Genomic DNA, 48,415 nt, shown 5'->3' on the forward strand with positions numbered 1-48,415 from the left:
TGCCGACGGCCGCCCCGGTGGAGACGGTGACGGTCCAGGGCCGGCCGGGGCGCCTGGCGCTCCTGACCGGTGACGCCGGGACCCCGCCCTCCTGGACGCTCCTCGGCCAGCTCCCCGACGGGCGGTTCTTCCAACTCCTGGCACCGCAGGAGCTGACCCGCGAGCAGCTGCTGCAGATCGGTGAGCAGGTGACCGCCGCATCCTGACCGCGAGCACGCGTGCACGGCCGTCCGCTGGGGGAGCGGGCGGCCGTGCACGCGTGCGGGCGCGGTCAGGCGGCGGGGGCGAGCAGCGGCGCGGGGGTGGTGATCTCGGTGCCGTCGGGCCGGTGGGTGCGCCATCGGCCGTCCGGTTGTCGCTCGACCCGGAACCCGTGGTGGACCTTGGTGTGGTGGCGCTCGCACAGCAGGGCTGCGTTGTCGAGGCTGGTGTCGCCACCGTCGATCCAGTGGACCAGGTGGTGCACGTCGCACCACCACGTCGGCGCCCCGCACCCGGCGAACACGCACCCGCCGTCGCGCAGTTCCGCCGCCTTGCGGAGGTGGCGGCTCATCAGCCGCTGCTCGCGGCCGAGGTCCAGCGGGGCGCCGTCGGGGCCGAACACCACCCGGGACACCGCGCCGTCGCAGGCCAGCCACCGCGCGCGGGCGGCGGAGATCGTCGCCCCGAAGCCCATCCGCCCGGCGTTCGGACGCTCGTGCGGGTCGACCAGGTCGTCGAGGTCGATGACGACGGCGAGCTGCGGCTTGTGCCCGCGCAGCGTGGGCAGCGAGCCGGCGGCCAGCACGTTGTCCGCGACCTGCACCAGCGCGTCGCCGAGCCGCTGGGCGCGGGTGCGCTCGTCGCCGGCGGGGCGATCGGCCTGCACATGGGCCTCGAGTGCGGTCTGCAGCCTCTCCCCGCCGACCGCGTCCAGGTGCCCGCGGATCGTGAGGGAGCCGTCGGCGTGCCGGGACAACGTCAACGACCGGCCCTCGGTGGGGTCCGGTTCCGGTCCGTCGGGATCGAGGGCGTTGCAGTAGTGCTGCACCACCGCGACGAGGTCGGCGTGCGACTGCTCGATCGCCACGCCGGTGAGCACCGCGTCGACCACCGCCAGGTCCACACGCTGGTCGGCGGCCGAGGCCAGCCGCTCGGGGGTCACCGCCCGCGCCGCGACGGCGACCTGCTCGGCGGACACGAGACCGGCGTCGTGCGCCTCGGCGAGGGCGGGCAGGTGCTCCAGCGCCCGCCCGGTGCGCACCAGCCGGGAGGCCTCGGCGGCCGACAGCCGGCAGTGCCCGCGCAGCCAGGAGGCCATCGACCTCAGCCCGTCCCGCTCGGGTGCCTGCTCGAGTTCGGCGGCCCGGACCCGACGGGCGAGGCGGGCGTCGATCCGGTTGCGCTCGGCGACCAGCGCGGCGACGTCGTCGAGGACGTCCCCGCTCCCCGGCTCACCCGAACACATGATCGAAGAATAGTCGATCAGAGACCCCGGCGCGACGTGAATCCGCAGCTCAGAGCCGTGTCCACAGATCCCGGGAGGACCTTGACAGGCGGGGGAGCGGGGACATGAGCAGCCTCGGCCGGCGACCTGGCCGGGCCGCGGCACCGTCGAGCTGGCCCACGAGGCGGACGGCGTCGTCCTCCCGCTCGATCACGGGCTGGGCCCGCGCGGCGCCGGTGTGGTGGGGTGAGCCGGTGAGCGTGCCGCCGATGACCGCCTGGCCGCAGACCGAGCCGGCGGAGGTGGAGCTCGTCCGCGGGGACGCCCGCCTCGCCGTCGACCTGCGCGGTGGCGGGCTGCGCGCCCTCACCGCCGGCGGCTGGGACGTCCTCGACGGCTATCCCGCGGGCACGGTGCCCGCCGGGCGGCGCGGCGGCGTCCTGCTGCCGTGGCCGAACCGGCTGCGCGACGGGCGGTGGACGTGGGAGGGGCAGCGGCTCCAGCTCGACGTCGCGGCGCCCGGCAAGCCCGCCGCGCACGGCCTGGTCACCTGGCAGCGGTGGGAGGTGCTGGCCCGCCACTCCGACGCGGTCACCGTCGGCACCGTCGTCGAGGCCCGCCCCGGGTACCCGTTCCGCCTCGCGGCCGCCGTCGACCACCTCCTCGGCGAGGACCGGCTCACCGTCACCGTCCGGGTCCGCAACGCCGGGGACCGGCCCGCGCCGTTCGGCGCCGGCATGCACCCCTACCTGTCGGTCGGGGCGGACGCCGACGGCGGCATCGGTGACGCCGAGCTCACCGTCCCCGCGCGCACCGCCCTCGGCCTCGACGGCGGCCTGCCCACCGGCACCCGCCGGCCCTTCGACGGCGCCGTCGGCCGGATCGGCGACCGCGTCCTCGACGACGCCGTCACCGACCTCGACCGCGACGACGACGGGTGGGCGCGGGTCCGGCTGCGCGGCGCCGCCGGCGCGCTCGAGCTCGCCGTCGACCGGTCCTGGCCGTGGCTGCAGGTCTACAGCGGCGACACGCTGCCCGAGGGCCAGCGGCGGCGCAGCCTCGCCGTCGAGCCGATGACGTGCCCGCCGAACGCGCTGGCCGACGACGCCGACCTCGTCGTCCTCGACCCGGGGGAGAGCTGGTCGGGCACGTGGACCCTCACCTGGACGGCGGCCTGACGTGCGGGTGCAGGAGCTCTGGCGCTACCCGGTGAAGTCGCTGCAGGGCGAGCGGCTCGACGCCGTCGACGTCGGCCCCGAGGGGCTGGCCGGGGACCGCCGGTGGGCGCTGTTCGACCGGTCCACCGGCTTCGGCCTCACCGCCCGCCGCGTCCCCGACCTGCTGTTCGCCTCGGGCCGGCTGCGGGCCGACGGCGGCGTCGAGGTGGTCCTGCCCGACGGCACGGTCACCGGCGACGACGCCGTCCTCTCCGCCTGGCTCGGGAAGCCGGTGGCGCTGCGCGCGGCGGAGGCCGTCCGCGGTCCGCGGCAGTACGAGGACCCGGTCGACGACGAGGACGGCGGGCCGTGGGACGCCTGGGAGGGCGCGTCCGGCGCCTTCCACGACAGCTCGCGGATCCGCGTCTCCCTGGTCTCCACCGGCACGCTCGGCACCTGGGACCGGCGGCGGTTCCGCGCCAACGTGCTGCTCGACGGCGCGGGCGAGGATGACCTGGTCGGGTCGACGGTGCGGCTGGGCACCGCGGTGCTCGACGTGCTCAAGCCGGTCAGCCGCTGCGTCATGGTGACCCGGCCGCAGCCGGGCGGCATCGGCCGCGACACCGGCGTCCTCAAGACCGTGCACCGCGAGCGCGGCGGCACGCTGGCGGTCGGCGCGCTGGTGCCGGTGGCGGGCCGGGTGGCCGTCGGTGACGCGCTCGTCCCCGCCTGAGGGCACGATCGACGTCGTGCGCACCGTCGAACTGCGTCCCGGTGAGGACTCCATCCGCCTCGGTCAGCTGCTCAAGCTCGTCGACGCCGTGCCGACCGGCGCGCAGGTCAAGGACGTGCTGGTGACCGGCGCGGTGCGGGTGAACGGCGAGCCCGAGGAGCGCCGCGGCCGGCAGGTGCGCCGGGGCGACGTCGTCTCGATCGAGGGCGCCGAGGACGTGCGCGTCGCGTGAACCCCGACGCGGGTTCCACGTGGAACGACGACGCACCTCCGGCTGCCGGGTTCCCCGCGTCCAGGGACCGGTTCCCCCTCGTCCTGCCGCGGTGGCCGGAGGCCGCGCCCGCCGGGCCGGACTTCGCCGCGATCCGCGCGGAGCACGACGTCCCCGAGTCCTTCCCGGCCGACGTGCTCGCCGAGGCCGAGCGGGTCGCGGCGGCCCTCCCGCTGCCGGACGAGGACGCCACCGCCCTCCCGCTGGTGACCGTCGACCCGCCGGGCAGCCGCGACCTCGACCAGGCGGTGCACCTGGCGCGGGAGGACGGCGGCTACGTCGTCCGCTACGCGATCGCCGACGTCGGCTCGGTGGTGCCCCCCGGCAGCGCGCTCGACGCCGAGGCGCGGCGCCGCGGCCAGACCCTCTACAGCCCCGACCGGCGCACCCCGCTGCACCCGCCGGTGCTCAGCGAGGGCGCGGCCAGCCTCCTGCCGGGGCAGGACCGCCCCGCCGCGCTGTGGACCGTCCGGCTCGACGCCGACGGCGAGGTGCGTGGCGTCGACCTGCGGCGGGCCCGCGTCCGCAGCCGCGCGCAGCTGGCCTACCCCGGCGTCCAGGCGCAGGCCGACGCCGGCACCCTCCCCGACCCGATCGCGCTGCTGCCCGAGGTCGGCCGGCTGCTCGAGCGGCGCGCGGCCGACCGCGGGGCCGTCGAGCTCGGCACCCCGGAGCAGCAGGTGGTGCGCGGTCCCGACGGCGGCTGGACGCTGGTCGCCCGCGCGGACCTGCCGGTCGAGGGCTGGAACGCGCAGGTCTCGCTGCTCACCGGCCGGGTCGCGGCCCGGCTCATGCTCGACGGCGGCGTGGGCGTGCTGCGCACCCTGCCGCCCGCCCGGCCGGAGGACGTCGAGCGCCTGCGCCGGCTGGCCCCCGCGCTCGGCGTGCGGTGGCCGGACGGCGCCGGGCCGGGGGAGGTCCTCGCCGGGCTCCACGTCGCCGACCCCCGGCACGCGGCCTTCCTCGAGGAGGCGGCCGCCCTGCTGCGCGGCGCGGCCTACACGCCCTTCGACGGCGCCCCGCCCGGGCAGACCGGCCACGCCGGCGTCGGCGCCCCGTACGCGCACGTCACCGCCCCGCTGCGCCGGCTGGTCGACCGGTTCGCCACCGAGGTCTGCCTCGCGCTGGCCGCCGGCCGCGAGCCCGACCCCGCGGTGCGCGCCGCCCTGCCGGAGCTGCCCGGCCTCATGGCCGCCTCCGACCGGCGCACCCGGGCGGTCGAGCGGGCCGCCGTCGACGCCACCGAGGCCTGGCTGCTCGCCGGCCGCGAGGGCGCGCTGTTCGACGCCGTCGTGGTCGACGCCGACGGCGACCGCGGCACCGTGGTCCTCGCCGAGCCCGCGATCCGGGCCCGCTGCACCGGCACCGGCCCCGCCGCCGGCTCCCGGGTGCGGGTGCGGCTCACCGAGGCCGACGTCGCCCGCCGCTCGGTCCGCTTCGAGGTGGCCGCATGAGCCGCGAGCCGTACCTCGCCGACCGGCTGCAGGGCTTCGGGACGACGGTGTTCGCCGAGATGAGCGCGCTCGCCGTCGCCACCGGGTCGATCAACCTCGGCCAGGGCTTCCCCGACACCCCCGGCCCCGCGGAGGTCCTCGACGTCGCCCGCGCCGCCATCGGCACCATGGCCGACCAGTACCCGCCCGGCCCCGGCACCCCGGAGCTGCGGACGGCGATCGCCGCGCACGTGCGGCGCTTCCGCGGGCTCGCCTTCGACCCCGACACCGAGGTGCTGGTCACCGCCGGCGCCACGGAGGCCCTCACCGCCGCCATGCTGGCGCTGGTCGAGCCCGGCGACGAGGTGGTCCTGTTCGAGCCGGTCTACGACAGCTACGCCGCGGCGGTGGCCATGGCCGGCGGCGTGCTGCGCCCGGTGCCGCTGAGCCCGCCGCCGGCCGACACCGAGGGCGGCGTCTGGACGTTCGACCCCGCCGACCTGCGCGCCGCCGTCACCCCGCGGGCGAGGCTGCTGCTGCTCAACACCCCGCACAACCCCACCGGCAAGGTGTTCAGCCGGGCGGAGCTGGACCTGGTCGCCGAGGTGGTCCTCGAGGCGGGCCTGCTGCTGGTCACCGACGAGGTCTACGAGCACCTGGTGTTCGACGGCGCCGAGCACGTCCCCGCGGCGACCCTCCCGGGGCTGCGCGAGCGGACGCTGGTGGTCGGCAGCGGCGGCAAGACGTTCAGCACGACCGGCTGGAAGGTGGGCTGGGCCTGCGGGCCGGCGCCGCTGGTGGCCGCCGTCCGCACCGCCAAGCAGTTCCTGACCTACGTCAACGCCGGGCCCTTCCAGCCCGCGGTCGCCGCCGGGCTCGCGCTGCCCGACGCCTACTTCACCGGCATCGCCCGCGACCTGCAGCGCCGCCGCGACGTCCTGGTCGCCGGGCTGCGCGCCGCCGGTCTGCCCACGATCAGCCCGCAGGCCACCTACTTCGCGATGGTCGACGTCCGCGGCGTGCAGCCCGACGGCGACGGCCTGGCCTTCTGCCGCGCCCTGCCGGAGCGGGCGGGGGTGGTGGCGGTGCCCGCCGGCGTCTTCTGGACGGCGGGCCACGCCGACCTCGGCCGCCACCTCGTGCGGTTCGCCTTCTGCAAGCGCGATGAGGTCCTCGACGAGGCGGTTGCGCGCCTGACGAGGATGTCCGCATGAGGTCCGGCCGGGGAGGCGCAGCGTGAGGTTCGGGATCGTCCAGCACGACATCGTGTGGGAGGACCGGGAGGCCAACTACGCCCGGCTGGCGCCGCAGGTCGCCCGCGCGGCGGCCGCCGGGGCGGAGTTCGTGCTGCTCGGCGAGACGTTCTCCACCGGCTTCTCGATGACGCCGGGCATCGGCGAGCCCGAGGACGGGCCGTCGGCGTCCTTCCTGCGCGCGCAGGCCGCCGAGCACGGTGTCTGGGTGGCCGGCACCTGCCCGGAGGTCGCCCCGGGCGCGGACCTCCCCTACAACTCGTTCGTCCTGGCCGGTCCCGACGGCACGGTGCACCGCTACCGCAAGCTGCACCCGTTCACCCACGGCGGCGAGGCCGAGCGCTACCGCGCCGGCGACGGCCCGGTGACGGTGACCGTCGGCGACCTGCGGATCACGCCGTTCGTCTGCTACGACCTGCGCTTCGCGGACGTGTTCTGGGCCGCCGCCGAGACCACCGACGTCTACCTCGTGACGGCGAACTGGCCCTCGGCCCGCCGGCACCACTGGACGACGCTGCTGCAGGCGCGCGCCATCGAGAACCAGGCCTACGTGGTCGCCTGCAACCGGGTGGGCACCGGCGGGGACGGCCTGCACCACGCCGGGGACAGCCGGGTCGTGGACCCGATGGGCGAGGTGCTGGCCGCCGCCGCGGGTGGCGAGACCCTCGTGCTGGCCGACGTCGACCCCGCCGAGGTCACCGCCACCCGCAAGCGGTTCGCCTTCCTCGCCGACCGTGGGAGGACCCCGCTGCCCCCCACCGCCGGCTAGCTCGCGGCGGGCCCCTGCAGCGGGGCCGTCCCGGCACGTCCCGGCTGCGGCGAGCGCGTCCGGTCGACGACGATCTGCTCCCGCCGCACCTGCTCGCTGACCCGCTCCTGGCCCTGCACCACCTCGGTGGTCAGCCGGACCCGCTCGACCGGCACGACCTCGACCGACACGACCGGCCGCTCGGCGTGCAGCACGATCTCCCCGGGCAGGCCCCCGGTGCCGGCCGACGGCGCGCCGGCGACGGGCGCCGTCCCGTCGGCGGGCTGCAGCGACTCGCCGGGGAGGTCGGGGGCGTCGAGGGGCACGTGCTCGACGCGGATCTCCTCGCGCCGGATCGGCACGGTCACCTGCACCTCCTCGGTGACCACGTACTTGACCAGCCGCACTCGCGTGGCCGCCACCTGCTCGGTGCCCACGCGCAGCTGCTCCTCGCTGCGGGTCATCGCGCCGTCGGTGGGCGGCGCGGCGTGCCGGGCGGCGGGCTCCGCCGGCGCGGGCGGGGCGGCCTGCTCGGTGGTGGTCCGCGTCGCGGTGGCCGGCGGGGGGACCGGCCGGGTGGGGGTGTCCGCGACCGTCCCGCCGGGAGCCGGCACGTCGGTCGCGGGCCCGGCCCCCACGGGGGCCGGGCCGGTCCCCGACGGCGCCCCGGGCTGCCCGGCCGCGACGCCGGGCGCGGGCTGCCCGGCCGCGACGCCGGGCGCCGCGCCGGCCGTCAGCCCGTAGTGCTGCCGCAGCGCGGCCTCCTCCTCCGGGCCGAGGTGGTCGCCGCCCAGGTGCGGGGCGGACCGGACGGCGTCCTTGTGCACGGGCACGCTCAGCACGCCGTCGTCGAAGGTCGCCTGGGTGGCCGGGACGATCGAGTGCCGGGTGCCGAACAGTCCGGTGCTCACGGCCACCCAGGTGGGCGCGCCGGTGCGGTCGTCGACGAAGAAGCTCTCGACGGTGCCGATCTTCTCGCCGTCGGGGCCCTGCACCGTGCTCCCGATCGCCGCGGACAGGTCTCGCTCGCTCAACACGGTGCTCGCCTCCTCCGTCGACACCCCGGCTGGCGTCGTTTCCGCGGGGGAGTGCCCGCACGGGTGTGTTCCGACACCCGCCTGCGCCTACGGTCGGGTGCGACGGGAACCCAGGAGGAGGACGACGTGGGCAGCGGACAGCTCGAGGTCGAGCGCAAGTTCGAGACGGGGCCGGACGTCGTCCTCCCCGACCTGACGACCGTGGACGGCGTCGCGGCGATGGGGGACCCGGTCACCCACGACCTGGACGCCACCTACTTCGACACCCCGGACCTGCGGCTGGCCCGCGCGCGGGTCACGCTGCGCCGGCGGACCGGCGGCACCGACGCCGGCTGGCACCTCAAGCTGCCCACCGCCGTCGCGGGCTCCCGCCGGGAGGTGCACGCCCCGCTGGGCACCCGCCGCACGGTCGTGCCGCGGGCGGTGACCGAGCCGGTGACCGCCGTCCTCCGCGGCGCCAGGCTCGGACCGGTCGCCACCCTGCAGACGACGCGGCAGGTCACGCACCTGCTCGCCGACGACGGCCGCGTGCTCGCCGAGGTCGCCGCCGACACCGTCACCGGCACCGCGCTGGCCCCCGACCCCGAGAGCCCGGCGACCGTCACGACCTGGCGCGAGCTGGAGGTGGAGCTGGTCGAGGGCGACCAGGCGCTGCTCGACGGCGTCACCGCGGCGCTCGGCGCGGCGGGCATCGAGCCGTCCGACCTGCCGTCCAAGCTCTCCCGCGTGCTGGCCGACCGGCTCGCGGCGCTCGCCCCGCCGCGCACGGCGGCCGGCGACGGGGACGGTGGCGACGCGAAGGGCGACGGGAGGGGCGACGGGAGGAAGGCGAAGAAGAAGGCGCGGAAGGAGGACGGGCCGACGGCGGCCGAGGTGGTGCTGGGCGCGCTGGGGACCCAGGTCCAGGCGCTGCAGACCGCCGACATCGGCGTCCGCACCGGCGACCCCGAGGGCGTGCACGACCTGCGCGTGGCCTGCCGCCGGCTGCGCAGCATCCTGGCCGCGTTCCGGCCGGTGCTCGACCGCACCGCCACCGACCCGGTCCGCGACGAGCTCCAGTGGATCGGCGCCGCGCTCTCCGGCGCCCGCGACGGCGAGGTGGCCCTCGAGCACCTCAGGTCCGTCGTCGCGGCGCAGCCGGTCGAGCTGGTCCGCGGCCCGGTGGCCGCCCGGCTGCGGTCCACCGAGGTGGCCGACGTCGAGCGGGGGCGCAAGGCGGCGGTCCGGGCGCTGTCGGACCGGCGGCACCTGGCGCTGCTCGACGCCCTCGACGCGCTGCTCACCGACCCGCCGCTGGCCGAGGCGGCCGGCGAGCCCGCGCACGCCGTCCTCACCGACGCGGTCAAGCGCACGGGCAAGCGGCTGCGGGCCCGCACCGCCGAGGCGCGCGAGCGCGAGGCCCGGGACCCGGGCGCGCACGAGGACGAGACCGAGCACGCCCTCCACGAGGTGCGCAAGGCGGCCAAGCGGGTCCGCTACACCGCGGAGGTCGCCGCGCCGGTGCTCGGGGCGCCCGCCGAGGCCCTGGTCGCCTGCATGAAGGAGGTGCAGGACGTGCTCGGCGAGGCCCAGGACACCGTCGTCGCCCGGCAGTGGTGCCTGCGGCTGGCCGCGGCCGCCGTCGGGGCGGGGGAGGACACCTTCACCTACGGCCGGCTGCACGCCCTGGAGGAGCTGCGCGCCGAGCACGCCGACCAGCGGTTCTGGGCACTCGAGCCCACCCTGCGCGCCGCGGTGAAGGCGGCCGCGAGGGCCTGACCGCGCGTACCGGCGGCCCGGGACGGGAACGTCCCGGGCCGCCCGCACGTCTCCTGCCGTGGTGTCTCCCGCACAGCCGAAGCGAGGTCCGTCCTGTCCCTGATCGGTCTGCTCGGCTTCGGGACGGTCGTCCTCGTCGCCCTGCTCCTCCTGCACGGCTACCTCTGGTGGCGCCTGGTCAGGAGCACCACCCGGCCCGGCCGGGCGCGGCGGCGGCTCACCGCCCTCACCGTGGTGCTCGCCCTGCTGCCCGCCACCGCGGTGCTGCTGCGCCGCACGCTCCCCCTGGACGCCGCCGCCCCGCTGGACTGGGTCGCCTACACCTGGCTCGGCGTCGCCTTCTACGCGTTCCTCGCGCTGCTCGTCCTCGAGCCGGTCCGCCTGGTGCTGCGCCGCTGGACCCGCCGGCCCGCCACCGCCACCGCCCCCGCCCCCGCCGCCGTCCCGGCCACGCCGGCACCGGTGCCCGCCGTCGGCCCGGACCCGGAGCCGGGCCCGGAGCCGGAGTCGCGGCCGGAGGACCGCGCGGTCGTCGCGGATCCCTCCCGCCGGCTGTTCCTCGCGCGCTCGCTCGCCGTCACCGCCGGTGCGGTGGCGCTGGGCACCGCCGGCACGGGCGTGTACCTCGCCAACTCCGCGCCCGTCGTCCGCCGGGTGCCGGTCACCCTGCCGCGGCTGGACCCGGCGCTCGACGGCCTGCGGATCGTCACCTTCTCCGACGGCCACCTGTCGGCCACCTACGGCGGACGGCGCTTCGAGCGGCTGGTCGAGATCGTCAACTCCCAGCGGCCCGACGTCGTGGCCATCGTCGGCGACCTGGTCGACGGCGAGGTCGACGAGCTGCGCGAGGAGGTCGCGCCGCTGGCCGACCTGGTCAGCGAGCAGGGCGTGTACTTCGTCACCGGCAACCACGAGTACTTCGTCGACACCACGGCCTGGCTGCGGCACCTGCCCACCCTCGGCGTCGAGGTGCTGCGCAACGAGCGGGTGCCGATCACCCGCGGCGGCGCGTCGTTCGACCTGGCCGGCATCGACGACCGCACCGCGGCCCGCTCCGGCGTCCCCGGGCACGGCGCGGACCTCGACGCCGCCCTCGACGGTCGGGACGACGCGACGCCGGTCGTGCTGCTCGCCCACCAGCCGTACATGGTCGACCAGGCGCAGGCGGCCGGCGTGGACCTGCAGCTGTCCGGGCACACGCACGGCGGGCAGCTGTGGCCCTTCGACTACGCCATCCGCCTCGACCAGCCCGCGGTCGAGGGCTGGTCCCGGCACGGCGACACGCAGCTGTACGTCACGACCGGCGCCGGCTACTGGGGACCGCCCATGCGGATCGGTGCGCGGCCCGAGGTGACCGTGGTCGAACTCCGGGCACCGTAGAGGTGGACGTCACCCGAGCGAGAGACGTCTCATACGACATGACGTCCTCAGACGTCTTCTCCCGCATAGTCTGGCGTCCGTGACAGCGGCGACGGCGGGACCGAAGTACCTCTCCGTCCGTGAGCACCTGCGGCGCCGGGTCGCCGCGATGCCCGAGGGGGCCCTGCTGCCCCCGGAGCCCACGCTGTGCGCGGAGTACGGCGTCAGCCGGATCACCCTGCGCCGCGCCGTCGACGGGCTGGTCGCCGACGGGCACCTCGTGCGCGAGCAGGGCCGGGGCACCTACGTCACCCGCCCGGCGATCCGGCACGAGTACCGCGAGAGCTTCGTCCACCGCATCGCCGGCTGGAGCTCGGTGATGGCCGAGCAGGGCGCCCAGGTGGGGACGACGGTGCTCACCCAGCGGGTCGTGCCCGCGCCGTCGCCGGTGGCCGCCGAGCTCGCCCTCGACGTCGCCGAGGACGTCGTCGAGCTGGAGCGGCTGCGCAGCGTCGACGGCGCGCCCAACCACGTGGCGCACAGCTTCCTGCCCGCCGCGCTCTACCCGCGGGCCGCGGAGGAGGACTTCAGCGAGGGCTCGCTGTACGACTTCCTGCGCCGCGAGTACGGCGCCGACCTCGCGCACGCCCGCATCGTCGTCGACGTCGGCACCGCCGCCCCGGACGAGGCCGACCTGCTGCGGATCGCCGCCGGCTCCCCGCTGCTGGTCGTCCGCACCACCGTGCGCGACAGCGCCGGGCACCCGCTGGTGCACAGCTTCTCCCGGCTGCGGCCGGACGTGAGCCAGGTCGAGTTCGAGGTGTCGGTCACCGGCCGCTGACCGGGCGGACGTCGGGCCGCCGAACCCGCTCGACCCGGGGACGGGCCCGCTGGGATGCTCCCGGCGTGCCGCTCGACGTCGCAGGTGCGCTGCGCGACCGGTTCCTGGCGACCGCGGAGGCGGTCGCGCGGGCACGGCCCGAGGTGGACGCCGGGACGGCCCGCGAGGTGTTCCTCGAGGCGGCGACCCTCCTCCACGACGGCCTCGTCCTCGACGACCTGGACGAGCACGACGCCCTCGCCGTCGTCGCCGGGCTGTCGCTCGCCCTCGTCGCCGACGATCCCGGCGCCGGGGTGCGCGCGCGTTCCCGGGCCGCGGCGGAGGACCCGGGGGACCTGCACGACCCGGGGGCGGTGTCCGCGGCCTACCTGCTGGCCGCGGCGACCCTGCAGCTCTGAGGGCGCCGTCAGCGGCCGCTGAGCGCCGCCGGCCGGTGCTGCAGGTCGAGCACCATCCGCACGAACCCGGCGCGCTCGACGGCGTGCGCGAGCAGGTCGTCGCCGACCGGTGCGCCCAGGTGGTCCAGCGGCAGGCTGGTGCACGGGTACCGGATGAGGGCCGCGGCGACCGCGGCCCGGTACAGCCGGTCGGCCGGCACCTCGAGCCCCTCGGCGGCCAGCTCCGCGGCGTAGGCGACCACGGCGACGTCGAGCAGCGCGGGCACCTCGCCGGCGGGCGCGGTGCCGGCCTCGGCCCGGCCGAAGACGAGCGGGACGACGTCGAACCCGGCCGGCGCCGGTGTGGCCGTCCCCCAGTCCAGCAGCACGAACGTGCCCGGCTCGTCCGGGGGGCGCAGCAGGTTCGCGGGCGTGGCGTCCCCGTGGGCGGGCAGCTCCGGCACGCAGCCGAGCTCGTCCCAGAGCGCGGGCACCCGGCCGGCCAGCTCGCCGAGGTCCGGGCGGAGCGCGGCGACCTCGGGCGCCCGCATCGCCGGGTGGGCCCAGGTGTCGTCGGCGGCCAGCAGCGGCAGCGCGTAGCGGCCCAGCCGGTTGGCGACGTAGTTGCCGAGGAAGGTGTCGCAGGGCACCGGGACCCGCGGCTCCTCCCGCCGGCGCGCCGCCGCGCGGCCGAGCGCGGTGGCCGCCGCCCGGATGTCGCCGGCGGTCCAGGGCCGCTCGGTCGTGGCCACGTCCTCCAGCCACAGCGTGACCCGGTCACCGGGACCCTCCGTCGCCAGCACCAGCCCGGGCACCCGCAGCCCCGGCGGCAGCCGGTCCCGGACGCCGGAGGCGTAGACGTCCGCCTCCGTGCGCCACGGGATCTGCGAGTCGATGTACTCGCGGACCGGCGGGGGGATCTCCGGGGGCAGGCCCTCGCGCGCCCGCTGCAGCTCCTTGACGACCAGCGGGAGCCGTACCGGACCGGTGGCGTCCCGTGCGGTGACCGCCACCCGGGTGAGCGCGCGGGTGGTCGGCGCGGAGATGCGGTGCGGGACCGGCGTGGTGGTGACGGCGTCGACGGTCAGCCCGGGACGGCCGGTCCAGCGGCGCAGGGCGGGGAGCAGCTCGGCGACGGTCGTCCCGCCGGGCAGTGCGCTCACCGGGGGGCCGCCGTCCCGGGGGACGGGGGGTCGGGCTGCACCGGGGCGGGCCGGAGGGGGAGGTGCGGGCGCAGGGGGCGGAAGAGCGCCAGGCACGGAGGGGTCGTCATCACGGGCTCCCGTGGGAGGATGGTCAAGCCGCTTGTCTGACGGTGCATGGATGGTGAAGCCGCTTGTCCGATCCCGTCAACAGAGAACGCCCCGTCCTGGTCACCGCGTTGCTCGAGCAGGCGATGACCCTGATCCGGGACGACCTCTACGCGCTCAGCGACGCGCGCTACCCGGGCCTGCGCATGCGGCACTACCGGCTGCTGGCCATGCTGCCGGCCCAGGGGGAGCGGCTGAGCCGGCTGGCCGCCGACAGCGGGCACACCAAGCAGGCCCTGGCCCAGGCGCTCGCGCCGCTGCAGGCCGGCGGGTACGTCGAGGTGCTGCCCGACCCCTCCGACGGGCGGGCGCGGCTGGTCCGGCTCACCGACCGGGGCCGGGAGGTCGACGAGGCGGTGCGCCGGCGCCTGGCCGCCGTCGAGCGGGACTGGGCGCGCCGGGTGGGGGAGGAGCGCTGGGCCGTCGCCCGGGCCGTGCTCGCCGACCTCGCCCCGGGACCCGGCGGGCCCCCGTCTACCGTCGGGACGTGACCACGGCCAGCGGGACCCGGGAGGTGGCCGCCCCGCGCAGCCGGGTGTGGCGGGCGCTGGCCGTGCTGGAGCCCTACTGCGCCGTCTGCGACGTCTCCTACGTCGTCGAGGGGGGCCGGTCCGGGAAGGGCGCCCGGTTCGTCTGCGTCCCCGGCCGCCTCGCCGCCGACCGGACCCCGCGCGAGGGGGCCCCGCGCGGGGAGATCGTCGAGTGGGAGCCCGGGCGGGTGGTCACCACCCGGCTCGAGCTCACCCCCGAGACGTGGACGACGCGCATCGAGCTCGACGACGCCGCCGACGGCGCCACCCGGGTGACCGTCACGCTCACCCACGAGCCGCGCCGTCCCCGGCTGGCCGACCGGCTGGCCCGCCGCGCCGTGCAGCAGTTCGTGCAGCGCACCGTCGACGACGAGCTGGACAAGCTCCCGGCGCACGTGGAGCAGGTCCCCGCGGACCAGTGACGAACGGCCCGGGTGTGCGCGGTGATCATGCGGGTAGATGAGCCCCAGGCGCGCCCGGCGACCGGCCGGGCGCCACGCACCCACCCGGAGGACTCGTCGTGATCGGTTTCCTCGTGGCCGGTTTGATCATCGGGGCCCTGGCCCGCCTGATCGTCCCGGGCAAGCAGCACCTGGGCATCCTCGCCACCCTGGCCCTCGGCCTGGTCGGCTCCCTCATCGGCGGGCTCATCGCCCAGTTCTTCGGCACCGGCAGCATCTGGGAGCTCAACGTCCTGGGCTTCGTCCTCGCCGTCGTCGCCGCCGTCCTGCTGATCGGCGTCGCCGAGAGCGTCGCGGGACGCAACCGCCGCACCGTCCGCCGCTGACCTCGCGCCCGGGGGAGGGGGCGGGCCTCAGAGCTCGACCGCCTCCCCCGGGGTCAGCCGGCCGTAGGGGGTGGGTGTGCCCGGGCCGCGCTCGCCCAGCAGGCCGGCCATCAGGCCCAGCCCGGTGTCGTTGAGCAGGCCGTCGTGCACGGCGAAGGCCTGGTCGGCGTCCACCGCCCGCACGTAGTCGATCACCTCGGCCGCCTTCGACCACGGCGCGTGCAGGGGCACCAGCAGCGTGGCCACCGGGGTCCCCGGCACGGTGAACGCGTCGCCGGGGTGGAACACCTGGCCCCCGACCAGGAAGCCGACGTTGCGCACCCGGGGCAGCTCGGGGTGGACCACCGCGTGCCACTCGCCGTGGACCTGCACGTCGAAGCCCGCGACGGTCAGCGCGTCGCCGTCGCCCACCGCGTGCACCCGGCTCCCCGGCCCGTCCAGCTGCTCCGCGACGGACGGGTTCGTCCACACCTCCAGCGCCGGGTCGGCCTCCAGCGCCGCGCGCAGCCGGTCGCCGACGAAGTGGTCGGGGTGCTCGTGCGTGACCAGGACCGCGCTCGCACCCTCCAGCGCCGCGGGGTCGGTCCAGGCGCCGGGGTCGACGACCAGCCGCCGGTCGCCGTCACTGATCACGACGCAGGCGTGCCCGTGCTTGGTCAGCTCCACGGGGACATCCTGCCGCCGCCCCCGCCGGCCCGCCGTCTCACCCGGGTGGGTGACACCGCGGCGGCCCGCCTCCCGGAGGCCGGGCACCCTGTCGACCCTCCCTGCATGGCCCCCACCGCCGCCTCGACCGCCCCCACCGCGTTCGCCGCGACCGCCTACGTCGCCGCCCGCAGCCGCGCCCACGGCCCGACCGCCGCCCTGTGGCACGCCGTCGAGCTGCACCGCCCGGCCTCCGAGGTCGACGGCGCCTGCGAGCTCACCCTCTGCGGCACGCTCGCCCGCGTCACCCTCGACGAGGACTGGCCGACGTCGGCCCGCGACGTCTGCGTCCCCTGCGCCGCCCTGGCCGGCTCCGGCCGCTAGGCGCCCTCCGCGAGCTCCGCGCGCAGCCGCGCCAGCAGGTCCGACCGCGTGCCGGCGCCCAGCCGCTGGCGCATGCGCGAGACGTGGTGCTCCACCGTCTTCGCCGAGATGTACAGCCGCCCGCCGATCTCCCGGTAGGTCCGCCCCTCCACCACCAGCCGCGCCACCTGCCGCTCCCGCTCGCTGAGCGTGCCCGTCGCCACCGGGGCGGCCGGCGGGGCGTCCTCCCCGGACTCGCCGGGCGCGTCCCCGTCGGCGGGGTCGACCAGCGTGCGCGCGCAGGCCAGCAGGATCGAGCGGGCCCGTGCGTCGGTGACCCGGGCCGCGGCCTGCCCCGCCAGCCGGGAGCCGTCCCAGCCGAGTCCGGCCGCCCCGAGCGCCTCCGCCGCGGCCACCACCGCCGGTGGGTCGATCTCGTCGGTGAGGACGTGCAGCCAGGTCCGCCCGGCCTCGGCCAGCGTCGCGGCGTGCGGGCTGGTCCGTGCCGCGGCCACCAGCGCTGCCGCGTGCGGCCGCAGCGCCGCGGGGTCGTCGGTGATGATCGCCGCCTGCGCGCCGCTCCAGTGCAGCGGCGTCGCCCACAGCTGCGGGTCCCCCAGCCGGGCGAGCAGCGCCTGCGCCTCGGTCAGGTGGGAGCGCAGCCGGTCACCGTCGCGCAGCCGCGCCGCGGCGACGACCAGCTCCCCGAGCGGCAGCAGGGTGAACAGGTCCACGGGGTGCCGGACGACGGCCTCGCGCGCCCGCACCCACGCGCGCACCAGCGCCGGGACGTCGCTGCTGCGGCGGGCCAGGCCCACCTCCAGCGCCTGCAGGAAGAGCTCGTCGCGAGGCTCGAGGGCGCCGCCCTCGACGGCCTGCGCCTCCGCCATCAGCTCCCGGGCCCGGGCCATCCGGCCGGCCAGCATGGCGATCCACGCCAGCAGCAGCAGGTGCCGGGGACGCGCCGGTCGGCCGCCCAGGTCGGTGTCGACCGCCCGCTGCAGCACCGACTCGGCGACGGTCAGCTCACCGCACTGCAGCGCCACCAGCGCCGACAGCGCCGCGGGGGTGTCCACGAGCAGCGCGGTCCGGCCGACCGGCTCCAGCAGCGCGGCGGCACGGGTGAGCGTGGACAGCGCCGCGGGCACCGGGTCGGCGGCGTCCGTCCCCGACCGCAGCGAGCACGTGATGCCCTCCGCCATCAGGTCCTCGCTGACCGACAGCATCGTCGGCGCCCCGGAGGTCCCGGCCCGCGCCGCCGCCACCAGCCGGGCGGCCTCGTCCGGGTGTCCGGTGGCCAGCAGGGCCAGCGCCGCCGAGCCCGCGTGCTCCGGGCCGGCCAACCGGCAGAGCTCCGCGGCGCGGCCGAGCAGCCCGCGCCGGGCCAGCACCGCCGCGAGCACCCCGGCGGCCCGGGCCCGGTCGGGGGCGAGGGGGTCGGCGAGGGCGGCGTCGGCCCAGCGCACCGCGCCGTCGAGGTCGCCGGTCAGGGCGGCGGCCTGGGCCCGCCGGGCGGACAGGCAGGCGACCGGCGCCCCGGTGTCGACGGCCGCGCTCAGCAGCTCCCCGGCCAGCGCCGGGTCCGCACCGAGAGCGGCGTCGGCGTGCCGCTCCAGCAGCGCGGCGGCCCGCGGGTCGCGCACCCGGTCCGCGGCCAGGCCGCGGGCCAGCCCCACCGGCTCCTCGCCGCGCTCGACCAGCAGGCCGAGCAGCCGGCGCCGGGTGCGACGGGTGACGTCGGCGGGGGTCGTCGCGAGCAGCACCTCCTGCGCCACCGGGACCACCCGACCGTCGGCCAGCACCAGGCCGGTCGCCCGCGCCGCGGCGATGAGGTCGGCCACCTGCTCCAGGGGGACGTCGAGCAGCCCGCCGAGGACGTCGTCGTCCAGCGGGGCGCCGGCCGCGACGGCGTGCACCAGCGCCCGGGTCCGCTCGTCGAGGGCGTCGAGGTCGGCGCTCAGCTGCGCCCGCATCTTCTCGGGGACGACGCGGAGGTCCACCCGGCCCGGCCGCCGCGCGAGGGCGGACAGCAGGCCGTGCACCAGCGCGGGGAGGCCGCCGGTCCGGGCGTGGACGGCGTCCGCGAGCGCGGGCGTGGCGGCCGGTCCCAGGCAGGCCCGCGCCCACTCCTCGACCCGGGCCCGGTCGACGTGGCCGAGCACCACGGAGTGCCGGTCGTCGGGGACCTCGGCGGCCACGTCGGCGAGCAGGGCGGTGAGGGCGGCCGGGCGCGGCCAGGGCCGGGAGGCCAGGACGACCCGGGCGCGGGGGGACCGCAGCGCGCGGCGCACCCGGTCGGCGACCTCCGCGGTGGCGCGGTGCGCGTCGTCGACGACGAGGACGAACGGCCCGGTCACCGCGTCGGGGTCCTCGGTGCGCGCGTCGAGCACCGTCAGTCCCGCGCGCCGGTGCAGCGCGGCGACCTCGTCGAGCAGGTGCGTCTTGCCGGTCCCCGCCGGACCGCAGACCACGACGGCACGTGCCGCCGCCGCCCGCGCCACCGGGCCGTCCGCCACGTTGCCGGCCAGCCGGGCGGGGCGGGGTCCGGGGACGCGGGCCGCGGGGGAGGCGGCGGTGTGCACGACGGGGGGATGGGCGACGGCGGTCACGGGGTACCCGGGGACGGCGCGGCCGGGCCGGTGGTGTCAGCGGCGGGCGACTCGGGATCGTCGGTCGTCGTCGTCCCCTCGGCGGGTGGCGTCGTGGTGTCCGGAGCCGGTCCCCCGGTCCCCGGGTCCTCGGTGGGGGTCTCACCCGGCGTCTCGGTCGGGGTCTCGGTGGGGGTCTCGGTGGGCGTCTCGTCCGGGGTCTCCGACGGGGTCCCCGAGGGGGTCTCGTCCGGTGTCCCCGACGGAGGTGGTCCGGACGGGGGACCGGCGGTCCCCGACGGGGTGGCGGCCGGTGGCGCGGTGGTCCCCGGGGTCGGGTCGCCGCCCGACGCCGTGCCCCCGGTGGGGGCCCCGCCCGTGGTGCCGCCGGTCGGGGTGCCCGCGACCGGCGTCCCCGCCGGAGAGCGAGGGGCGGTCGAGCTCCCCGCCGCGCCGGTCGACCCCGGCGTCCGGGGGTCGACCGCCGGGACCGCGGTGACGGCGCCGGCCGACGCGGCCGGGTCGTCGGTCGCCCGCACGCCTCCCGCGGACCGGGCCGTGCCTGCGGGGGCAGCGGCGCCGGCCGGTCGGGCGGCACCCGGTGCGGCGACGCCGGGCGACCCGCCGGTGGGCACGGCGCCGTCCTCGGCCTGCGCCACCGGGACCTCGCCCCCCGGCGCGGCGGTGCCGCTGGTGCCGAGGAGGCCCGCCACGGCGGGCGGCAGCACGAGCAGGCACAGCAGCAGGACGCCGACGAGCACACCGCGCTGTGCCCGACGGGCCCGGGCGCGGGTCCGCTCCGGACCGGCTGCGGGGTGCCGGCTCCCGCCCGGCCCCCGCGGCGGGGCGCCGGGCACGGGACGCCGGTCCCCGGCCGGGACGGCCGGGGGCGGCGCCGCGTGGAGGGCGACGGCGGCGGGGGTGGGGACGCCGTCGGCGGCCGTCCCCCCTGCGGCCGGGTCCTCCGTGGCCAGCGCCTCCATGGCCAGCGCCTCCGTGGCCAGGGCCTCCGCGGCCAGGCCCGCCGCGCCCAGGGCCGCGGTGAGCTCCGGTGCGGGCCCCAGGGCCAGCGGCCGGCCGAGCTCCCCGGAGAGCACCTCCGCGACCAGCGGCATCCGGGCCCCGCCACCGGTGAGCACGACCGCGTCCAGGGCGGCCGGGTCCACGCCGGCGGCCTCGACGGCGGCCCGCAGCCGCGCGGCCGACTCCCGGACCGGGCCGTCGAGCAGCTCGTCGAGCTCCTCGCGGGTGAGCCGGACCGCCTCGGGACCCACCTCCACCCGGGTGGCGGTCTCCTCCGAGAGCGCCTCCTTGGCCGCGACGCACGCGCGCCGCAGCGCCGCGGCCGCCTCCGGGTCCGGGGCGCCGGCCGAGGACCCGCGGACGTGGCCGACCAGCAGGTCGTCGACGTCCCGGCCGCCCCACCCGAGCGGCGCGGGCGGCGGCGCGAGGTGCCGCGGCAGGCCGGCGTCGGGATCCCCCGCGTCGGGGCCCACGACGGCGAGGTCCAGGGTGGCGGCGCCGAGGTCGTACACGGCGACGGTCGGCCGCTCCGGCAGCTCGCCGGTGCCGGTGTGGCGGGCGACGGCGGCGACCGCGGCGGAGACCAGCGTGAAGCGGGGGACGCCCGCCTCCTGCAGGGCCGCGGCGAGCGCTGCCCGGCGGTGGCCGGCCCACGACGGCGGCACGGCGACGACCGTCCAGGCGTCCGGCCGGCCCAGCCGCTCCGCGGCCGCGGCCCGGACCAGCTGCACCGCCCCGGCCACCACGGCGGCGGCGGGGACCGGGCCGGAGCCCAGGTGCAGCGGCGTCGCGGCGCCCACCCGCGCCAGGACGCCCGCCGCCCGCCCGGGGACGGGGTCACCGAGCCGGACGCCGTCGTCGTCGACCGCGAGTGCGACCGGGGGGTCCCCCGGTCCCCCCAGGGGCAGGGGCTCGGCGGCTCCCGCGCCCTCGGCGCAGACCGCCGCGGCGACCGTGCCGTCGCCGATGTCGATGCCCAGCCCGTACTCGCCGTCGCGCACAGGTCCCCCCGTCACCCTGCCCGCCGGCCCGCTCCCTGAGCCGGTACGCCGCAGGACCGTATGTCGCCTGCGTCACGCCTGTCCCTGCTTCCTCCCGTGTGTGGTGCCGGCGGGCGGCAAGTAGGGGGCGACACCCCGAGTCCCCTAACGGGGAGTCAGCGCGCACCCCCCAACGCGGAGTCGGAAGTGGGGGGACGCCACCCGCTGCCCGGGCGCGGAGGGGGCGGCTGGACTGCCGTCGCCAGCCGGCCGACGACGGGCGGCTCACGGACCCGGAGGACCTGCCATGACGAACGTCGCCAGTTCGCTGCTCGACTTCATCCTCGACCTCTTCCGCGACCCGGAGGCCGCCGAGGCCTACGCGGCCGACCCGACGGGCGCGCTCGCCGCCGCGGGCGTCGACGCCACCCCGGCCGAGGTCGACGACCTCATGCCGATGGTGGCCGGCTACGCGCCGGTCAGCTGGGGAGGTCACGGCGACCGCGGGCACGACGACGACGGCTACGGCCACTCCCACGACGCACACCACGGCCGGTCCGGCGGGTGCGACGACGACAGGCCGGGCCCCGCCCCGGCGCACGGCGGCGACGACGACCGGCCGAGCCCCGCCCCGGCCCGCGACCACGACCACGACGAGGCCGCCTGCGACACCGACGAGGACCACGGCGGCTGGCAGGGCGGCGGCGGGCACGCCCCGGCGCCGGCCCCGGCCGCCGGCAGCGAGACGGTCGTCATCACGCACCTGCAGAACATCTCGGTCACCTACACCGACGTGGACGTCGAGATCGACGCCTCGCACAGCATCTGGGTCAGCGGCGACGCGCAGGCGATCTTCGGTGACGACAACGTGGTGGTCGGTGGCGACGGCGTGGCGGCCGGCGACGACGCCGAGGACGTCGAGGTCGACAACAGCGAGACCACCGTCGACGTCTCCGACTCCGGCAACAGCTACGACGTCTCCGGTGACGGCAACTCCGTCGGCCACGGCAACACGACCGACAACTCCGACGAGTCGGTGCACGTGGACGACTCGGTGAACGGGTCGTTCAACGGCAACGACGTCACCGTCGGGGACGACAGCCCGATCGTCGAGGACTCGGCCGGGGTCGAGACCGGGGACGGCAGCGTCGTCGGCGGTGACCAGGTCGGCAGCGAGAACTCCGGCGGCACGAACACCACCGCCAACGACGGTGGCCAGGTCGGGGACGACGTCTCGGTGGACCTCGACAACGTCGGCAACGACTACTCCGAGACCGACAACTCGGTGGACCTGGACGACGTCGGCAACGACTACTCGGAGACCGACAACTCGGTGGACCTGGAGAACGTCGGCAACGACCACTCCGAGGAGACCTCGGTCGACCTGGACGACGTGGGCAACGACTACTCCGAGGACAACTCGGTCGACCTGGACGACGTCGGCAACGACTACTCCGAGGACAACGACGTCTTCTCCGAGGACAACGACGGGAACGGGTCGTTCAACGGCTCGCTGAACGACACCGTCGAGGACAACGACGACGTCGTGGTCGTCGCCGAGGTCGACGCCGGCGGTCACTGACCCGGACGCGCCCGGCCCCGGCGTCCAGCGCGCCGGGGCCGGGCTGCCTTCCGTCCGCAGTCGGGCCCGCAGTGGTATCACCGGGGCTCCGGAGGAGGTGGCAGTGGTCACACCAGAGCAGCTCGTCGACCGGGTGCTGGCGCTCGCCGAGGAGTGCGGGCGGCCCGACCTGCAGCGGCGGCTCACCCAGGCGCGGGGGAGGCACGCCTCGCCGGGCGTGCGCGTCCTGGTCCTGGGGGAGCCCAAGCAGGGCAAGAGCTCGCTGGTGAACGCGCTGACCGGGGTGCCGGTCTGTCCCGTCGCCGACGACGTCGCCACCGTCGTCCCCACGGTCGTGCGCAACGGGGCCGCCCCGCGGGCCACGCTGGTGCGGGCGGTGGGGCCGGCTCCCGCCCCGGGCGCCGAGGTCGTCACCGAGCGGGTGCCCGTCCCGGTCGAGACCGTCGCCGCGCGGGTCACCGGGCCCGGTGCCGAGCGGATCCTCCAGGCCGAGGTCGAGCTGCCCCGGCGACTGCTCGCCGGCGGTCTCGAGCTGGTCGACACCGCCGGCGTCGGCGGCCTCGGGGTGGTGGCGCACGCGCTGACCACCCTCGACCTGCTGCCCACCGCCGACGCCGTCCTGTTCGTCTCCGACGCCAGCCAGGAGTTCACCGCGCCGGAGATGGCCCTGCTCGAGCAGGCCTCCGCGCTGTGCCCGACGGTCGTCTGCGTCCTGACCAAGACCGACGCCTGCCCCGACTGGCGGCGGATCGCCGAGATCGACCGCGGGCACCTCGCCGCCCGGGGGTGCGACGCGCCGCTGTTCGCCGTCTCCTCGTCGCTGGCCCAGCTCGCGGTGCAGCACCGGGACCGCGAGCTGCACGAGGAGTCCGGCATCGCCGCCCTGGTCGGCCACCTGCAGGACGAGGTGGCCGGTCGGGCCGCGACGCTGGCCCGCCGCTCCCTCGTGCACGACCTCACCGCGGTGACCGGCCACCTGTCCCTGGCCCTGCGGAGCGAGCTGCGCAGCCTGGAGGACCCGGCGTCGCGGGAGGCGCTGCTGGCCGAGCTGGAGGAGGCCCGCACCGCGGTCGACGAGCAGCGGCGCCGCTCGTCGCGTTGGCAGCAGGTGCTCAACGACGGCGTCACCGACCTCATGGCGGACATCGACCACGACCTGCGGGACCGCTCCCGGGTCGTCGTCCGCGAGGCGGAGGAGGTCATCGCCGCCCGCGACCCGGGTCCGGCCTGGCCGGAGATCACCGCGTGGCTCGACGAGCGGATCGCCGCGGCGGTGGCCGACAGCTACGTCTGGGCCGAGCAGCGCTCCCGGTGGCTCGCCGAGCAGGTGGTGGACCAGGTGACCCGTGACGGCGGCGGTGCCGTCCCGGCCCTGGAGGTCGGCGCCGCGGGCGACGCGCTGGACGCCCTCGTCGCCGTCCCGGGCATCGACGACGGCTCCATGACCCTGCGCGAGCGGACGCTGATCGGGCTGCGCGGCTCCTACACCGGGGTGCTCATGACCGGCCTGGTCACCAGCCTGGCCGGGCTCGCCATCATCAACCCGATCTCCCTGGCCGCCGGCGTCGTGCTGGGCCGCAAGGCGTACAACGACGACGCCAGGCAGCGGCGGCAGCGGCGCGAGACCGAGGCGCGGACCGTGGTGCGGCGGCACCTCGACGAGGTGGTCTTCCAGGTCGGCAAGCACCTCAAGGACCGGCTGCGCACCGTGCAGCGGACGCTGCGGGACCTGGTCACCGACACCACCGACGAGACCGCCCGGACCCTCGCCGACGCGGTCAGGGCCGCCCAGCGGTCGGCCAAGGAGGCCACCGCGGACCACGACACCCGCGTCCGCCTCCTGCGCGCCCGCCTCGACCGGCTGGACCGGCTGGCCGGCGAGGTCGCCCGGCTGGACCGCACCCCGGTGCCCACCCCGTGACGGGGCCCGCCGCCCTCGACGACGTCCGGGCGCTCCTGGACGACGCGCTGACCCGCTGGGGCGGCGTGCCCGACGCCGCCGGCCGCCTGGCCGCCGCCCGCCGGCGCCTCGACGAGCCCCTGCGGGTGGCGATCGTCGGCCGGGTCAAGGCCGGCAAGTCGACCCTGCTCAACGCCCTCGTGGGTGCCCGGGTGGCCCCGACCGACGCCGGCGAGTGCACCCGGGTGGTCACCGAGTACCGGCACGGCGCCACGCCCCGCGTCGTGCTGCGCGGCCGGGACGGCGCGGCCCGCGACCTGCCGGTGCGCCGGGACGGTGGGGGGCTGCAGCTGGACCTGGCCGGTACCGCGCCCGAGGACGTCGCGACGCTCGTCGTCGACTGGCCGTCGCCGGACCTGCTGGCCGCCACGCTCGTCGACACCCCCGGCACCGGGTCGCTGTCGACGGGCACCAGCGACCGCACGCACGCCTTCCTCGGCACCGACGCGGGCCTCGCGGGCGCCGACGCGATCGTCCACCTGACCCGCCGGCCGCAGCCCGACGACCTGGCCGTCCTCAGCGCCTTCCAGGCCGCCACGGGCGCCACCGGGACCCTGACGACGACGATCACCGTGCTGTCCCGGGCCGACGAGCTCGGGGCGGGGCGCATCGACGCGCTGCACGCGGCCGAGGCGGCGGCCCGCCGGATGTCCGCGGACCCGGCGCTGCGGGCGGTCAGCTCGGCGGTCGTGCCGGTCGCCGGCCGGCTCGCGCTGGCCGGGCGGACCCTGCGGCACGGTGACCTGGTCGCCCTGCGGTCGCTGGCCGCCGCCGACCCGGCCGCGGTCACCGGCATGCTGCTCACCGCCGACCGGTTCTCGCGGCCGGAGACGCCCGTGCCGCTGTCGGCGGAGGTCCGGGCCGGCCTGCTCGACCGGCTGGGGCTGTTCGGGGTCCGCCTGTCGGTCGCCCTGGTCCGCGCCGGGATCGGCGACGCCGACGCGCTGGCCGCCGAGCTGCTGCGCCGCAGCGGCCTGGTCGAGCTGCAGCGGCTGCTGCACGTGCACTTCACCGCCCGCGGTGGGCCGGTGCGGGCCGCCGCCGCGCTGCGGCTGGTCGAGTCGCTGCTCGAGGAGCACCCGGTGGACGGGGCGGAGGCCGTGCGCGCGGAGGTCGAGCGGATCCGCCTGGCCGGGGACGACCTCGCGGAGCTGGCGTTGCTGGCCCGCACCCGCGCACCCGGCGGTCCCCTGCCGGCCGCGCTGGCCGCCGAGGGCGAGCGGCTGCTCGGCGCCACGGACACCACACCGGCCGCGCGGCTCGGGCTGCCCGCGGACACGCCCCCGGCGGCGCTGCGCACCGAGGCCCTGCAGGCGCTGCGGCGCTGGCGGGAGGCGGCGGCCGACCCGCTGGCCGACCGGGCGGCCGCGGACGCCGCCGACGTCGTCGTCCGGTCCGTCGAGGGGGTGCTGGCCGCCCTCGACGCGGCGCCCGGCTCAGCGGGCGCGGGACCAGGCCCGGGCGGAGCGGGTGAACAGCGGGACCGGGACCAGCAGGAACAGCCCGGCCGCCGCGATCAGCGCGACCCGGTCGAGGTCGGCGTCCCCCGCCGCGGTGCTCTGCGCCACGTCGAGGACCAGCAGGGTCGGTAGCAGGGCCGCCAGCAGCAGCCAGCGGGCCCACGCCCGGCGCCGCAGCGCGAGCGCCGTCCCGGCCGCCATGACGGCGGTGACCAGCCCGGTGGCGCCGACCACCGTCGCGATCGTCGCTGCGACGGCGTCGGCGACCTCCCCGGCCGACGCGGCCGGGTCACCGGCGGCCGCGGTCCCGGTCAGCCGCGCGTCGAGCGCCGCGCGGTCGAGGAGCATCGCCAGCACGCCGGCGACGGCGGCCAGCGCCGCGGCCCAGCACAGCAGGCCGGAGACCCGGACGGCGCGCGGGCGCGGCGGCACGGTCGGGGTCAGCGGGAGCGCGACCGAGCTCGTGAGCGGAGGGCGTGGGGGGAGCGGACGTCCCTGCGGGACCCCGGCGTGCCTGCGGGGGAGCGGTCGTTCCCCCGGAGCCGCCTCCGTCGTCCCCGCCGTCCGTGCCCCGTCCACGAGCTGCCCCTCCCCGTCGCGTGGGGGGAGGGTGTCACCGCACAGCGGTACCGCCGGGTCCCGCAACGGCCGGGCGGGACGGGACCCACCGTGTCTGTACCCGCAGCGATCCCACTGCAGCCCTCCGTGAACGGGGACGGGCCCCGCGATGCCGTCGGCCCGCCCGCGGGGCTCAGCGCCCGGTGAACCGCGGCGGGCGCTTGGCCAGGAACGCCTCGACCGCCTCGGCGTGGTCGGCAGTGCCGCCGAGCTCGGTCTGCAGCCGCGCCTCCAGCGCCAGCGTCTCCTCCAGCGAGTCGGTGGGCGCGCTCGCCAGCACCGTCTTGACCGCCCGGTAGGCCGCCGTCGGCCCCGTGGCCAGCCGCTCGGCCAGCGCCCTGGCCTCGTCCGCCACGCGGTCGGCCTCGACGACCCGGTGCACCAGACCCCACTGCAGCGCCGTCTCGGCGGGGAAGGCGTCGGGGAGCAGCAGCAGCTCGGTGGCGCGGGCGACGCCCACGCTGTGCACCAGCCGCGCGGCCAGGGCCGAGTCGCTGGACAGCCCGATGCCGGTGAACGCGGTCGTGAACTTCGCGCCCGCGGCGGCCACCCGCAGGTCGCCGGCCATCGCGAGCCCCAGCCCCGCGCCGGCGCAGGCGCCGTTGATCCCGACGACGACCGGCACCCGCAGCCCGGCCAGCGCCAGGACCAGCGGGTTGTACTCGTCCTCGACGACCGACAGCGAGCTCCCGGCGTCCCCGCGCAGCGACTCGACGTGCTCGGCGAGGTCCTGGCCCACGCAGAACGCCCGGCCGGTGCCGGTGACCAGCACCGCCCGCACCGACCCGTCGCCGGCGATCCCCTGCACCACCTCGAGCAGCTCCCGCCGCATCGCCCGGGAGATCCCCGGCCGCTGCAGCGTGACGGTCGCGACGCCGCCGGCGTCCTCGCGGGTCACGGTCGTGGTGGCGGTGGTCTCCGACATGCCGGTCACCCTGCCACGCCCGCCCCCGGCCGAGGGGGCCTCCCGCGGACGGGGGCCGGAACGATCGTGCGCGACGAGTAAGGTGTGCCTGCCCTCAGTCCGGTGACGGGGGACACCCCAACCCCGACAGATGGGTCAGCCATGGGCCAGGCGTTCGTCGCCAGCTACCTCATCGGCCTCCGCGAGGGCCTCGAGGCCACCCTGGTGGTCAGCATCCTCGTCGCGTACCTGGTCAAGAGCGGCCGCCGCCGCCAGCTGCTGCCGCTGTGGGCGGGCGTGGCCGCGGCCGTCGCCCTGTCGGTCCTGTTCGGCGCGCTGCTCACCTACACGCGGACGACGCTGCTGGCCGACTACCGCTCGCGCGAGCTGTTCGAGGCGATCACCTCGGTGCTGGCGGTCGCGCTGGTCACCTGGATGGTCTTCTGGATGCGCCGGACCGCCCGGAAGCTCAAGGGGGAGCTCACCGGGCAGCTCGAGCACGCGCTGGGCACGGGCACGCTCGCCGTCGCCGGCGTCGCCTTCCTGTCCGTCGTCCGCGAGGGCCTGGAGACGACGCTGCTGTTCTACGCGGCCGCCCAGGGCGCGACGACGTCGGCGACCCCGCTGGTGGCCATCTCCGCGGGCGTGCTCACCGCCGTCGTCGTCGGGATCGGCCTGTACGCGGGCGCCATCCGGATCGACCTGTCGCGGTTCTTCACCGTCAGCGGGGTGCTGCTGGTCCTCGTCGCGGCCGGGATCCTCAAGTACGGGGTCCACGACTTCCAGGAGGCCGGGGTGCTCCCGGGCCTGGATGTGCTCGCCTTCGACATCTCGGGCGTCCTGGACCCGAACAGCTGGTACGGCGCGGCGATCGCCGGGATCTTCAACGTCACCGCGGCCCCCACGGTGCTCGAGACGGTCGCGTACGTCGCCTACCTGGTGCCGGTGCTCGTCGCCTTCCTCTGGCCGGCCCGCACGCTGGCCGCCCCGAAGCCCTCCGGCGCCGACCCGGCCCGGACCCCCACCCAGCCGTCGGAGACCACCCAGCATGTCCGTGCGTGACCGCCGCCTCCCCCTGCTCACCGCCGGCCTGCTGGCCGCGCTGACCACCGCCGCCTGCTCGTCGGCCGACGGCGGCTCCGGCGCCGCGTCCGCCGGCGGGGAGGCGGCCGACACCGTCGCCGTCGCCGCCACCGACGACGCCTGCGACGTCGCCAGCAGCGAGCTGCCGGCCGGGACGCACAGCTTCGCGGTGACCAACTCCGGCGACCAGGTGACCGAGTTCTACGTCTACGCCGAGGGCGACCGGGTCATGGGCGAGGTGGAGAACATCGCGCCGGGCCTGACCCGCGAGCTGCTCGTCGAGCTGCCCGCCGGCAGCTACGAGACCGCCTGCAAGCCGGGCATGGTCGGCGACGGCATCCGCGGCGACCTCACCGTCACCGGCGAGGCCCGGTCGCTGTCGGAGGACGAGACCCTCGCCCAGGCGAGCGCGGACTACCAGCGCTACGTGCAGAGCCAGACCGGCGCGCTGCTCGAGCAGACCACCGCCTTCGTGGACGCGGTGGAGGCGGGCGACGTCGAGGGCGCCAAGGCGCTGTACCCGGTCGCGCGCACCTACTGGGAGCGGATCGAGCCGGTGGCCGAGGTCTTCGGCGACCTCGACCCGCTCATCGACGGCCGCGAGGGCGACCAGGCCGAGGGCGAGGACTTCACCGGCTTCCACCGCATCGAGCAGGCGCTGTGGGTCGGCGGCACGACCGAGGGCATGACCCCCTACGCCGACCAGCTGCTCGCGAACGTGCAGGAGGTCGTCGAGCTCGCCGACGACACGACGCTGGAGCCGCTGCAGCTGGCCAACGGCGCCAAGGCCCTCCTCGACGAGATCGCCACCGGCAAGATCACCGGCGAGGAGGACCGCTACTCGCACACCGACCTGTGGGACTTCGCCGCCAACCTCGAGGGCTCCGAGGCCGCCGTCCAGGCGCTGCGCCCCTACCTCGAGGAGGCCGACCCCGACCTGGTCGCGGAGATCGACGAGCGGTTCGCCGCCACCGAGGCCGAGCTCGGGCAGTACCGCACCGAGGGCGGCTGGACGCTGCACGACCAGCTCACTGAGGAGCAGCTCCGCGGCCTGTCCGACAGCATCACCGCGCTGTCGGAGTCGGTCAGCCAGGTCGCGGCGGTCGTCGCGGACCAGTGACCCGCGGCACACCGGCGCCGGGGACGCGCCGGTGTGCGCGGGACGTTGCGCCCTGCGAGACCGTCCCCGTCCCGAGGAAGCCATGACGGAGCCCACCGCCGACCAGCCGGCCGCGCCGCAGCGGCCGGGTCTGTCCCGCCGCCGCCTGCTGGGCACCCTCGGCGTCGGCACCGCCGGTGTCCTCGCCGCGGGCGCGGCCGGCGGCGTCGTCGGCCGGGCGACCGCCGAGGGCCCGGCGGGCGGAGCCCAGGCGGCCGGACCGGCCCCGACCGACGCGGTGCCCTTCCACGGCGAGCACCAGGCGGGGATCGTCACGCCCGCCCAGGACCGGCTGCACTTCGTCGCCCTCGACGTCACCACCGACAGCCGCGACGACCTCGTCGCGCTGCTGCGGGACTGGACCGAGGCCGCGCGGCGCATGACCGCGGGCCGGGACGCCGGACCGGTCGGCGCCGTCGACGGCGAGCGGTACGCCCCGCCGGACGACACCGGCGAGGCGATCGGCCTGCCGCCGTCCGGGCTGACGATCACCGTCGGCTTCGGGCCCACGCTGTTCACCACCGCCGACGGCCGCGACCGCTTCGGCCTCGCCGCCCGCCGGCCCGCGCCGCTGGTCGAGCTGCCGTCGTTCCCCGGCGACCAGGTCGACCCCGCGATCAGCGGCGGTGACCTGTGCCTCCAGGCCTGCGCCAACGACCCGCAGGTCGCCGTCCACGCCGTCCGCAACCTGGTGCGCATCGGCGCCGGGGTGGTCAGCGTGCGCTGGTCGCAGCTGGGCTTCGGCCGGACGTCGTCGACCAGCACCGGCCAGGCCACCCCGCGCAACCTGTTCGGGTTCAAGGACGGCACCGCCAACCTCAAGGCCGAGAACGGCAGCGCGCTGGACCGGTTCGTGTGGGTCGGCGACGACGACGGCGAGGGGGGCCGGGCGGACTGGCTGCGCGGCGGCTCCTACCTGGTCACGCGGCGGATCCGGATGCTGGTCGAGCCGTGGGACAGCTCCTCGCTGGACGAGCAGCAGCGCACCATCGGCCGCACCAAGGGGAGCGGGGCACCGCTCGGCCAGCGCGCGGAGTTCGACCCGGTCGACTTCACGGAGCAGGTCGACGGCGAGTTCGCGATCCCCGAGACCAGCCACGTCTTCCTCGCCCACCCGACCAACTCCGGGACGGCGATCCTGCGGCGCGGCTACAGCTTCGTCGACGGCTCCGACGGCCTGGGCCGGCTCGACGCCGGGCTGTTCTTCATCGCCTTCCAGCGGAACCCGGAGACCGGCTTCGTGCAGGTGCAGCGCAACCTGCGGACGGACGCGATGAACGAGTACGTCCGGCACACGTCGTCGGCGGTGTTCGCCTGCCCGCCCGGCGTCCGCGGCGACGCCGACTGGTGGGGCCGCGCCCTCTTCGAGTCCGCCTGAGCCGGCCGGCCACCGGCGTGTCACCGGGGCGTCGTCGGCGCGTCGCCGTGTCGATGCCGAGCCGTGACGCACGGGACTCCCCGGACGGGTGGGACTGCTGGGAGGATGTGTGGTCTCGGAAGGACCGGGCACCTCCGCGGACGAGGACCGGTACGCCGGGACGGACGGCGTCGGCAGCAGGGCCGGCAGGGATGGGAGAGGTCCCGTGGTGGAACCGGGTCGCCGGATGCTCGGTGACCGCTACGAACTCTCCCGGCTCATCGCCGCCGGTGGCATGGGCCAGGTCTGGCGCGGCACCGACGTGCTGCTGCACCGCCCGGTCGCGGTCAAGGTCCTGCGCAGCGAGTACACCGGCGACCCGACGTTCCTCGCCCGCTTCCGCGCCGAGGCCCAGCACGCCGCGGCGCTGAACCACCCGAACATCGCGGCGGTCTACGACTACGGCGAGACCACGGCACGGGACACGGCCGGGGACACCGGCGAGACACTCGCCTACCTGGTCATGGAGCTGGTCGAGGGCCAGCCGCTGTCGGCGCTGCTGCGCCGCGAGGGCCGGCTGGACACCTCCACCACCCTGTCGGTGCTCGGCCAGACCGCCGCCGCGCTGTCCGAGGCGCACCGCGCCGGGCTGGTGCACCGCGACGTCAAGCCCGGCAACATCCTCGTCCGCGCCGACGGCAGCGTGAAGATCACCGACTTCGGCATCGCCTGGTCGGCCGGCAGCGTCCCGCTCACCCAGACCGGCCAGGTCATCGGCACGCCGCAGTACCTCTCGCCGGAGCAGGCCGAGGGGCACCTGGCCACCCCGGCCAGCGACGTCTACGCCCTCGGCCTGGTCGGCTACGAGTGCCTCACCGGGCACCCCGCCTTCGACGGCGACAACGCGGTCACCATCGCGCTCAAGCAGCTGCGCTCGGACCCCGAGCCGCTGCCGGACACGCTGCCCCGCGACGTCCGCACCCTCATCCGCCGCGCGCTGGCCAAGGACCCGGCCGCCCGCATGCCCGACGGCGCCGCGTTCGTCGCCGCGGTCGAGGACGCCCGCGCCGGGCGGCTGCCGGACCTCGAGCCACCGGCACCGGCACCGGCACCGGCACCGGCACCGGCGCCCGCGCCCGTCCCGGCCGCCGCGCCGGCCGGAGTGGCGGTTGCCGCCGTCCCGGTCGCCGTCGACGCCGGCCCGCCCACCCAGGCCGCCCCCGGCCCGTCCGGCGTGCTCCCCGGCCCGGGCGGGCCGCGGCGCAGCAGCCCCCCGCCACCGCCCCGCCACCGGGTCGCGGCGGTCCTGGTCCCGCTGCTGGCGCTGCTGCTGGGCGCCGGGCTGGCCGGCGTCGTCTTCACCGCCCTGGGCGACGACCCCGGCTCCCCGACCGTCGTCGCCGCGCAGACCCGCGACAGCGAGGACGGCGTGGTGCTCGAGGCCGGTGACTACGTCGGCCGGCCGATCGACGACGTCGCCACCCAGCTGTCCGCGCTGGGCCTGGGCGTGGAGCGGCGCGAGCAGGTGACCGGGTCCGCGGTCCCGGGCCGGGTGCTCGGCGTCTCGCCCGAGGGCGTGCGCCTCGAGCCCGGCGACGACGTCGTCGTCACCTTCGCCGTCGCGCCGGCCGGTGGCCGCGGCTCCCGGCCGGCGCCCACGGGGCAGGGTGGCGACGGCGGCGTCTCGGCCGTGACCGGCGACAGCACGCCCGGCACGGTGGTCGAGCCGGTCCCGCCCGCGACGGACCCGGCTCCGGGGACGGCGGTCCCGGAGCCGACCGAGGCCGCGACCCCGACCACGACCACCGCGCCCGGCTCGTCCGCGACCGGCTCCCCGTCGGACACGACGACCACCACGCCGGCGACGCCCACCGGCACCACCGCCACGAGCTCGAGCACCCCGACGTCGTCGTCGCCGGTGACCGGCACCGCCGGGACGACGAGCGGGACCACCTCCGCCGCGGGAGACTCCACCAGCCGCTGATCCGGAACCGAGGAGGTGCGATGCACGGCAGGCCTGCACGTCGCGTCGTCGCCGGCCGCTACGAGCTGCTGGGCCTCCTCGCCACCGGCGGCATGGGCCAGGTCTGGCGCGCCCGGGACGCCCTGCTGGACCGGCCGGTCGCGGTCAAGCTGCTGCGCAGCGAGTACGTCGAGGACGAGACCGTCCGCACCCGGTTCCGCACCGAGGCGCGCCTGGCCGGCCGGCTGCTGCACCGCAACATCGCCGCGCTGCACGACTACGGCGAGGTGGTGACCGAGGACGGCGAGGTCTGCGCCCACCTGGTGATGGAGCTCGTCGACGGCGAGCCGCTGTCGGCGCTGCTCGCCCGCGAGGGGCGGCTGCCGGCGGAGCGGGTGCTGGACCTGGTGGGGCAGACCGCCGCCGCCCTGGCCGCCGCGCACGCCGCCGGCGTGGTGCACCGCGACGTCAAGCCGGGCAACGTGCTGGTCGGCTACGACGGCGTGGTCCGGATCACCGACTTCGGCATCGCCTGGTCGGCGGGCAGCGCCCCGCTGACGCGCACCGGCCAGGTGGTCGGCACCGCCCACTACCTCTCGCCCGAGCAGGCGGCCGGCGGCAAGGCGGGGCCCACCAGCGACGTCTACGCGCTCGGGATGGTCGCCTACGAGTGCCTGGCCGGGCGGCGGGCCTTCGACGGCGAGCACCCGGTGCAGATCGCGCTGCGGCAGATCCGCGACGAGCCGGACCCGCTGCCCCGTGACGTGCCGGAGCCGGTGCGGGAGCTGGTGGCGCGGATGCTGGCCAAGGACCCCGCCGGCCGGCTCGCCGACGGCGCGGCGGTGTGCCGGGCGGTGGAGACCGTCCGCGCCGGCCGCCCGCTGCCGCCGGCGCCGCCACCGGTCACCGCGCCGCTGCCGCCCGTGGTGTCCCCGCGGGCCGTGTCCCCGCCGGCCGTGTCCCCGCCGGCCGTGGCCGCCGCTCCCGCACCGCGCCGCAGGGCCGGGCGGGTCCTCACCGGCATGGCGACCCTCGCGGTCGGCGCCGCCCTCGGGGTCGGCGTGCTGGAGGTGACCGCGCCGGGGTCCTCGCCGGTGCCGGCGGCCGAGGCGGGGTCCCCGGCGGACGCGGGCACCGACGTGCGGCGGGTGGACCTGGTCGGCCGGTCCGCCGACGAGGTGGAGGAGCAGCTGGTCGCGGCCGGGCTGAGGGTCCGCCGGGTGGTGGTGGAGACCGCCGACGCGGCCCCGGGCGTCGTCACCGGGGCGACCCCGGTCGGGCGGCTGACGCCGGGGGAGACGGTCACGCTGACGGTGGCCGCGGCGGTGTCCCGGCCCGAGTCCGGGCCGTGGTCCCCGCCACCGTCGTCGCCGCCGTCGTCGCCGCCGTCACAGCCGCCCTCGTCGCCGTGGCCCTCCACGCCGTCCTGGGCGGTGGACTCCGCCCCGGTCACGGAGGTGGCCGAGCCGGTGACGCCCGCCGCGCCGGAGCCGGACCCCGTCCCGCCGCCGGCGGCCGGGGACGAGGCGGACGCCCAGGACCCCGGCGAGGGGGACGGCGACGGCGAGGTGGACGGCGACGGCGGGGGGAACGGGAACGCCGGCGGCAACGGACGGGGCAACGGACGGGGCCGCGTCCGCTGAGCCGCCGGCGTCCGGTCAGCGACGGCGGCCGGGCACCAGCCAGGCGGCGAGGGCCACGGCCCCCAGTGCGGCGGTGAGCAGGAAGCCGCGGTCGGTGTCGGCGTGGGGGAGGACGACGAGCACCCAGAAGACCGCCAGGCCGGCGGCCCCGCCGAGCGCCAGCCGCTCCGCGGTGAGGGGGCCCAGCCGCAGCGCCGGCACCAGCCGCGACAGCGCGGCCGCGCCGCCGAGCAGCGCGCAGACGGTGGCGAACGCCGCCCACGCCGGGACCTGACCCCACAGCGGCGGGCCGTCCAGGCGCAGCGCGAGCCCGAGCTCGAGCAGCACGAGGCCGAGCCCCGCCAGGCCGGCGGCGGCCAGCGCGGCGCGGTCGCGGGACCGGCGCGGCGCCCGGGGGCGCGCCGGCTTCCCGGGCCGGGCGGCCAGGGCCTCCTGCGCCTCGGCGGCCGCCGGCGGGGGCACCGGCGGGGCGCCGAGCAGCGAGTCCAGCGGGCCCGTGGGCTGCGGCCCGGTCGGCTGGTAGCCGGCGGGCGCGTGGTGGACGGGCGCGTGGTGGACGGGCTCGTGGTGGACGGGCTCGTGGTGGGCCGGTGTGTGGTGCACCGGCTCGTGGTGGAGCGGCGCGTGGTGGGACGGCTGGTGGTGGGCGGGCTCCGGCGTCGCTGCCGGCTGGGGCGTGGTCACCGGGTACGCGGGCGCCGGCAGGACCGACGGCGGCACGGCGGGCGCGCCCGGGTGTCCGGCGAGACCCGCGGCCGTCGCACCCTCCCCGGTGGTGGGGATCTGCTGCGTGCGCGGGCCGGCCGGCGGGGGCGAGGTGGTCACGGGTGCTCTCTCCTCCTGGGACGCGGGCGACCGGTCCCGCACGGGGTGGGACCGGTCCTCCCCGCACGCTAGCGGCGGTCCGCGCCCGGCCCGGGGAGGTGCGACGGCGGGTCCGGCGGTCCGCCTCGCACCCGGCGGGGAGGACGTCGTCCTCCTAGGGTCGGGCGGGTGGGCACGCGCGCGGGCATCGTCGTCACCGGCACCGAGGTCCTGACCGGCCGGGTCGCCGACCGCAACGGGCCGTGGCTCGCCGAGCAGCTGCGGCAGGCCGGCGTCGACGTGGGCTCGGTCCTCGTCGTGGGCGACCGGCCCGACGACGTGCGCGGCGCGCTGGCCTGGTTCGCCTCCTCCGGCGTCGAGCTGGTGATCACGACGGGCGGCCTCGGGCCCACCGCCGACGACCTCACCGCCGCCGTCGTGGGCGAGGTGCAGGGCAGGCCGCTGGACGTCGACCCGGAGCTGGAGCAGCGCGTCGCCGCCGTCGTCGAGCGGCTGATGGCCCGCCGCGGCTGGCGGTCGGACCCCGAGGCGACCGCGGCCGGCGTCCGCAAGCAGGCGATGGTGCCCGCCGGCGCCACCGTGCTGGAGCCGGTGGGGACGGCGCCGGGCCTCGTCGTCCCGCCCGCCGACGGCCGCACCGGGCCGGTCGTCGTCGTCCTGCCCGGGCCGCCGTCGGAGCTGCAGGGGATGTGGCCGGCGGCGCTGGCGGCCGGGCCGGTGCAGGAGGTGCTGGCCGGGGCGAGGGAGCTCCGCCAGGAGACGATCCGGCTCTGGGGGACGCTGGAGGCGCAGCTGGCCGCCACCCTCCGGGAGCACGAGCACGAGCTCGGCGGGCTGGAGGTCACCACCTGCCTGCGCGAGGGCGAGCTGGAGATCGTCACGCGCTTCGCGCCCGAGGCGCAGCCCGCGTACGACCGGCTGGCCGCCGTGCTGACCGAGACGTTCGCCGCGACGCTGTTCTCGACCGGGCCCACCCTCGACGAGCTGGTGGCCGGTGCGCTCGCCGACCAGGGCCTGACGATCGCCACCGCCGAGTCCTGCACCGGCGGGCTGCTGGTCGCCCGGCTCATCGAGCGGGCCGGGTCCTCGGCCTACGTGCTCGGCGGGATCACCTCGTACGCGAACTCGGCGAAGGAGCAGCTGGTCGGGGTGCCGGGGGAGGTGCTCGCCGAGTACGGCGCGGTGAGCCCGCAGGTGGCGCTGGCGCTGGCCGAGGGGGCGCGGGCACGGTTCGGGGCCGACGTCGGCGTCGGGGTCACCGGCATCGCCGGGCCCGGCGGCGGGACGCCGGACAAGCCCGTGGGCACCGTGCACCTGTGCGCCGTCGGCCCGGTGGGCCAGCAGGCGCGGTCGGTGCGGCTGCGCGGCTCGCGGACGGCGGTGCGCGAGCGCTCCGTCGTCCTCGCGATGCACATGCTGCGCCAGCTGCTGCTCGGCGGCCCGCCGGCCTGACCGTGCCGCCGTCCGCGGTGCGTGCGGCGGGTCCGTCGCGGGCAGGGAGGGCGGCATGACGACCGTGACCCTGCACGCCACCGGCCCGGTGTCACCCGCGGAGGCGTGGGAGCGCTACGCCCGGCCCGCCCGGTGGCCGCAGTGGGCGCCGCAGATCACCGGCGTCGAGGTGCCGGGGCCCCGGCTCGCCGCCGGGGTGAGCGGGCGGGTGCGCGGGCCGGTGGGGGTGACGCTCCCCTTCGTCGTCGAGTCGGTGGACGAGGCGGCACGGCAGTGGGCGTGGACGGTGAGCGCCGGCCCGGTCCGGCTGCACCTGCTGCACTGGGTCGCCGACGGTCCCGACGGCGGCAGCACCACCGGCCTGCGCATCTCCGGCCCGGCGCCGGTCGTGGTCGGCTACGCCCCGCTGGCGCAGCTGGCGATCGGCCGGTTGGTCCGTCCGCTCGACCAGCGGAGTGCCGGACAACCGGTCTGACCTGCGGGAACGGTCGTACCCCGGCCGTAGCGTGCGGGGTGTGGAGGAGGTCGCGGAGTACCGGTCGCCGGTCGAGCAGGCGTTGCTCGACGCGGTGATCGAGCTGCCCGCACCCTTTCGCCGGCTGCCGGTGGCGCTGCTGTCCCGGGAGCAGAAGGCCGCCGAGCTGCAGCGGGTGGCCGCACTCAAGGCGATGACCGCCGCCTACGAGGCCGAACTCGTCCTGGGCCTGGCCGAGGCCCGCCCGGCCGACACCGACCCCGCGCCCGGCACGCCTGGCACGAGGAGTGGCTCCTGGGCGCCGGATGCCGAGCTGCCCGGGGTGGCGGAGTTCTTCACCGCCGAGCTGGCACTGGTGCTCAACGTCGGCCGCGGCACCGCCTCCCACCTCGCCCACCGGGCGTGGACGTACCGCTCCCACCTGCTCGGCACCTGGGCGGCGCTGGCCGCCGGCGCGCTGGACGAGGCCCGCGCCAAGGCGCTGGTCGACGTGCTGGAGCACACGAGCGCGGCGACCGCCCGGACGCTCGAGGCCCGGCTGCTGCCGGAGGCCACGTCCCTGACGGTGCGCACGCTCAAGGACCGCGCGCTGGCGCTGCTGCTCGACGCCGACGCCGAGGCGATCGACCAGCGGAGGGTGATCGCGCAGCGGCACGCCGACGTGCGGCTGTACGACTGCCCGTTCGACGGCATGGCCACCCTCGCCGCCGACCTGCCCGCCGACCTCGCCGCGGCCAGCTTCGCGGTCGTGGACGAGCTGGCGCGGATGCTGAAGGCCGACGGGGACCAGCGGCCGATCGGGCAGCTGCGCACGCTGGTCCTCGCGGACCTGCTGCAGCGCCCGTGGGAGACCGGCCGCCCGCCGGTGAGCGCCCACCTGCAGGTCATCGCCACCCTCGCCGCGCTGGCCGGCCGCAGCGACGAGGCGGGTGCGGTGAACGGGCTGCCGATCACCGCCGCCCACCTCCGGGAACTCCTGCAGCAACTGGACGCCCTGGGGCTGCGCACCCCGGAGGGCGGATCGGTGACGCTGGCGCTGGTCGACGACGGCACGCTGCGCGCCACCACCACCCTCGACCGGCTCCGCCGCCTCGCCCGCACCGGCTGCCCCGACCACCCGGACACTGACTGCGACTGTGCGGTGCTGGACCGCCCGGCCGCGACCGACGGCTACGAGCCGTCCGCGCCGCAGCCACCACCGCCTCAAGACCTTCGCCCGCGGCTGGCGCTTCCACATGAGCGCCGACGGGACCCTCACCGTCACCACCCCGTCCGGGATCACCCGCACCACCCCGCCACCGGGGCTGCGACCACCACCGGCCGAACCCGACCCACCGCCGGACCATCCCGGACCACCGCCACCGGCCCACCCGGACGACGACCCGCCGCCCTTCTGAGTGCCGCCGTCCCGTCGTTCCACGTGGAACCCGGCCGGCGGACCAGGGGTGTGACCGCGGTGACAGCGAGGTCGTACGGTGCGCGGCGTGGCTGCGACGCACGAGGTCCTGAACCAGGCCCCGCCGCTGGTCGGGTACGACCCGATCGCCGGGGACGCGGCGCTGCGGGAGGCCTGTCTCCGGCACGCCGACGAGGCGACGCTCGCCTCGCTGGCCGAGCTCGGCGCGCTGGCCGGCAGCGAGCAGGCCCGCGAGTGGGGCCGGCTGGCCGACGAGAACCGCCCGGTGCTGCGCACCCACGACCGGTACGGCCACCGCGTCGACGAGGTGGAGTTCCACCCGGCCTGGCACGAGCTCATGCGGACGGCGTTCGAGCACGGTCTGGCCGGCGCGCCGTGGGCCGCGGCCGACGCCGGTTACCGGCACGCCCACGTACGCCGCGCCGTCGGCTACCTCGGCTGGACGCAGGTCGAGGCCGGCCACGGCTGCCCCGTCACCATGACCTACGCGGCCGTGCCGGCGCTGCGGGCGGCGCCCGACCTCGCCGCCCGCTACGAGCCCGGCCTGACCGCGACCGGCTACCGGTTCGGCCTGACCGACCCCGTCGCCAAGCCGGGCCTGGTCGCGGGCATGGGCATGACCGAGAAGCAGGGCGGCTCCGACGTCCGGGCCAACACCACGCGTGCGGTCGCGAACGCCGACGGCAGCTACTCGCTCACCGGGCACAAGTGGTTCACGAGCGCCCCGATGAGCGACCTGTTCCTCGTGCTGGCCCAGCTCGACGAGGGCGTGTCCTGCTTCCTCGTCCCGCGGGTGCTCCCGGACGGCAGCCGCAACGTCTTCCGCCTGCAGCGCCTCAAGGACAAGCTCGGCGACCGCGCCAACGCCTCCAGCGAGGTCGAGTTCGACGGCACCACCGGCTGGCTGGTCGGCGCCCCCGGCCGCGGCGTCCCGACGATCATCGAGATGGTCAACACGACCCGGCTGGACTGCGTCATCGGGTCGGCCGCGACGGTGCGGGCGGCGCTCACCCAGGCGGTCCACCACGCCCGGCACCGCTCCGCCTTCGGCGCGCTCCTGGTCGACCAGCCGCTCATGCAGAACGTGCTGGCCGACCTCGCCGTCGAGAGCGAGGCAGCCACCGCGCTGGCGATCCGGCTGGCCGCCGCGGTCGACGCCGGCGAGAAGGCGTTCCTGCGGCTGGCCGGTGCCGCCGCCAAGTTCCTCGTCTGCAAGCGGACGCCGGGCGTCGTCGGCGAGGCGCTCGAGGTGCTCGGCGGCAACGGCTACGTCGAGGAGTCGGGCATGCCCCGGCTCTACCGGCAGGCGCCGCTCAACAGCATCTGGGAGGGCTCCGGCAACGTCATCGCGCTCGACGTGCTGCGGGCCCTGGGCCGCAGCAGCGAGTCGCTGGCCGCCGTCACCGACGAGATCGAGCTCGCCCGCGGCGCCGACGCCCGCTTCGACGACGCCGTGAAGCGGCTGGCCGCCGAGCTCGGCGACCCGGACGCGCTGCCGCTGCGCGCCCGCCGGATCGCCGGCCTGCTCGCCCAGTGCCTGCAGGGCTCGCTGCTGCTGCGGTACGCCCCGCCCGAGGTCGCCGACGCGTTCTGCGCCACCCGCCTCGGCGGGGACTGGGGGTCGGTGCTGGGCACGCTGCCGTCCGCCGTGCCCGCCGCGCGCATCGTGGAGCGGTCGACCGTTGCCCCTGCCTGAGAGCCCGCGGCTCCACTACCCTCGGGTACGCGTCGCGCACGGACCGACTTCCCATCCTGTCCCGGTCCGGTACCGGTGACCCGCTCGACGGGGTCCGGCGTGCGGCAGGGGGAGAGAGAACGCGTGCACCCATCCGACCGTGCGGGCGCGGCGGCACCGCCGAACCTGCTGGCCAGCGTCCCCGACGCGGTCTGCCACATCGACCGGGAGTGGCGCTTCACCTGGCTCAACGCCGCCCTGGAGGACCTGCTCGGGCGGCCGGCCGACACCCTGCTGGGCCAGAAGGTCCTCGACTGCATCCCGGACCTGCGCGACACCGAGTTCGTGGCGGAGCTCAGGGGCGCCCTCGACGACGGCCACCCCCGCGTGTTCGAGTACCTGCACAGGCCGCGGGACCGCTGGTTCGAGGTCCGCGCCTCCGCCGACAGCACCGGCCTGGTCGTGTTCATCCGCGACGTCGACTCGCGGCACCGCGCGCACGCCGCCCAGGCGCACGCCCTCCGGCAGACCACCGCCGTCCTCGACGCGTACCCCACCCCGACCGTGCTGGTCGACCGCGGCGGCCGGGTCCGCAGCGTCAACCGCAGCTGGGCCGACACCGCGGACGTCGTGCGCGCAGGGGGCTGGGAGCCCGCCGAGGTGGGCGACGACTACCTCGCGCGGATAGGTCAGGGCCTGACCCCGGACGACCTGGCCCGCATCGCCGGCGGGCTCGCCGAGCTGCGGGCGGCGCCGCCCGGAGGACCGACGCGCACCTTCTCCTGCGAGTACTCCATCGAGTCCTCCAGCGGTCGCACATGGTGGCGCATGCAGGCGGCGCGGGTGGAGGAGGACGGCCAGCTCGTCGCCACCCACATCGACATCACCGAGCGGGTCCGCGACCAGGAGCGGCTGGCCTGGCAGGCCCACCACGACGACCTCACCGGCCTGGCCAACCGCGCCCGGCTGCTCGAGCTCGTGGGCGAGGCGCTGGCCGACGAGCGCTCCCGCACCGCCCTGCTGTTCCTCGACATCGACGGCTTCAAGACCATCAACGACTCGCTCGGCTCCGAGGTCGGCGACGAGCTGCTGCGCCAGGTGGGCGCCCGGCTGGCCGCCCAGATCCGTCCCGGCGACGCCGTCGGCCGCCTGGGTGGGGACCAGTTCGTCGTCCTGGCCCGCTCCTGCGACACCCCGGAGGCGGCGTCGCTGGCCTTCCGGCTGCAGCGCTCCTTCGCCCGCCCGTTCATCGCGCTGGGGGTCTCGGTGCCGGTGTCGGCCAGCATCGGGGTCGCCGTCGCCCAGCCCGGGCTGCGGCACGCCCACCAGCTGCTCAGCGACGCCGACGCCGCGAGCTACGCCGCGAAGGCGGCCGGCCGCGACCGCGTCCACCTGTTCTCCCCGGGGCTGCGCGACGCCGCCCGCTGGCGCATGGACGTCGCCACCCGGCTGCGCGACGGCGCGCTCGACCAGTTCGTCGTCCACTACCAACCGGTGGTGCGCCTGGACACCGGCGAGGTCGAGGGCGTCGAGGCGCTGCTGCGCTGGCAGCACCCCGAGCGCGGCCTGCTCTCGCCCGACGCCTTCCTCTCCGTGGCCGAGGAGACCGGGCAGCTGATCCCGATCACCCGGTGGCTGCTGCACGAGACCACCCGCCAGGCCGCCGAGTGGGCCGCGCAGGGCCTGTCGCTGCGGATGGCGGTCAACATCAGCGCCCGCCACTTCTCCGCCGAGACGCTGGTCCGCGACGTCCGGACGGCGCTGCACGAGTCGGGTCTGGCGCCCGAGCAGCTGATGCTCGAGCTGACCGAGACCAGCGTCGCCGAGGACCCCACCCGCGCCGAGGACCAGCTCGCCGTCCTGCGCGGCTTCGGCGTGCGGGTGGCCATCGACGACTTCGGGACCGGCTGGTCCTCGCTGGCCCAGCTCATGGCGCTGCCCATCGGGACGCTCAAGATCGACCGGTCGCTGATCACCGCCGCCGAGCGGCTGGCCTCCGGCGGCACCGGCGCGGTCCTCGGGGCGATCGTCGAGCTCGCGCACACCCTGGGCATCCGGTCGGTGGCCGAGGGCGTGGAGACCGCCGAGCACCTGCGGATGGTCCGCGAGGCCGGCTGCGACTCCGCCCAGGGCTACCTGCTCGCCCACCCCATGAGCGCCGAGGACGTCGAGCGCTGGGCGGACCGGGTGCGGGCCGGCGGCGGCGACTCCTGCGCGCTGGCCCTCGCCGGCCGGCTGCGCTGAGGGGGCTGCCCTGAGCGGACAGGGGGGAGGGGACCGGCGGTGACCGGTCCCGTCCGCCGGCGCGCCGTCCGCCGGGCGACCGCCCCGGCCGGCCCGCCGCCGGTCGTCGCACCGCCCGCCGTCCCGCCCGTCGTCGTCCCGCCGGTGCCGGACACCCCGGACACCCCGGACACCCCGGACGGCACCGGCACGGACGCGGCGGCGACCGGGCAGACTGCCCCCGTGACCGCGACCAGCGAAGAGACGCCCCTCGCCGAGCCCCGGGCCGACGGCGGCCGGGGGCGGCCCGCGCTGGACCTGCTCATCTGGGACGCGCCGAACATCGACATGACCCTGTCGACGGTCATCGGCGCCCGCCCCACCGCCGCCTCCCGGCCGCGCTTCGACGCGATCGCCGCCTGGTTCGTCGACGGCGCCGGCGACCCCGCCGCGCCGGACGCGCCCGAGGTCGAGGCCTGCGTCTTCGCCAACATCCCGCCGGTCGTCGGCTCGCTGCAGCGCTGGGTGGAGGCGCTGCGCGGCTTCGGCTACGCCGTCTTCGCCCGGCCCAAGAGCCAGCCCGACGACGACATCGACCAGGCGATGCTCGACCACATCGAGGTCCGCGCGCACAGCCACCGGCTGCGGCGGCTGGTCGTGTTCTCCGGCGACGGGCGCAACTTCGCCGAGCCGCTCGAGGAGCTCGCGCGGACCGGCACCCAGGTCGTCGTCGTGGCGTTCAGCGAGGTCGCGGGCTACGCCATCGGTTCGGACCTGCTGGAGTTCATCGACATCGAGGACGTCCCCGGCGCCTTCGCCGCGCCGCTGGACCGCGTCCGGCTCGACGCCCTGCCGCCGGACGGCGCGTGGCTGCGGCCCACCCGCAGCCTTCGGGACTTCGTCTCGAACTGGACCGCCCGCCGCAGCAGCTGAGCCACCCTCGTGTCCCCCGGCCCCGTCCGGGGAAGGGAGGGGCCATGGCGGTCTGCGAGGTCTGCGGCAACGACTACGACATGAGCTTCGAGGTGGTGGCCCAGGGGGCCCGGCACACCTTCGACAGCTTCGAGTGCGCCATCCACCGCATGGCGCCCATCTGCGAGCACTGCGGCGTCAAGGTGGTGGGCCACGGCGTCGTCGTGGAGGGGCAGTTCTACTGCTGCGCGCACTGCGCCCGCGCCGAGCACGACGGCGCGGCGGTGGCCGACTCGGCCTGAACCCCCGGGCTCAGTCCCGCGGGATCTCCGGCGCGCGCGGCTCGGGCACCTGGCTGCCGAACCCCTCGACCGGCTCCAGCCCGGAGGGCAGCCGCGCCCACACGTGCTTGCGGCCGGGGCGCCTCTCCCAGCCGTAATCGACCGACAGCTGCGCCACCAGGTGCAGGCCCATCCCGCCCAGGGACGGATCGCGGTCGACGGCGGGCACCGGCGGGCGCTCGGGCGCCTCGTCGCTGAGGTCGAGCAGCCAGCCGGCGGGGCTGGCCACCACCAGCGCGCGGACGTCGCCGCCGCCGTGCCGCAGGGCGTTGGAGGCCAGCTCCTCGAACACCAGCAGCAGCCCGTCGCGGGCGTCCTCGGTCGACGACGTGCTCACCGACGGGTGGGCGATCCGGGCCCGCAGGTCCGCGCGCACCCGGGAGACGACGTGCATGGCCTCCAGCTGCCAGTGCCAGACGTCGCCGGCCACGGAGGGCACCGGAGTGCACGGCCACGCCTCCTGGCCCATGTCCCACCCCTCGCGTCTGCTCCGCCGACCGGCGTCCATCCTGACCGAAAGCGCCCTGGCCCGCAGCGGCGGGCCCGTACGGTCCCCGCCCACGGTGATCGGCCGGGTCCCCGGCAGCGGCCGTTGCGGGCAGGATGGGCACCGTGGAGGACCTCTGGCGCGCGTTGAGCCGACTGCGGCTCGCCGACCGGGCCCTGGACGACGCGCTCGACGAGGTCACCAGGATCGCCGCCGAGAACGTCCCCGGCGCCGAGTCGACGTCGATCACGCTGATCCGCGGGGACGTGGCCACCACCGCCGCCCACCACGGCGACATGGCGCTGGCTGCCGACGAGCTGCAGTACGAACGGGGCTACGGCCCGTGCATGGACGCCGGGCGCGCCGGGGTCGTCCTGCGGATCGACGACACCCGCACCGAGACGCGCTGGCCGGAGTACGTGGCCCGGGTGGTGGAGGTCGGGGTCCGCAGCTCGCTGTCGATGCCGCTGCCCTACCAGGCCACCACGATCGGGGCGCTGAACATCTACTCGACGCGGCCCGCCGCGTTCGCCTCCGACGGGTCCGTCGAGGCGGCCCGCCAGGTCGCGGAGGCGGTCGCCGTCGCCGTCGCCAACGCCGACGCGCACGCCCAGCTCGGCGAGCACGCCCGCAACATGGAGCTGGCGATGCAGTCCCGCGCGGTCATCGAGCAGGCCAAGGGCGTGCTCATGGCGCAGCGGCACGTCGACGCCGACGCCGCCTTCGAGCTGCTGCGCGAGGCGTCCCAGCGCTACAACCGCAAGCTGCGCGACATCGCCACCGGGATCGTGGCCTCCACGCAGGACCGGCGCTGAGGCGGACCGGCCCGCCGGCGCGGCTCAGCCCACCCGCGTCGCCAGGTCGGCCAGCCGGCTGACCAGGAACTCCACGGCGGCCGGGCTGTCCACGGTCTCGGCGACGTCGACCGCGGTGGGGGAGTCCGACACCGTCCTGCGGTCGACCAGCGTCTGCCCGCGGGCCGGCCCCAGGGTGGTGTCGACGACGACGTCGCGGCGGACGGTGCCCAGCGTGCCCGGCACGATCGCCTCGGTGAGCGCCAGCGCGTCGTGCACCACCACGCCGGTCGTGCCGTAGGAGGTGCGGGCGTGGTCCAGGTACTGCTGCAGGATCGCCGCCGCCGTCTTCCCGACCGGCCCGGCCGAAGCGAACCGGGCGACGCCGTCCTCGTCGAGGACCGTGGGCAGCGTGACGTCGAGGCCGACGAGCACGGTGGGCACCGTCGAGCCGAGCACCCGCGCCGCGGCCTCCGGGTCGGACCACACGTTGAACTCCGCGGCGGCGGTGACGTTGCCGCCGCGGGCGGCCGAGCCGCCCATGAGCACCAGCCGGTCGATCCGCTCCGCCGCCTCGGGGTAGGTGGCCAGCAGCAGCGCGACGTTGGTCCACGGCCCGATCGCGGCCACCGTCACCGGCTCCTCCGACGCCAGGAGCAGCTCGGCGAGCGCGACGACGGCCGGGCGGGGGTCGACGGCGGCCGGGGAGGGCGGGAGGTCGACGCCGCCGAGGCCCGTGGCGCCGTGGACGTGCCCGGCGCGCTCGGGCTGGGGGAACACCAGCGAGTCGGTGGCGCCCGCGGCCACGGGGACGTCGGAGCGGCCGGCCAGGTGCAGCACCCGCAGCGCGTTCTCGGTGGTCTGCGCGAGGGACACGTTGCCGTGCGTGGTGGTGACCAGGCGGAGGTCGACCTCGGGGCTGGCCAGCGCCAGCAGGATCGCCAGCGCGTCGTCGATGCCGGGGTCGGTGTCGATCACCAGGGGCCGCGGTGCGGGAGGAGCCACCCGGCCATCCTCGCAACCGGCCCGGGTGCGCCTGCGCCGCGGTCAGCTCCCGGCCCGGCGCCGCGGCAGCGCGGTCACCAGGTACAGCACCACCCCGACGGCGAGCAGGACGCCGGCGAACGCCCAGGTCCGGGCCTCCTGGCGCCACAGCAGCACCAGGCACGAGGCGATGCCGAGCACCGGCACCACCAGCGGCACCCGGAAGTGCGGGGCGTCGACCCGGTCGCGGCGCAGCACGAGCACCGCGGCGTTGGTGCTGACGAAGACGAACAGCAGCAGGAGCACCACCGTGTTGGCCAGCGTGGCCAGGTCCCCGGCCAGGCTCAGGCCCATGGCCACCAGCGTGGTGACGGCGATGGCCACCCACGGCGTCCGGCGGCGCGGCAGCACCCGGCCGAGGACCGCCGGCAGCAGGCGCTGCTCGGCCAGCCCGTAGGCCATCCGGCTGGCCATGATCATCGTGAGCAGGGCGCCGTTGGCGACGGCGACCAGGGCGACGACGCTGAACAGCTCGTCGGGGATGCCGGCGTCGGCGGCGCGGACCACCTCGAGCAGCGGCCCGGTGGAGCCGGCGAGCTCCGCGGGCGGGAGGACGACCGCGGCGGCCAGCCCGACCAGCACGTAGACGACGCCCGCGGTGAGCAGCGCCCCGAACAGCGCCCGCGGGTAGACCCGCCGCACGTCGCGGACCTCCTCGGCGACGTTGGCCGACGTCTCGAACCCGACGAACGAGTAGTAGGCGAGCAGCGCCGCCGACAGCACCGCCGTCGCCGCCGACACCCCGGGCGGGAACTCCACGACCCGGCCCGGGTCGCCGTCGCCGCGCCCGAGGACCACCGCCCCGAGGACGACGACGAGGACCAGGCCCGAGGTCTCCACCAGCGTCATGACCAGGTTGGCGCGCAGGGACTCCCGGATGCCGCGGGCGTTGAGCAGCGCCACCACCAGCAGGAACACCAGGGCGGCCGGGGCGGCGGGCACGTCGAGGAAGACGGTCAGGTAGTCACCGGCGAAGGCCAGCGCCAGGCCCGCGGCGCTGGTGACGCCGGCGGCGAGCATGCAGAAGCCGACGAGGAAGGCGACCACCGGGGAGCGGAACGCCCGCTCCGCGAACACCGCCGAGCCGCCGGCCCGCGGGTACTTCGTGACCAGCTCGGCGTAGGACCCCGCGGTGAGCAGTGCCAGCAGCAGGGCGACCAGCAGCGGCACCCAGATCGCGCCGCCGACCTCCGCGGACACCTCGCCGACCAGCGCGTAGACACCGGCGCCCAGGACGTCCCCGAGGATGAACAGGTAGAGCAGCGGCCCGGTGACGGCGCGGCGCAGCCTCGTGTCCGGCTCGTCCGTGCTGCCCGGCGTCCGGTCGGGTGCCGCCGTCGCGGCCCGCTCGCTCACCGGTCGAGTCTCGGCAGGGCCGCACCCCACCGGCAACCGGACCACACCGTCCGGGGACGCGGGGGACGGGCCGGGGACACGCCCCGACACGCCGGGCGCGCCGGGGCGTGTCCCGGCGTGACCGGAGGCCCCGCAGGGGCTCTCCACGCTCGCGGGCCGTCGACGGGTCGACAAGTGATCGTCGGCAGCGCCGGGTGACCAACGCGCTGGTCAGGGCGTCACAACGGTTGCGTCACGGGGTCTCCAGGACGTGTCCCGACGAGCCGTCCGCGAGGCCCGCCGTCCCTACGGTTCTCCCTGTCCGCAGCACCTTCCCCGGCTGCGGACCAAGACCCCTCAGGAGGACGGCATGGCGATCGACCGGGCACCCGCCCCGTCGTCGGCGACCCTGCCGGACGACCTGTCCCTGGCCGGCCTGTTCGGCCTGCTCGACCGGGCGCACGAGCTGCCGCGGCGGTCCCGGCCGCGCCGCGCGGTGACGACCCGCTCGCCGGGCGCCCCCCGCGCGCTGCGCCCGCTGCCGGTGGCCCGCCCGGTGCCCGTGCCCCGGCCTCGCCCCGTCCCGCCGGCCGCGGCCGCCGCGGCCGAGGCGGCCCCGGCCCTGGTGACCCCGGCCCTGGTGACCCCGGCCCCGGTGACCCCGGCCCCCGCGGCCGGCCCCCGCTGGCGCGCGCGGCTGCGGGCCTCGGTCCGGCGGCTGGCCATGTGGGGTGCCGGCCCGGACGGCGCCCACGCCGCCTGGCCGACCGCGCCCGTCGTCGTCCCGCCGGCCGGTCCCGGCCTGGTCCGGCGGCTGGCGCTCTGGGGCGCCGGCCCCGACGGCGCGCACCTGGCCTGGGGCCGGCCCCGCCCGGCCGTCCCGGCCGTCCCGCGGCCTCGCGTCCCGGACGGCCCCGTGGTGCTCACCGAGCTGCCGAGCACCCCCACGATCCGGCCCGCGGCGTCTTCCCCCGCCGCGGCGTCGCTCCCGGCCGGCGCCGGCCGGCCGGTCCCGCCCCGTCCCGCCGCCCCCCGCTCCGCGGGTCCGGCGCTGGCCCCGGCCGGCTGGCCGGCGCGGCCCATCGGC

41 protein-coding genes and 1 pseudogene (1 of these 42 cut by a window edge) are annotated in these 48,415 nt (G+C 77.4%); 31 read left to right on the plus strand and 11 right to left on the minus strand.

Annotated features, from left to right (window positions below; translation table 11 throughout):
- On the plus strand, window positions 1–206 hold the 3' portion of the coding sequence (locus tag ACFO3M_RS11205) for a hypothetical protein (protein ID WP_387988667.1). 892 nt of this gene lie to the left of the window's left edge; the window shows 206 of its 1,098 coding nt (coding positions 893–1,098); its start codon lies beyond the left edge, outside the window; the stop codon is at window positions 204–206.
- 65 nt (window positions 207–271) lie between these two features.
- On the opposite strand, the gene ACFO3M_RS11210 is transcribed toward ACFO3M_RS11205, so the two are convergent.
- On the minus strand, window positions 272–1,447 hold the full coding sequence (locus ACFO3M_RS11210; RefSeq protein ID WP_387988668.1) for an HNH endonuclease signature motif containing protein: 1,176 nt from the start codon (window positions 1,445–1,447) through the stop codon (window positions 272–274).
- A 104-nt stretch (window positions 1,448–1,551) separates the two neighbouring features.
- On the opposite strand from ACFO3M_RS11210, the gene ACFO3M_RS11215 reads away from it, so the two are divergent.
- Genes ACFO3M_RS11215 through ACFO3M_RS11240 form a run of 6 tightly spaced genes read left to right on the plus strand, consistent with a single transcriptional unit; the run spans window position 1,552 to window position 7,042 of the window.
- Entirely contained in the window at window positions 1,552–2,604 is a 1,053-nt protein-coding gene (locus ACFO3M_RS11215) for an aldose epimerase family protein (protein WP_387988669.1), read from the plus strand.
- A 1-nt stretch (window position 2,605) separates the two neighbouring features.
- Window positions 2,606–3,316: an MOSC domain-containing protein gene (locus tag ACFO3M_RS11220; RefSeq protein WP_387988670.1), complete on the plus strand. Its 711-nt coding sequence runs from the start codon at window positions 2,606–2,608 to the stop codon at window positions 3,314–3,316.
- Between the two features lie 16 nt (window positions 3,317–3,332).
- The gene (locus ACFO3M_RS11225) at window positions 3,333–3,548 is read left to right on the plus strand and encodes an RNA-binding S4 domain-containing protein (protein WP_387988671.1); all 216 of its coding nucleotides are present in this window, start codon (window positions 3,333–3,335) and stop codon (window positions 3,546–3,548) included.
- Window positions 3,545–5,041 carry an RNB domain-containing ribonuclease gene (locus tag ACFO3M_RS11230; RefSeq protein ID WP_387988672.1) on the plus strand — a complete coding sequence of 499 codons (1,497 nt, stop codon included), beginning with the start codon at window positions 3,545–3,547 and terminating at the stop codon, window positions 5,039–5,041. The genes ACFO3M_RS11225 and ACFO3M_RS11230 overlap by 4 nt, the downstream gene beginning before the upstream one ends.
- Window positions 5,038–6,234, plus strand: coding sequence for a pyridoxal phosphate-dependent aminotransferase (locus tag ACFO3M_RS11235; protein ID WP_387988673.1), 1,197 nt, complete (start codon window positions 5,038–5,040; stop codon window positions 6,232–6,234). The genes ACFO3M_RS11230 and ACFO3M_RS11235 overlap by 4 nt, the downstream gene beginning before the upstream one ends.
- Window positions 6,235–6,256: 22 nt before the next feature.
- Complete coding sequence (locus tag ACFO3M_RS11240; protein ID WP_387988674.1) at window positions 6,257–7,042, plus strand: nitrilase-related carbon-nitrogen hydrolase; 786 nt, start codon at window positions 6,257–6,259, stop codon at window positions 7,040–7,042.
- Here the strand turns inward: ACFO3M_RS11240 and ACFO3M_RS11245 are convergent.
- Window positions 7,039–8,058, minus strand: coding sequence for a PRC and DUF2382 domain-containing protein (locus tag ACFO3M_RS11245; RefSeq protein ID WP_387988675.1), 1,020 nt, complete (start codon window positions 8,056–8,058; stop codon window positions 7,039–7,041). The two genes, ACFO3M_RS11240 and ACFO3M_RS11245, sit on opposite strands and share 4 nt — an antisense overlap.
- A 126-nt stretch (window positions 8,059–8,184) precedes the next feature.
- Here ACFO3M_RS11245 and ACFO3M_RS11250 point away from each other — a divergent pair, with 126 nt between their 5' ends.
- The 4 genes from ACFO3M_RS11250 (at window position 8,185) to ACFO3M_RS11265 (ending at window position 12,414) form a co-directional block, all read left to right on the plus strand.
- Window positions 8,185–9,816, plus strand: a complete 1,632-nt coding sequence (locus ACFO3M_RS11250; protein WP_387988676.1) for a CYTH and CHAD domain-containing protein — start codon at window positions 8,185–8,187, stop codon at window positions 9,814–9,816.
- Between the two features lie 231 nt (window positions 9,817–10,047).
- Complete coding sequence (locus tag ACFO3M_RS11255) at window positions 10,048–11,196, plus strand: metallophosphoesterase (RefSeq protein WP_387988677.1); 1,149 nt, start codon at window positions 10,048–10,050, stop codon at window positions 11,194–11,196.
- A 79-nt stretch (window positions 11,197–11,275) separates the two neighbouring features.
- Window positions 11,276–12,016: a GntR family transcriptional regulator gene (locus tag ACFO3M_RS11260; protein WP_387988678.1), complete on the plus strand. Its 741-nt coding sequence runs from the start codon at window positions 11,276–11,278 to the stop codon at window positions 12,014–12,016.
- A 65-nt stretch (window positions 12,017–12,081) separates the two neighbouring features.
- The gene (locus ACFO3M_RS11265; RefSeq protein WP_387988679.1) at window positions 12,082–12,414 is read left to right on the plus strand and encodes a hypothetical protein; all 333 of its coding nucleotides are present in this window, start codon (window positions 12,082–12,084) and stop codon (window positions 12,412–12,414) included.
- A gap of 8 nt (window positions 12,415–12,422) precedes the next feature.
- On the opposite strand, the gene ACFO3M_RS11270 is transcribed toward ACFO3M_RS11265, so the two are convergent.
- Window positions 12,423–13,556: a hypothetical protein gene (locus ACFO3M_RS11270; protein ID WP_387988680.1), complete on the minus strand. Its 1,134-nt coding sequence runs from the start codon at window positions 13,554–13,556 to the stop codon at window positions 12,423–12,425.
- A gap of 173 nt (window positions 13,557–13,729) precedes the next feature.
- On the opposite strand from ACFO3M_RS11270, the gene ACFO3M_RS11275 reads away from it, so the two are divergent.
- The 3 genes from ACFO3M_RS11275 to ACFO3M_RS11285 all read left to right on the plus strand — a co-directional run bounded on the left by ACFO3M_RS11275 (window position 13,730) and on the right by ACFO3M_RS11285 (window position 15,020).
- On the plus strand, window positions 13,730–14,194 hold the full coding sequence (locus ACFO3M_RS11275; protein WP_387988681.1) for a MarR family winged helix-turn-helix transcriptional regulator: 465 nt from the start codon (window positions 13,730–13,732) through the stop codon (window positions 14,192–14,194).
- On the plus strand, window positions 14,191–14,655 hold the full coding sequence (locus tag ACFO3M_RS11280; protein ID WP_387988682.1) for an SRPBCC family protein: 465 nt from the start codon (window positions 14,191–14,193) through the stop codon (window positions 14,653–14,655). The genes ACFO3M_RS11275 and ACFO3M_RS11280 overlap by 4 nt, the downstream gene beginning before the upstream one ends.
- 98 nt (window positions 14,656–14,753) lie before the next feature.
- Window positions 14,754–15,020: a GlsB/YeaQ/YmgE family stress response membrane protein gene (locus ACFO3M_RS11285; protein ID WP_387988683.1), complete on the plus strand. Its 267-nt coding sequence runs from the start codon at window positions 14,754–14,756 to the stop codon at window positions 15,018–15,020.
- A gap of 27 nt (window positions 15,021–15,047) precedes the next feature.
- Here ACFO3M_RS11285 and ACFO3M_RS11290 read toward each other — a convergent pair whose 3' ends face one another.
- Entirely contained in the window at window positions 15,048–15,686 is a 639-nt protein-coding gene (locus tag ACFO3M_RS11290; protein WP_387988684.1) for an MBL fold metallo-hydrolase, read from the minus strand.
- 105 nt (window positions 15,687–15,791) lie between these two features.
- Here ACFO3M_RS11290 and ACFO3M_RS11295 point away from each other — a divergent pair, with 105 nt between their 5' ends.
- On the plus strand, window positions 15,792–16,049 hold the full coding sequence (locus ACFO3M_RS11295; protein WP_387988685.1) for a hypothetical protein: 258 nt from the start codon (window positions 15,792–15,794) through the stop codon (window positions 16,047–16,049).
- Here the strand turns inward: ACFO3M_RS11295 and ACFO3M_RS11300 are convergent.
- Complete coding sequence (locus ACFO3M_RS11300) at window positions 16,046–18,637, minus strand: helix-turn-helix transcriptional regulator (RefSeq protein WP_387988686.1); 2,592 nt, start codon at window positions 18,635–18,637, stop codon at window positions 16,046–16,048. The genes ACFO3M_RS11295 and ACFO3M_RS11300 overlap by 4 nt on opposite strands.
- On the minus strand, window positions 18,634–20,655 hold the full coding sequence (locus ACFO3M_RS11305) for an Hsp70 family protein (RefSeq protein ID WP_387988687.1): 2,022 nt from the start codon (window positions 20,653–20,655) through the stop codon (window positions 18,634–18,636). Before ACFO3M_RS11305 ends, ACFO3M_RS11300 begins: the two co-directional genes overlap by 4 nt.
- A gap of 271 nt (window positions 20,656–20,926) precedes the next feature.
- On the opposite strand from ACFO3M_RS11305, the gene ACFO3M_RS11310 reads away from it, so the two are divergent.
- The 3 genes from ACFO3M_RS11310 to ACFO3M_RS11320 all read left to right on the plus strand — a co-directional run bounded on the left by ACFO3M_RS11310 (window position 20,927) and on the right by ACFO3M_RS11320 (window position 25,753).
- Window positions 20,927–22,201 carry an IniB N-terminal domain-containing protein gene (locus ACFO3M_RS11310; protein ID WP_387988688.1) on the plus strand — a complete coding sequence of 425 codons (1,275 nt, stop codon included), beginning with the start codon at window positions 20,927–20,929 and terminating at the stop codon, window positions 22,199–22,201.
- A 103-nt stretch (window positions 22,202–22,304) separates the two neighbouring features.
- Window positions 22,305–24,122 carry a dynamin family protein gene (locus ACFO3M_RS11315; protein ID WP_387988689.1) on the plus strand — a complete coding sequence of 606 codons (1,818 nt, stop codon included), beginning with the start codon at window positions 22,305–22,307 and terminating at the stop codon, window positions 24,120–24,122.
- Window positions 24,119–25,753 (plus strand): dynamin family protein, encoded by a 1,635-nt coding sequence (locus ACFO3M_RS11320; RefSeq protein WP_387988690.1) that lies wholly within the window; start codon window positions 24,119–24,121, stop codon window positions 25,751–25,753. The genes ACFO3M_RS11315 and ACFO3M_RS11320 overlap by 4 nt, the downstream gene beginning before the upstream one ends.
- 619 nt (window positions 25,754–26,372) lie before the next feature.
- On the opposite strand, the gene ACFO3M_RS11325 is transcribed toward ACFO3M_RS11320, so the two are convergent.
- Complete coding sequence (locus ACFO3M_RS11325; RefSeq protein WP_387988691.1) at window positions 26,373–27,164, minus strand: enoyl-CoA hydratase-related protein; 792 nt, start codon at window positions 27,162–27,164, stop codon at window positions 26,373–26,375.
- A gap of 141 nt (window positions 27,165–27,305) precedes the next feature.
- Between ACFO3M_RS11325 and efeU the strand changes: the two genes are divergently transcribed.
- The 5 genes from efeU (at window position 27,306) to ACFO3M_RS11350 (ending at window position 34,348) form a co-directional block, all read left to right on the plus strand.
- On the plus strand, window positions 27,306–28,205 hold the full coding sequence (gene efeU / locus ACFO3M_RS11330) for an iron uptake transporter permease EfeU (protein WP_387988692.1): 900 nt from the start codon (window positions 27,306–27,308) through the stop codon (window positions 28,203–28,205).
- Window positions 28,192–29,346, plus strand: a complete 1,155-nt coding sequence (gene efeO / locus ACFO3M_RS11335; protein WP_387988693.1) for an iron uptake system protein EfeO — start codon at window positions 28,192–28,194, stop codon at window positions 29,344–29,346. The genes efeU and efeO overlap by 14 nt, the downstream gene beginning before the upstream one ends.
- A gap of 82 nt (window positions 29,347–29,428) precedes the next feature.
- Window positions 29,429–30,763: an iron uptake transporter deferrochelatase/peroxidase subunit gene (gene efeB / locus ACFO3M_RS11340; RefSeq protein ID WP_387988694.1), complete on the plus strand. Its 1,335-nt coding sequence runs from the start codon at window positions 29,429–29,431 to the stop codon at window positions 30,761–30,763.
- A gap of 205 nt (window positions 30,764–30,968) precedes the next feature.
- Complete coding sequence (locus ACFO3M_RS11345; protein WP_387988695.1) at window positions 30,969–32,726, plus strand: serine/threonine protein kinase; 1,758 nt, start codon at window positions 30,969–30,971, stop codon at window positions 32,724–32,726.
- Between the two features lie 20 nt (window positions 32,727–32,746).
- The gene (locus tag ACFO3M_RS11350; RefSeq protein ID WP_387988696.1) at window positions 32,747–34,348 is read left to right on the plus strand and encodes a serine/threonine protein kinase; all 1,602 of its coding nucleotides are present in this window, start codon (window positions 32,747–32,749) and stop codon (window positions 34,346–34,348) included.
- A gap of 15 nt (window positions 34,349–34,363) precedes the next feature.
- Here the strand turns inward: ACFO3M_RS11350 and ACFO3M_RS11355 are convergent, their stop codons facing one another.
- A complete protein-coding gene (locus ACFO3M_RS11355) occupies window positions 34,364–35,173 on the minus strand; it encodes a hypothetical protein (RefSeq protein ID WP_387988697.1) in 810 nt (269 codons plus the stop codon).
- Window positions 35,174–35,341: 168 nt separating this feature from the next.
- Between ACFO3M_RS11355 and ACFO3M_RS11360 the strand changes: the two genes are divergently transcribed.
- The 6 genes from ACFO3M_RS11360 (at window position 35,342) to ACFO3M_RS11385 (ending at window position 43,629) form a co-directional block, all read left to right on the plus strand.
- Window positions 35,342–36,625, plus strand: coding sequence for a competence/damage-inducible protein A (locus tag ACFO3M_RS11360; RefSeq protein ID WP_387988698.1), 1,284 nt, complete (start codon window positions 35,342–35,344; stop codon window positions 36,623–36,625).
- 55 nt (window positions 36,626–36,680) lie between these two features.
- Complete coding sequence (locus ACFO3M_RS11365; protein WP_387988699.1) at window positions 36,681–37,100, plus strand: SRPBCC family protein; 420 nt, start codon at window positions 36,681–36,683, stop codon at window positions 37,098–37,100.
- A gap of 1,484 nt (window positions 37,101–38,584) precedes the next feature.
- The gene (locus ACFO3M_RS11370) at window positions 38,585–40,213 is read left to right on the plus strand and encodes an acyl-CoA dehydrogenase family protein (RefSeq protein WP_387988700.1); all 1,629 of its coding nucleotides are present in this window, start codon (window positions 38,585–38,587) and stop codon (window positions 40,211–40,213) included.
- Between the two features lie 123 nt (window positions 40,214–40,336).
- Complete coding sequence (locus ACFO3M_RS11375; RefSeq protein ID WP_387988701.1) at window positions 40,337–42,436, plus strand: putative bifunctional diguanylate cyclase/phosphodiesterase; 2,100 nt, start codon at window positions 40,337–40,339, stop codon at window positions 42,434–42,436.
- A gap of 39 nt (window positions 42,437–42,475) precedes the next feature.
- Window positions 42,476–43,348 carry an NYN domain-containing protein gene (locus tag ACFO3M_RS11380; RefSeq protein WP_387988702.1) on the plus strand — a complete coding sequence of 291 codons (873 nt, stop codon included), beginning with the start codon at window positions 42,476–42,478 and terminating at the stop codon, window positions 43,346–43,348.
- Window positions 43,349–43,392: 44 nt separating this feature from the next.
- Window positions 43,393–43,629 (plus strand): hypothetical protein, encoded by a 237-nt coding sequence (locus ACFO3M_RS11385; RefSeq protein ID WP_387988703.1) that lies wholly within the window; start codon window positions 43,393–43,395, stop codon window positions 43,627–43,629.
- Window positions 43,630–43,639: 10 nt separating this feature from the next.
- Here the strand turns inward: ACFO3M_RS11385 and ACFO3M_RS11390 are convergent, their stop codons facing one another.
- Window positions 43,640–44,098: an ATP-binding protein gene (locus tag ACFO3M_RS11390; protein ID WP_387988704.1), complete on the minus strand. Its 459-nt coding sequence runs from the start codon at window positions 44,096–44,098 to the stop codon at window positions 43,640–43,642.
- A gap of 173 nt (window positions 44,099–44,271) precedes the next feature.
- On the opposite strand from ACFO3M_RS11390, the gene ACFO3M_RS11395 reads away from it, so the two are divergent.
- Window positions 44,272–44,970, plus strand: coding sequence for a GAF and ANTAR domain-containing protein (locus ACFO3M_RS11395; protein WP_387988705.1), 699 nt, complete (start codon window positions 44,272–44,274; stop codon window positions 44,968–44,970).
- A gap of 24 nt (window positions 44,971–44,994) precedes the next feature.
- On the opposite strand, the gene ACFO3M_RS11400 is transcribed toward ACFO3M_RS11395, so the two are convergent.
- Window positions 44,995–45,954: a nucleoside hydrolase gene (locus ACFO3M_RS11400; RefSeq protein WP_387988706.1), complete on the minus strand. Its 960-nt coding sequence runs from the start codon at window positions 45,952–45,954 to the stop codon at window positions 44,995–44,997.
- Between the two features lie 42 nt (window positions 45,955–45,996).
- On the minus strand, window positions 45,997–47,349 hold the full coding sequence (locus ACFO3M_RS11405) for an APC family permease (RefSeq protein ID WP_387988707.1): 1,353 nt from the start codon (window positions 47,347–47,349) through the stop codon (window positions 45,997–45,999).
- Between the two features lie 349 nt (window positions 47,350–47,698).
- Here ACFO3M_RS11405 and ACFO3M_RS11410 point away from each other — a divergent pair.
- A pseudogene (locus ACFO3M_RS11410) lies at window positions 47,699–48,415 on the plus strand (hypothetical protein); the annotation flags it as partial.

This window comes from Geodermatophilus arenarius, assembly GCF_042654585.1.
In the GTDB taxonomy this organism is placed as follows: domain Bacteria; phylum Actinomycetota; class Actinomycetes; order Mycobacteriales; family Geodermatophilaceae; genus Geodermatophilus; species Geodermatophilus arenarius.

What these genes read in the sequence shown, in the direction of transcription:
- ACFO3M_RS11210 (WP_387988668.1), bottom strand. Translation starts at nt 1,447, where the DNA reads ATGTGTTCGGGTGAGCCGGGGAGCGGGGACGTCCTCGACGACGTCGCC.
- ACFO3M_RS11215 (WP_387988669.1), top strand. Translation starts at nt 1,552, where the DNA reads ATGAGCAGCCTCGGCCGGCGACCTGGCCGGGCCGCGGCACCGTCGAGC.
- ACFO3M_RS11235 (WP_387988673.1), top strand. Translation starts at nt 5,038, where the DNA reads ATGAGCCGCGAGCCGTACCTCGCCGACCGGCTGCAGGGCTTCGGGACG.
- ACFO3M_RS11295 (WP_387988685.1), top strand. Translation starts at nt 15,792, where the DNA reads ATGGCCCCCACCGCCGCCTCGACCGCCCCCACCGCGTTCGCCGCGACC.
- ACFO3M_RS11310 (WP_387988688.1), top strand. Translation starts at nt 20,927, where the DNA reads ATGACGAACGTCGCCAGTTCGCTGCTCGACTTCATCCTCGACCTCTTC.
- ACFO3M_RS11325 (WP_387988691.1), bottom strand. Translation starts at nt 27,164, where the DNA reads ATGTCGGAGACCACCGCCACCACGACCGTGACCCGCGAGGACGCCGGC.
- efeU (WP_387988692.1), top strand. Translation starts at nt 27,306, where the DNA reads ATGGGCCAGGCGTTCGTCGCCAGCTACCTCATCGGCCTCCGCGAGGGC.
- efeO (WP_387988693.1), top strand. Translation starts at nt 28,192, where the DNA reads ATGTCCGTGCGTGACCGCCGCCTCCCCCTGCTCACCGCCGGCCTGCTG.
- efeB (WP_387988694.1), top strand. Translation starts at nt 29,429, where the DNA reads ATGACGGAGCCCACCGCCGACCAGCCGGCCGCGCCGCAGCGGCCGGGT.
- ACFO3M_RS11350 (WP_387988696.1), top strand. Translation starts at nt 32,747, where the DNA reads ATGCACGGCAGGCCTGCACGTCGCGTCGTCGCCGGCCGCTACGAGCTG.
- ACFO3M_RS11365 (WP_387988699.1), top strand. Translation starts at nt 36,681, where the DNA reads ATGACGACCGTGACCCTGCACGCCACCGGCCCGGTGTCACCCGCGGAG.
- ACFO3M_RS11385 (WP_387988703.1), top strand. Translation starts at nt 43,393, where the DNA reads ATGGCGGTCTGCGAGGTCTGCGGCAACGACTACGACATGAGCTTCGAG.
- ACFO3M_RS11395 (WP_387988705.1), top strand. Translation starts at nt 44,272, where the DNA reads ATGGGCACCGTGGAGGACCTCTGGCGCGCGTTGAGCCGACTGCGGCTC.